The organism is Psychroserpens sp. (assembly GCF_047633235.1).
In the GTDB taxonomy this organism is placed as follows: domain Bacteria; phylum Bacteroidota; class Bacteroidia; order Flavobacteriales; family Flavobacteriaceae; genus Psychroserpens.
This window is the reverse complement of record NZ_JBLIET010000003.1, coordinates 57,672-115,342: the sequence shown is the minus strand read 5'-3', so window position 1 is coordinate 115,342 and position 57,671 is coordinate 57,672. Positions and strand designations below refer to the sequence as shown.

Genomic DNA, 57,671 nt, shown 5'->3' with positions numbered 1-57,671 from the left:
CCTGCAAAATCACCAATACTGCGCATCATATGAATAGCCATATCTCGCATTTTTTGAAATGTTTTATCAGACAATGTCATTGCTGGAGCTACTGTTATTGAATCTCCTGTATGAATTCCCATCGGATCCATATTTTCTATTGTACAAATAATAACAACATTATCATTAGAATCACGTAACAACTCTAATTCATATTCTTTCCAACCAATTAAAGCCTTATCAATCATAACTTCATGTATTGGAGATACTTCCAAACCACGTGTCAATAATTCATCAAAATCTTCTTCTTTGTAAACAATCGCTGCGCCATCACCACCTAAGGTAAAAGAGGCTCTAATGACCAATGGAAAGCCGAATTCTTGGGCGATCTCTTTTCCTTTTAGATAAGAATTAGCTGTCGCTTGAGGGGCCATTCCTATCCCAATTTTTAGCATTAACTCTCTAAACTTCTCTCTATTTTCTGTGATATTAATAGCATCAATATCTACACCTATAATCGCAACCCCAAAATCTTCCCAAATTCCTTTTTCATCTGCCTCAATACAAAGATTTAATGCCGTTTGACCACCCATTGTTGGTAAAACTGCATCAATTTGAGGATGCTCTTTTAATATCTTAATGATAGATTTTGTAGTTAGAGGTAATAGATAAACATGGTCTGCCATGGTTGGGTCTGTCATTATAGTTGCCGGATTAGAATTGATTAAAATGGTTTCAATTCCGTCTTCACGAAGTGAGCGAAGCGCTTGCGTTCCCGAATAATCAAACTCACAAGCTTGACCAATAATGATTGGCCCTGAGCCAATGATGAGGATGGATTTTAATTTGTCGTTTTTTGGCATTTTTGTGTTTTTATAAATTCAAAAATAGATAACATATGGATACAAAAAAAGGCGTTACACCTAAGTAACGCCTTTAATATATTAACACTTGTTAATCATTATCTTTTATGTCTAGTTTCAGATGATACAGACAATTTTTTTCTTCCTTTAGCTCTTCTACGTGCTAAAACTTTTCTTCCGTTTACAGAAGCCATTCTTTCCCTAAATCCGTGCTTATTTCTTCTTTTTCTCTTTGACGGTTGAAACGTTCTTTTTGGCATTGTCGTATATTTTTAAAAAACTTAAATTCTTTTTTCTAGTTTTAAACTATTCTCAAAACTGCGTGCAAATATACAAAGAGTTTTTACTTTGCCAAACCTAAATTTAAAATTATTTTCTATTATTTATATCCTCTTATTTCCTAGCTACAAATTGACAAAAAATTAGTTTCTTTGTGAATTGAAAATTTATGATACAAATGAAGTCGGTTTTTACAAAAATTCTATTTTTTTTTTTAGTCACAATAAATCTAATAGACGCTCAAAACAAGTTAGCCTATACGCTTAAAGTTGGTGATCACTTTAAAGTAAAGCAAGTGGCTAACCAGGACATTTTTCAGAATATGTATGGACAAAAACATGTAATGAAAAATCTACTAGAAGGTGATTTTTCATTTGTTGTTGAAGACGTCGACGATAGCTTATATGGATTGAAATTTAAGTTTGATCGCTTCAAAATGTCATCATCATCAAATCTTAGAGGTGAAATTATGTCTGTAAATACAGATGACACTGTTACAGACGACGATATTGAAGGGGAAATTTTCTCAGAATTAGTATCTGTCAATTTAACAATGACACTGTATAAAAATGGTAAAATCAAATCTACTGAAGGATCTTATGAACTAATTTCTAAAATAGTGAATGCTGTTGGGGCTATAGATGAGCTTACGAAAGAAGTTATGAGAGAGTCCATAAAAGGAGAGTTCAGCAACGAAAATATCGCTATGAGTTTTGAGCAAATAACTTATATTTACCCAAATAAAACTATAGCCATTGGAGGTACATGTAAAAATAATTTTGAAGATAAATTATCTTCAAAAAACACATGGCCTTTAAACAGCATAACAAAAGAAGGCGTTAACATAACTGAAGAAAGTAGTGTTATCTTCAAAAATACAGATGTGGATGTCGAAATGAATCTCAATGGTGATATGACATCCAATCTAACAACATCACCAGAAACTGGTTTTGTAAAAACAATGACGACCTCCTCAACAGTTAAAGACAATTCAATCGTGCACAACATGGATGGTTTGGAAGTACCCACTACAATTATATCTAACGTTACATATAAAATAGAAAAGCATGTTCAATAAAAATATCAAACTAGTCATCGCTGGATTAATTATAGCATATGCCATTTATCAGTTTACCGAAGGTAATATTGGCAATGGCATTATGTATATCTTAATATCTTTTATTTTCATTTTCTTATACTTTAAGAATGAATTTATTCTACTCGCTTTTTTAAAGCTTAGAAAACAAGATTTTGAAGGTGCTAAAAATTGGTTAAATAAAATCAAAAACCCACCGGGAGCTCTTGTTAAAAAACAAGAAGGTTATTATAATTATCTCCATGGTGTTATGGTTTCTCAATCTAATATGAATGATGCCGAAAGATATTTCAAAAAAGCACTAGACCTTGGTCTTTCTATGGATCATGATGTTGCCATGGCGAAATTAAATCTGGCTGGTATTGCTTTTAGTAAACGAAGAGCTATTGAAGCTAAACAACTTTTAAATGAAGCTCAAAAACTAGACAAACGAGGCATTTTAACAGAGCAGATTAAAATGATGAAAGATGGGATGAAAAAATCTCAAGGACCAAAGCAGCACTATGGTAATCGCAATATGAGAGGACGTTAATACGCATTAACCAGCAACTTTCATCGATTTATTGTTCAATTAGTATTCCGTTCTCTAGTAAATCTAGTCTTTAAACGAATATTTAAGGCCTAAAGCACTGATATCCCTAAATTTGTAGAAAATAAATTACAAATATTTAGACGTGAAGATATCTACAGTCATAATTATGCTAGTTTGTATGTTTCAAGCTTTTCCTCAAGAGCAAAAAACATACTTTGATTCTCAAATAGTAAAATATTTGAGTGCTTACAAAGCTAAGTCTGAAATTGCGATACAAAATGGTGATAAGGAACACGCTAAATCTCTTTTTGATTCCCTTTTTGAAAATCATTTAAAATTTAGTTACGTAAGAGACATCTCTCTGAATAAAGTTAGAGGAGGCTCCTTAAAAACGTCGTCTTTAGACAAACCTTTCCTTTTGATTACCAAATCATCATGGGAACTAATTAAACGAGAAGAAATTAATGAAATTAATAGAATGTCTAAAATGTACAAAGGGCAGCTTGATATCATTATTTTATTTTGGGATTCTAAAACAAAAGCAAAAGCGCATTCTAAAGATTATAATTCTAACGTTACTGTAACTTATATAGATGAACGTGATAATAATGCCAACCATATTATCAAACCATTTAAGCATTCTTTTGGAGCACCGGCTTGTTTCTTTATTTCCGAAGAAAAACAACTTTTGAAAATTGATAAAAAATTCACTATACCAAACTCTTACAACAGATCTGAAGTAGCGTTTAGTGCTATACATGAAAAAATTAAATGGATGCTTTTTAATGATAAACCAACTAATACTGACGTCATAACTACGCTACAGTAATTAAAGCAATGGAGCAAAAGTCTACTTAACTTAATGACTCTTTAAATTTAAACAATTTAAAGCGTTACTTCCATCATGCCTATTTTAGCGTTTCGCAATCCCACAAGTCATCTAAGAATATAGACGTCAAGTTTTTACATTTTTATATACTTTTGACCAAACATATAGTCTACGACTAAGCAAAAGAAACAAGACCCATTATATAACATAAGGCTTTTGTTGAATCTACTTTTTTAAGAAGAATAGTAATAATGGCAGTTAGCCCTAACTAATAATAGATAACAATTGCGATAACTCATGTATTATTCATGAAGTAATCAAACATCTATGGTTTAATAGAATAATTACCTTTTTCAGGGATTTCGATTACATATTTTTTTCTTGACGAATTGTTAAGTTTTGGTTCTCTCAACCAAGGATTATGAATCTTTAATATTTTATAATTAATACCGTAACGTTGCGCAAACTTTGTAAAATCTGTCACTGCTGTATCTACTTCTACTTTGTATGTTGGAATTGTTTTATATAAATCTTTCGAAGTAAAGTTGAAACCATATTTTTTTGGATGAGTTAAAATCTCTTTTAGTGCTACTATTCTAAATAAATAGCGTCCTGTTTCTTCTCCTAACAATAAATCGTAATAAGCATTTACGTCTTGTTCTCTTAAGCGATTTGAAACACCAGTATTTCCAGCATTGTATGCTGCCGCTGCCAATGTCCAAGAGCCCAAATTCTCTTTTGACTTTAATAAGTATTTACAAGCGACCTCAGTTGCCATTTCTAAATGGTAGCGTTCATCTACATTACTATTAACTTCTAATCCATTTTCACGACCCGTTGAAGGCATAATTTGCCAAACACCTCTTGCGCCAGCTGGAGAGACGGCATTTGTTAATCCACTCTCTATTACAGCTAAGTATTTAAAATCATCTGGTATGCCATTTTTCTTCAGTATTGGCTCAATTATTGGAAAATATTTTTCGGCACGCTTGAACATCAGTAGACCGTTAGATTGCCAATACGTATTCACTAAGAGCTCTCTATCCATGCGCTCAAAAACATCGGGATCTTGCAATGGCATAGCTTCTCCCGCAAAATTCAAATTATCTGGTACAGACAAAGCATATACATTATAATCGTTAATCATTCTTGTCGTTTCAACAAGGTCGTTATCTGAATCTGCTGTATCAGACTGACCTACTTTATCAGACTGGACTGCAAAAACAAACAACCCAGAAACACATACTAAACCTATGGCTGCTAAAATATTTTTTATAATTTTCATAATTCTATTTTTTATAAATGTATAAAAATTTGTGTTCGCCTAAGAGTTATTGTAATATTAGTTTTGGTAAATTTTCGTTAAACCATTTGTACTTATTTATAACCATAATATGAGATCCTCCCTTAATCACAATAACATTTCCAGTGCATGAATTTGGAAATACTGCATCCTTATCTCCATGAATATAAATAGCATTTTTATTAGGTTTCTCTTGATTCCATTCTATAACATTTTCTATTGCCCAATCTAGATATTGCTTATTACTAACCGATAGATATTTTTTATATAATTCAATACGTTTAATAATTGTTTCTCCAAAAGCGTATTTTGCTAAAACATCTATATTAGACACCAATTGAGTTGGTAATATTTTATACGCTTTAGTATATTTCATCACTTTCATTCGCTTTGGTAATTCATGCATTGATTTTACACTCGAGACTACGAACAGTTTTTTTAAAACTAAATATTTACTCATTTCTTGAACTAAGATTCCACCAAAAGAAACACCTAATAACACCACATTATCATGCTCAATATTTAAAATCATTCGCTTTGCATAAGATTCAAGAGTTTCCTTTTTATCAGGAATCATCCACTCCAACCAATGGATCTTAAATTGATCTTCTGGCAATTTAATATGTTCAAATATGATAGGATTGGCAGCCAGTCCTGGCATGAGATACACATGTATAATTTCTTGTTGCATAAGCCTATAAATTAACGACAACTCATATCTATGATATTTTTCGTAAATTTGCAGTACAAAACTATACAAAAGTATAGTTCTACCCTACCAACCATTGAATTAAATATAAATTATTATGATTGATGCTGCTGAATTAACAGACAATGACTTCTTACGACAGTTTGAAATTAAAGTAGACGGTGGACTTGCTAAAATTGAATACTCACTTCAAGACCGAAAAATCTTTTTAACAAAGCTAATTATTCCAGATACTGTGACTGATGAGGCTTTTGAAGAAGAGTTTCTCACTTTAGTTTTTGAAAACATTGCAGAACGCAATATTAGTGTAGTCCCTACAAGTCCTGAAATTGCAAAATTTATAAGGAGACACAGAAAATACAAAAAAATGCTTCCTGTAGGAATTAGGATATAAGTCATAAAAAAACCGAAACTTAAAAGTTTCGGTTTTTTTATCTATTTAAATCGTCTATTGTCTATTATAAACTATGGTAATATCTTCTGTAGTAGACAAACCATTTTCGTCTGCAACATCGATTTCTTCTTCTAACACAAAAGACAACGCATTACCACTTACTGTGCCTTGAAGTAGATCTCCGTCATCATTAAAAATGATAGTATTTCCGTTCCTAGTATAGGTCAAGGAAAAACTATAAACATCTTCTTCACAATCCACTACAAATGTAAATTGATCTGTTGTGCCCACAACCAATCCAATTTCAAGATCAATAAAAGATGTGTTATTTGAAACTACGGTGTTGTTAGATCCAAAAACTAAAGTTTCATTCTCTAAACAATCCAACTCATCTAACAAATTAACACTGGCATTACCATCGTTATTTAGATCATAAGCTGTTGACGAATTGAAAGCTGTTAACTTCCAAGTACCAGAAAGCGTGTCGTTAGAACTTGAATTATCATCGTCACTAGTACATGACGTTAAAAACAATAATACTATGGTAATTAAGGATGCAATTAATAATTTTCTCATTTTATTTTTTAAGAGGGTTTTTAAAAAATTCATGTAAATCTAATTGAAGATTTGAACTGCACAAATTTTATTTTAGCTCTGCAGAAATAAAACGTTATAAAGCTATTTTTTGACGGTGAAATAAAATTTCCGAAGTAAATAAGATCTGTAATTATATAACTCTATAAGTCATCTAACTATAATTTAGTATAAGTTAAAACTAAATCTCTTGTTTCAATAATTTGAGAAAAATCTACGTTATAGATTTTAATGTCTTCAACTAACACGATGTTAAACGTATTATTGATTATTGTAAATTCTTTATCATTAAATTGAAATGTATTACTAGTGATTTGGTTGAAGCTAGTAGCAAAACTAATAATACCTTCTGCGCATTCAATATTAAAAACGTACGTATTATCAACTTCTGATTTAGATATTTGTATCGTAGGATTGTATGTTTCATTTGAAGAGACAACTCCAGTAGTTTCAAACTTTAAAATTTCGCTATCATCACAATCAATCTCATGTAATAAGTTAAGGTGACTCCAACCATCCTTATTAATATCATGCGCAGTTCCAATACTGTAATTTGTTAATTTCCATTCACCAATGACTTGCGATTGGTTCTCTGCTTCTTCTTTAGAACATGAGCTTAATACAACCAGGCAGATTGCAAGAATGAGGGACACTTTTTGAAACATAATGAATTAAAAATGTATAGTAATCAGCATAATTATACTCTAATAACCTCCAAAAAAATAGGTGAATTATTTTTTAAACCAATCGCGTAATTATGTGTTACATTCTCTGTATTTAAAGAGTCTGCGTTTTTTTAAAATTAAACCGCACCAAACCATCATCATCAATGTTGGTGAGTTCAACTGTTTGAAGTGTATTCACTAATTCTGGATCCCAAGGTGATTTCACTTTTACATAATTTTCTGTAAAACCTTGAATATAACCTTCCTTGTTTTCACTTTCAAAAAGTACTGTTCTCCAGCTTCCTATTTGACTCTCATAAAATGCACGTCTCTTTTTTACTGAAAGTCCTCTCAACATCTTACTGCGTTTAGCTCTTACCTTTTTAGACACAACACCTTCAAGAGAAGCCGCAACAGTATTATCGCGTTCTGAAAATGTAAACACATGCAAATATGAAATCTCTAATTCATTAAGGAAGTTATAAGTCTCTAAAAATAAGTCGTCTGTTTCTCCTGGAAAACCTACTATGACATCCACACCAATACAAGCATGAGGCATCACCTCTTTAATCCTTGAGACGCGTTCTACATACAATTCTTTCATGTAGCGACGACGCATTAGTTTTAGGATTTCATTATTTCCACTTTGCAGTGGGATATGAAAATGAGGCACAAACGCTTTACTTTTTGAAACAAACTCTATCGTTTCATTTTTAAGTAAATTAGGTTCTATTGATGAAATTCTTAAACGTTCTATACCTTCAACTTTATCTAGAGCTTTAACCAGTTCATAAAATGTGTGCTCATGTTTTTTATTACCAAACTCGCCCTTACCATAATCACCAATATTAACGCCTGTGAGTACGATTTCCTTAATATTTCTTTCTGAAATCACTCTCGCGTTCTCAAGGACATTCTCTAAGGTATCGCTTCTAGATACACCTCTAGCTAAAGGGATTGTACAATATGTGCATTTATAATCACAACCGTCTTGTACTTTTAGAAAAGCACGTGTACGATCTCCAATCGAATAACTACCAACATAAAAATTAGCATCTTCTATTTCACAGCTATGCACTTCTCCCATATCATTTTTTGAGAGGTCATTAAGATAGTCTGTAATTTTAAATTTTTCTGTTGCACCAAGAACTAAATCGACACCATCAACATCTGCCAGTTCTTGTGGTTTTAATTGTGCATAGCAACCCACTGCTGCTACAAAGGCTTCTGGATTGACCTTCTGCGCTTGTTTTACAATCGATTTAAAACGTTTATCTGCATTTTCAGTTACAGAGCATGTATTGATTACATAAATATCTGCTTTCTCTTTAAAGTCTACACGTTCAAAACCTTCCGAAGAAAAATCTCGTGCAATTGTAGAGGTTTCAGAAAAGTTGAGCTTGCAACCCAACGTGTAAAATGCAACTTTTTTATCCATTAAATCAATTTAGAGTTTCTATGGCACAGAAATCTATTTATATTTACTTGTTTCTAACTTAGAATGGGTAAACTTACGCATTACTTAAAGATTTCACAATCTATTGGCCTCCTCTGCATTTAAAAATCAATAATTTATAGATTTATGACCCAAGCAGAAGCTAGACTAAAAGAAGTTATTTCTTTTCTAAAAAATAAAGATACCGTAGTTGTATATCGCAAACTTATGGATTGTGTGATTGATACTCAAGATTTAGATTTGTATCGAGAGGTTATTGCTTAGCACTATTACAGTTGGAGTGCTGGTATTCATTATTTCTCTAGTTTCTGCATTAATACTCTTCATTGTGGGTTGGAAAGATGGTATAGCCGTTTACGCTATCAGCTGCTTCGCACTAGCGTTAGCTACTCTCATTATATTGATACCGATTTTTTTCTATAAGCGTATAAAAAAATTGATGGTCGCTATTTGCCTAAACATTTCAATCGTTGGATTTTCGTTTTATATTATCGGAATTATAGGTATAATTACAATGCATCAAAAAGATACTTGTCGAGACGATTTAAAATATTATAACAACGATTACGACTGTAACACATTGATAGATATTTTTGAATTTGGCTGGAGTTGGGTACTACTCTTCTTCGCGATAATTTTCTTTTTCTTCTACATAAAAGTCATTAAAAACGGGAAGGCTTTACCTGAAAGCAAATAAAAACAAAACCTGTAAGACTCTGTATACCCTGTTATTTTCAAATCAATTATAAAACCTCTAAACTGTGACATAAAAAAAAGTGTGCTTTAATACATAAAGCACACTTTTAAAAATATATTAATGCAAGGCGTTTTAGCTCTTAGTAATACGTTTAGAAATCGTACCATCATTGGTAGAGATTCTTAAAATATAAATTCCAGCTTGTAATTGAGACACATCCAGGCGGTCTTTATTACTAGATTTTAAAACTAACTTACCCGTAATATCATATAGTTCTGTAGTAAAATCAGATATTGAAGCAGGAAAGTTGATAGAAATATAATTCGTAGCTGGATTAGGCGCTACAGAAATTGCATTTAAAGTAAAAGAATCAACACTCAGTGTGCTTCCAACAATATTCATTACATATTGGTTCGTTGCCTGACCTATATCTGCTGTAGGTGTAGGTGTAGCAAGACCACAACCAACACTTACCAAGTAACTTATGCCATTTTCACCAGCAGTATTATATCCCGGGAAATACGTTTCTCCAACATTAGTACCTCCATCAGCTGCTGAAACTTCTAAGGCTACTATTGAACCAGCAGGAATAGTTGTAGTTAAGGGTACAGAAATCAAAGTTATATCATCTATAGCAGCAGATACGTGCGTTGCAGTACCTATTAATGTTAGTGTTGCAGTAGTTAAATCTTCTGAAGTTGCTGTATAAAGGTTCACAGTAATCAATTTACCGTCATTTGCAGAACCTTGACCATACTCAACAGAGGTTACTCCAAAATCTTCTGTAATACCAAACACACTCATTGTGTAGGATCTTAAAAAAGCATTATCACGGTACTCTCCTGTTCCTCCTGGTGGGGCACTCCAACAAGCAACACCACTTTCTGTTATACTAACAGGATCAACAGACTGGGATATTACTACTTGTGCCTGAATAGACACAGTAAATAATACAGTCAATAAAATTAAAACGTAGTTTTTTTTCATAATTTTAAATTTTTTTAGATTAATTAATAGAACTTAAAGGTATAAAAATCATTTTTAATAATCCGTATGAAATTTAAAGTCTTATTATTCGCTCTTATTATTTCTAGTTGTTCACAACAAAAAGAGACTTATAACAATGTTTTTAGATATAATGAGCACAAAAATATAGGCTCTTTAGATCCTGCGTTTGCAAAAGATAATGCAGATATTTGGGCCATTAACCAATTGTTTAATGGCCTAGTTCAAATGGATGAAAATCTAAATGTACAACCTTGTATTGCTAAGAATTGGACGATCTCAGAAGATGCCCTCACCTATTCTTTTTCATTGAGACAAGATGTTTATTTTCATAAACATAGACTCTTCGGTAAAGACTCAACACGAACAGTGAAAGCGAGTGATTTTGAATACAGTCTCAATCGTCTGCTGAATAAAACAATAGCATCTCCAGGACGTTGGACTCTTAATAAGGTAGATGCTTTTAAAGCTCTAAATGATAGCTTATTCCAAATTAAACTAAAGCAACCGTTTCCTGCATTTCTAGGGTTATTGACCATGAAGTATTGCTCGGTTGTACCCAAAGAAATTGTAGACCATTATCAAAGTGATTTTAGATCTCATCCTATTGGCACTGGACCATTTAAATTTAAACGATGGGAAGAAAACTTAAAGCTCGTTTTCCGAAGAAATAACAACTATTTTGAAACGGATAACTTAGGTAGCGCATTACCATATCTTGAAGCTGTAGCCATTACTTTTTTACCAGATAAGCAAAGTGAGTTTTTACAATTTGCCCAAGGCAATATTGACTTTGTATCTGGATTAGATGCATCATACAAAGACGAAATTCTAACTGCAACAGGACAACTTCGTGAACAGTATAGTAAGGATGTTAATATGATTAGAGGCCCTTACCTTAATACAGAGTATTTGGCATTTTTTATGGATTCTGAAGTCTCAGAAATGCAGTCAAAACTATTGCGACAAGCCATTAATTATGGGTTTGATAAGCAAAAAATGATGACTTATTTGCGAAATGGTATTGGAATTCCAGCTTATGGAGGTTTTATCCCAAAGGGGCTTCCAGGTCACAATGAATCTATAGGTTTTACATTTCAACCTGACAAAGCAAAACAATTAGTGCAACAATTTAAGACAGAAACTAGGATTTCAAATCCTGAAATTACGATAACGACTACAAGCAACTATTTGAGTTTTTGTGAATACATTCAACGGGAACTTCAAAAAATTGGGATTACTGTAAATGTAGATGTGATTCCTGCTGCGACTCTAAAAGATGCGAAAGCTAACGGTAAATTAGATATGTTTAGAGCGAGTTGGGTAGCCGATTATCCTGATGCTGAAAATTATTTATCACTATATTCAAGTAAGAACTTCGCACCCAATGGCCCTAATTACACGCATTTTAAAAGTGATCAATTTGATGCTTGGTACCAAGAAGCATTTACGATCACAGATAGCAAAAAACGTGAAGCACTCTATACTAAAATGGATAGTTTAGTTTTGTCATCGGCACCTGTTGTGCCATTGTTTTACGATGAAGTTGTGCGATTCACACGAAAAAGCGTAAAGGGCTTAGGTATTAATCCTATCAATTTATTGGATTTAAAACGTGTTAAGAAGGAGCAATAGCTATCAACTCACAATACTTTTTTTTCATTTATAACACCAATTACAATGAGAAACTGAGCAATTGAATATAAAAGCATCGTTAAGACATCTTGGTTATCAAATGTTTTATAAAACACACTCAATACTGCAGATGTATGAGACATTAAAAGAACTAACATTCCTGTGATAACCAAGTAATAACTGTTCTTTGTGACTGCACTCTTTCTTAATAATGCAAATTGAATTGTTAAAAGTGTTACAAATAAAAAGATAAAAATAGGAATCAGCAAGTCACCCAAACGGTCTTGCGTAAGCTGTAAAATCACAAACATATAAATAAGATACAAAGCCAATATCGGTAAGAGCCTAATGAAATCAAAATCTCGATTATTAGAAAATCTTAAAATATAAAAAACATTACCCAGTATAAAAAAAACACTAATCAGAATAAGCATAATAGACTCATTTCTAAACAACACTGCGATATTAGCTAATAAGAACCATGAAAGAGCGATAACCATAAAAGCAAACTTCCAAGGTCGAGCCGATTTATCATTATATATATAAAAAACTATTAACAACAAAGCTATAACCGGCATTGTACCTAGTCGCCAAAGCTCATTACTACCCCAAACAATTATAAGCAAATCTAATAGAAGTAGACTAAAATAAACTAAAGAAAATTTTAAAGTGCTGTTAAAAAAACGCTTCATTGACGTTGTCAATTTTAAAAGTTAATTAAAAACAAAAATTATTCTAATACAAAATAATAAATATCATCGTCACCTTTACCTTTTGGACGTCTAGACGAGAAGTAGCCTTTGGTTCCATCCTCATTTATAATATAGCAAAAATCATCGCTTCTGCTATTAATTGGTTGTTGTAAATTTTTTGGTTCTTCCGTTTCTGGATCAGCATTAAGATCATAACTATAAACATCTAATCCGCCAACTCCTCCAACACGATCTGAAGAAAAGTAAAGTATATTATCTTTGCTCACAAAAGGAAACATATCCTTCCTAGGAGAATTAATTTTTTTACCTAAATTTTCCACTTTACCGTACTCGCCGTTTCCTAAAATTTTTACTTTAAACAAATCGGTTTGACCATGGGCTCCATCTGCATTTGAAGTAAAATACATTGTAGAACCATCAGGACTTAAAGTGGCATGACCATAGTTGTAATTAGGTTTACAAAATGGTAATGATTCAAAATTAGTCCAACCGCGTCCTTCTATATATTCTCCTCTTTGGATATTTAAATTAATTGATTTTAATTTTCTTTTATAGGATTTACCACGCTTCATGAAGTTCGTAGTAATATACATGTATTTGCCATCATTACTAAAACCTGCACTAGAGGTATTGAACACAAATTTTTCAGACTTATTAAACTGCTCTGGATTGATGATTTCTCCATCGTCTGTCATTTCAGCTTCAAACATGGTAAAAATCAATCGCTTGTCTTGATCCCGTCTTGCTTTATTTCTATTATCGAGCATATAAGACGTATAATACACCTTGTTTCCTTTGTAGAATATAACTCCATATTGACTTTTATCGTCGTTAATCTCTAAATTTTTAATCGTATAGGTTTGGGAAAACCCTAAATTTAGTGTCAATACTAAAATGATACTGCAAATAAACTTCATATTTTTAATATTTAATATTAACTTTTTCTCCATTTTTTTGTCTCTTCAAAGACGTGTTCTAAAATACTTTTATCTACTTCAGTAAACTCTATACTTCTGCGCTTCATAACTACGTCAGCTACTTCAAATGCTTTTTTCGTTAAATATGTTGTAAAGCCTGAATGTCCTCCCCACGAAAAACTTGGAATGAAATTTCTAGGAAATCCACTTCCGAAGATATTAGTACTAACCCCAACAACTGTGCCTGTATTAAACATCGTGTTTATACCACACTTACTGTGATCTCCCATAATAAGTCCGCAAAATTGTAAGCCTGTTTTTGCAAAACCTTCGGTTTCGTAATCCCAAAGTCTTACTTCTGCATAATTATTTTTTAAATTAGAATTATTAGTATCTGCTCCCAGGTTACACCATTCTCCTATAACCGAATTCCCTAAAAACCCATCATGACCTTTATTAGAATAACCAAAAATAACAGAGTTATTTACCTCTCCTCCAACTTTACTATGAGGCCCAATAGTCGTTGGCCCATATATTTTAGCTCCTAGTTTTACAGTCGCATGCTCGCAAAGAGCAAAAGGACCTCTAATTAAGCTCCCTTCCATCACCTCTGCATCTTTACCAATATATATTGGACCAGAGCTAGCATTTAAGGTCGCAAATTCTAGCTTTGCGCCTTCTTCTATAAAAATACGTTCTGCTCCAAGAACATTACAAGAGTTAGGTATGGGTTGAGATTGCCTGTCTTGTGTAAGCAAATCAAAATCGGTTTGAATAGCGTCTCCATTAGTCACAAAAATATCCCAAGAATGTTCTATTTTTAATATAGTCTCGTTATAAGCAATGGCTTCGTAGTTTTCAATATTGATGTTATTCTGAGGGTCTGTTGTATAAAAGGCAATCATATCTTCTCCTGAAAACACAGCTTGATTCTCTTTTAATACTTTAATAATTTCAACTAATTTCTTATTAGGCAAGACAGATGCATTAATCATTACATTTTCATCCATCGCCACCATTGGATACTTTTCAGATAAATAGTCTTCTGTAATAGTCGTAATGGTGCCACCTAAATGCATCTCCCATTTTTCTCTAATAGTAAGAATGCCTACTCTAAGATCTGCAACGGGTCTTGTAAATGTAAAGGGCAACAGATTGTTACGTGATGGACCATCAAAAAGAATGTAATTCATATCAAAGGTTGAAGTTATAATTAGAAGCTAAATACAATTATTCAACTTTTAATTTGGTTTATATATCAAAAGTAGATTAATTATAGAAAACAAAAAAGCCTTCGAGAAAAATCTTGAAGGCTTTGTAATTATAATAAATCTAAGTCTATTTACTAAACTTAGCGTATTTAGTTTTGAATTTATCAATACGACCTGCGGTATCTACTAATTTAGATTTACCGGTGTAAAATGGATGAGATGTTCTAGAAATTTCCAATTTGACTACTGGGTATTCAACACCATCAACGTCAATTGTTTCACTAGTCTCAGCAGTAGATTTAGTTAAGAACACGTCTTCGTTAGACATATCTTTGAATGCAACTAATCTATAATTTTCTGGATGTATTCCTTTTCTCATCTCTTTATTCTTTAAAATTCCTTACTATTTTGGAGGTGCAAATTTAAGTAATTTTTGTAAATTACCAAGAAATTAATTCTTTTTTCTTCGGAAAAAAAATGTAACAATTACAAACAAAACTATACTAACGACATACATTAACTAAACGATCACTTTTTATTATGGAAAAATCATTAAAATCAACCGCTATTAATTATGGTATTTATCTTGGATGTGGATTAGTAATTTACACCGTACTTGGTTATATCATTGATATTGAATTATTGGTAAATTTTTGGATAAATCTATTAATTCTTCCCCTTATAATAATAATTATTGGAGTAATTTCTAGTGCAAAAGCAAGAAGCCTATTAGGAGGCTTTATTAATTTTAAGCAAGCATTTACGGCTTATTTTATTCCTGTAGCTCTGGGTATTATAATAAGTACCGTTGTATCTGTTGTTCTATTTAATTATATTGATCCAGATTCTGCAGAGTACCTAAAAGAATTAACCATGAAGAAGTCTATTGCATTTATGGAAAACATGGGAGCTCCTCAGGCAGAGATTAATAAAGCCATAGTAACAATGGAAAGCCAAGACTCATATGCTATTGGTACTCAATTGAGATCATTGGCACAGGGTTTACTCTTTTTTACAGTTATAGGACTTTTGGTTGGTCTAATAATGAAAAAGAAAGACCCGAACTTAGCTTAAATAAAATCCCTATTTTTGAACTATAAAATTTTGAAAATTATTAGATGGATATATCAGTAGTCATTCCACTACTTAACGAACAAGACTCATTAACAGAATTACACGATTGGATAGCAAAAGTCATGCATTCCAATCGTTTTTCTTATGAAATCATTTTCATAGATGATGGTAGTACAGATGATTCTTGGGCAACCATAATCGCACTATCTAAAAAAGATGAGAGTGTTAAAGGTATTAGATTTATCAAAAACTTTGGTAAATCCCAAGCGCTACATGCTGGTTTTGCCAAAGCAGAAGGTGATGTTATTATCACTATGGATGCTGATCTACAAGATAATCCTGAAGAAATCCCAGAACTCTATAACATGATTGTTGTAGATAAATTTGATTTGGTATCCGGATGGAAAAAGAAACGTTATGACTCTGTAATTTCTAAAAACTTGCCATCTAAATTATTCAATTGGGCAGCACGACGAACATCAGGAGTAAAACTGAATGATTTTAATTGCGGTCTCAAAGCATACAATATCAATGTCATTAAAAACATAGATGTTAATGGGGAAATGCATCGCTATATTCCAGTGCTTGCTAAAAATTCGGGTTTCACAAAAATTGGAGAGAAAGTCGTCAAGCATCAAGCTAGAAAATATGGTGAAACGAAATTCGGAATGGAACGCTTTGTAAACGGTTTTTTAGATTTAATAACCATTTGGTTTTTATCTCGCTTTGGAAAACGACCAATGCACTTATTTGGCGCTTTAGGTGTGATCATGTTTGCTATTGGATTTGTATTTGCCGTGTATCTAGGTTTAGATAAATTATTCTTAAATACAAATGGACGACTCATTACAGAACGCCCACAATTCTATATCGCTTTAACCACAATGGTTTTAGGGTCTCAGTTTTTTATTGCCGGTTTTCTAGGTGAACTTATTCTTCGCTCCAAACGCGATAGCAGTCGCTATTTAATCAAACAGATACTCAATTTTTAAGCTACCCCATCAATTAAAGTTTATTAAACGATTCAAAATTATTGAATTACGTATTTTTACATTATAAATTTAGGATATGACACATATTGAACCTCAACTCTTAGAACGCGTAAATACATGGTTAACGCCAACTTTTGACCAAGAGACTCAAAACTACATAAAAGATTTAATGGCCAATAACCCAACTGATCTCAAAGAGAGTTTTTATAAAAATCTCGAATTTGGAACCGGAGGAATGCGAGGTATTATGGGAATTGGCACTAATCGAATCAATAAATACACACTAGGAAAAAACACCCAAGGATTGAGTAATTATATAAAAACTCAATTTCCTTCGGAACCCTTAAAAGTGGCAATCGCTTACGATTGTAGACACAATAGTAAATCATTAGCAAAAGTAGTCGCCGATGTGTTTTCTGCTAACGGAATTCACGTCTATCTATTCGAAGATTTACGTGCAACTCCAGAATTATCATTTGCTGTAAAGCATTTAAATTGTCACTGCGGAATTGTATTAACCGCTTCTCACAATCCTCCAGAATACAATGGTTACAAAGTATACTGGCAAGATGGCGGACAATTAGTACCACCAGAAGATGCAGAAATTATCACAGAAATAAATAGATTAGCTTACGATGAGATAAAATTTGAAGCTAATGACGGTAAGATTGAATATATTGGTAAAGCTGTTGATGATGTTTTTATTAATGAGTCAGTTAAAAACGGAAGTTTTGACACCTCATCAGAAGCTAGAGAAAACTTAAATATTGTGTTCACTTCTCTACATGGAACCTCAATTACAGTAGTTCCAGAAACCTTAAAACGTGCTGGATATACCAATGTTCATATTGTTGAAGAGCAACGAGAACCAAATGGAGATTTCCCAACAGTTAAATCTCCAAATCCTGAAGAAACAGAAGCCTTAAAAATGGCTGTAGAATTAGCGAACACCGTTGATGGTGATATCGTAATTGGCACAGACCCAGATTGTGACCGTTTAGGCGTGGCTGTAAGAAACTTAGAAAATGAGTTGGTAATACTTAATGGAAATCAAACCATGATATTAATGACCGATTTCCTACTAAAACAATGGAAAAACTCAAATAGAATCAATGGCAATCAGTTTTTAGGTTCAACCATAGTTTCTACGCCAATGATGTCCGTTCTAGCAGAAGCTTATAATGTAGAGTGTAAAATTGGTTTAACCGGTTTTAAATGGATTGCTAAAATGATAAAAGATTTCCCTACCTTGGATTTTATTGGTGGTGGTGAAGAAAGCTTTGGATTTATGGTTGGTGACTTTGTGAGAGACAAAGATGCTGTAACCTCTACCTTATTAGCTTGCGAGATTGCAGCGCAATCAAACGCAAACAACAAAACTATGTATGAATCTTTAATAGATTTATATGTAGCACATGGCTTTTATAAAGAACGCTTAGTCTCCATCACAAAAAAAGGAATTGAAGGTGCTCAGGAAATCAAACAAATGATGATTGATGCTCGTGAAAACCCATTAACAAGTGTTAATGGCTCTAAAGTAGTCAAAGTTGAAGATTATCAATTGTCTATTATAAAGGACTTGGTAAATCAAAAATCAAGCAAAATTGTTATTCCAAAATCTAATGTCTTAATTTATTATACCGAAGATGGAAGTAAAATTGCGTTAAGACCAAGTGGTACAGAACCAAAAATAAAGTTTTATATAAGCGTTAATACTAAATTGGAAGATGTATCTGCTTTTAATGCTACAGAACGACTATTGGAATCCCGTATTGATGACATCCTAAAAGACATGAAACTCAATTAATGAATTATTTTAAACAAATTCTTGGTTTTGCAAAACCGTATAAAAAGTTTGCAATATTAAATATCATTTGTAATGTATTTTACGCATTATTTAGTGCACTATCGTTTATAGCATTAATACCAATGCTGGATGTCTTGTTTCCAACAACAAAACCTAGTGAAGAAAAAGAAGCCATTATAAAACCTGTTTGGAATGGCATAGCAAACACTATGGATTACTTTAAAGATTTTATGTCTTATAGAGTTAATGAATTTGCTCACGATGACTCTTCAAAAGCTTTGATACTAGTAATAGCATTAGTCATTCTATTATTCTTCTTAAAAAACATCTCTAATTATTTAGCCATGTTTTTCATTACATTTTTAAGAAATGGTGTTTTAAAAGACTTGAGAAATGCTATTTTTGACAAAATCACTAAGCTCCCAATTGCCTTCTTTTCAGAAAAAAGAAAAGGCGATACTATGGCAAGAATATCAAATGATGTCCAAGAAATTCAAAGCTCATTTTTATCTATTTTAGAACTAATAGTACGAGAACCACTCACTATTATTTTCACCATAATCATGATGCTGTTGATTAGTCCTCAACTCACACTGTTTGTATTTATTTTTATTCCGTTATCTGGATTTATAATCTCTAGAATAGGGAAATCTCTAAAAAAGAAATCAGATCGCGTTCAAAAAGAACAAGGTAATTTCTTATCTATCATAGAAGAAACTTTAGGTGGTTTAAAGGTCATCAAGGGTTTTAATGGAGAAACTACATTTTTAAATAAGTTTAAAGCTTCTACTCATCGTTTTTTTATTTTTTCAAACAAATTATTAAATCGTCAAAATTTCGCATCACCTACAAGTGAATTTTTAGGAATCACAGTTATTTCAATTTTATTGTGGTATGGTGGGCGTATGGTACTCATCGATGGCACATTAGACGCTAGCTCATTTATAGCTTATATGGGACTTGCATACAACATATTGACACCTGCTAAAGCAATTAGTAAAGCGAGTTATAGTGTTAAAAAAGGTAATGCAGCTGCAGAGCGTGTTTTAGAAATACTCAATACAACATCTACATTAGAAGATAAACCAGATGCTATTGTAAAAGATACTTTCACCTCGGAAATTAGCATCAATAATATCTCATTTAAGTATGAAGATGATTTAGTCCTTAAAAACTTTTCTATAAAAGTCCCTAAAGGAAAAAGCGTTGCACTTGTTGGACAATCGGGAAGCGGAAAATCTACGATTGCAAATCTCGTTACTCGTTTTTATGATGTCAATGAAGGTCACATCTCTATTGATGACCAAGATATAAGAACCATTACAAAACATTCATTACGTAATTTAATGGGACTGGTCACACAAGATTCTATACTATTTAATGATACAGTAAAAAACAATACTCTTTTAGGAAAAGAAAATGCTACAGATGAAGAGGTTATAGCAGCCTTAAAAATCGCCAACGCTTGGGAATTTGTTAAAGACCTCCCTAAAGGAATTGAAACCAATATTGGTGACGCTGGCGGGAAATTGTCTGGCGGACAAAAACAACGTCTCAGTATAGCGAGAGCTGTTTTAAAGAATCCACCCATTATGATTCTAGATGAAGCAACCTCAGCATTAGACACAGAAAGTGAACGTTTAGTGCAAGAAGCTTTAGAGAATATGATGAAAAATAGAACGTCAATTATTATTGCGCATCGTTTATCAACTATTCAAAATGCAGATGAAATTATCGTAATGCATAAAGGAGAAATTGCAGAACAAGGCACTCACAAAGAGCTTATTGCTAAAAATGGTGTTTATAAAAAGTTAGTAGGTATGCAAAGTTTTGAATAACTTAAATTCCTGAACCTAGTTACCGATAAGTACTACATGATAAACAAAGAAAAGGATGCTCCGTTAGGTGGCATCCTTTTCTGTTCTATTACCATCATTTGGGGACAATAGTAATAGCTAAGTAGGTAAGGCTGAGACAAACATAAATAAAATAAATGGACAAAACAAGAAAAAAGCGTATTTCATCGTAATTATTTAACACTTAATCGATGTTTTTATATTTATATCATTGATTATCAATACTTTAAACAATGTATTTTTTTTCATTAAACTTTCTGTAAATTGATACGTCTAAAGTAAAACTGCTTTTATTGGATAACGAACATCATTTTATACAACGACTTACGCACCCAGCTTCAAAAGAGGCAGCCTATAAAGAGCTATTATCACTGTATAAGGAGCGTCTATACTGGCATATTAGACATATAGTTAAATCTCATGACGATGCGGATGATGTGCTCCAAAACACATTTATCAAGGTTTATAAGAATCTTGATAATTTTAAAGGAAATAGTAAATTGTTTTCATGGATGTACCGAATTGCTTCTAATGAATCCATAACACACCTCAACAAAAACGCTAAGCGACTACATGTCAATAATGAAGAAACCCAAGAGTATTTGATGAATAATTTAAAAGCAGATGTATATTTTCAAGGTGATGATATACAATTAAAATTACAGCAAGCCATTGCCAAATTACCAGAAAAACAACAACTCGTTTTCAACATGAGATACTTTCAAGATATTAAATATAAAGACTTATCAGACATTTTAGAAACAAGCGAAGGTGCGCTTAAAGCCTCGTATCATATTGCTGTAAAAAAAATTGAAGCTTATTTAACCCAAGATTAAACTAATTACAGACTTTTAAGTCTTATACACATGGAAGAGAAAGAATTATATACCATTAAAACTTCAGGATTTAAAGTGCCTAACGATTATTTTTCACAAGTTGAAGAGCAAATTCTTAGTGAGGTACAATTAAAGAACACCGTTGATGCCTCTGGCTTTGATGTTCCAGATTCTTATTTTGAATCTTTGGAGAACAAAATCTTTCTAAAATTAGAAGAGGAACAGGATGTAAAAGTCATACCTTTATTTAGCTGGAAAAACGTTATGTATGTTTCTGCAATAGCAGCGTGTTTGGTTCTAATGTTTAATGTGTTTTATAACGCTTCGGAAACTATAACTTTTGATTCTTTAGAAACCGCCTCTATTGAAAACTACTTAGAGCAAGAAGATTACACAAGCTATGAATTAGCGTTCCTTTTAACCGACGACGAACTTAACATTAACAATTTTACAGATACTGAAATTTCAGAAGAATCTCTCGAAGATTACCTGTTAGATCAGTCTAATATTGAAGATTTAATACTACAATAATTATTATGAAAAAAATCACTTTAACACTCCTATTCATTGCCATTACAGTGAGTGCTTTTTCCCAAGGAAAAGAAAAAAGGGAACGTATAAAATCCTTAAAAATAGCGTTCATTACTGAAAAATTAGCGCTAACCGAAACTGAGGCCCAAAAGTTCTGGCCAATCTATAATGCACATGAAACCAATATTAAGGCCTTACGACAAGACTCACATCAAAATCGAAAAGATGCAGATATAGAATCTATGAGCGAAGCAGACGCGAGATCTATGATTGATAAGATGCTAATTTTAGAACAGAAAAAACTGAAATTAAGAAAACAATTTACCACCGATTTAATAGGCGTTATTCCTGCGAAAAAAGTGATTCTACTCAAAATCTCTGAGGACGAATTCAATAGACGTATGTTTAATGAAATGAGAAAACGAAAAGGCAAGCGAAAAGAATAATAGAGCTACTCTCTAAACGATAACTTAGCAATGCGTTTATTTCCTGCTGCATACGCCACACTATCATTTAAAAACCTGATGGTATAAAAACCTTCGTCACTTAAATGCGCCCAAGAGGCTCCAGCACTATTGGAGTAATCAATACCATTAAAACCCACAGCGACCAATGCTTTAGCATTTGAATGTGGTACATATTGCACACAACTTCTATACCCTGGAGATTCGTTCTGAGCAACGAGCTGCCAGGTCTTACCGCCATCTTTAGTCCTGATTTTATTTGCTGAGCTATCGGCAGCTTTGGTATAATCACCACCTATAGCGAAACCATTATTATCATCATAAAAATCTATAGAATACATTCCTGTAGTTTCTATACCCTGTACAATGGGTGTCTGATAAACTTCCCATGTTTTTCCTTTATTTGGTGAATACATTATCCTACTTACCTTTCCTCCTGTTGCGACCCACGTCTTATCACCGACAATTGCAATATTAGTATCACTAGCGGCAAAGGCTGCTTCGCCTTCTTTTGCTTTAGGTAAATCATCACACGATAATTTGGTCCATGAGTTCCCACCATCACGTGTAATAATGATGCTTATACAATCATCTGTTTGATCCCCTATAGCTATGCCTTCTTCTCCGTTCCAAAATTTCATGGAGTCATAGAATGCTTTCTCGTGGCCTTCTTCATAAACTAATATTGGGTTTTTAGATTTTCGGCTTAGCTTATATAATCGTGCTGGAGAGCTTATAGATAGTGCCAATAAATCACCTTCGACACTTTCAATTGCTCTAAAGGCTAATGGTTTGCCTTCGTAGTTCAATATGTTTTTAAAGTGGTTTTTTCCAGTACTCAACTTTAAATCATCTACACTAAATTTTAACTCTTTGTTTAAAGCGCGCTTCCCTATATGATTTGAACTCCCATAATAAAGATAGTCTTCATCAAAATCTATGGCTCTAATGCTTGCAGTTGAATCTTTAAAAATAGTTTCAACATCAACGTATTTAAAGGTTCTAGATTTAAATACTTTTTCTTCTTTATTACAAGACATCATTATTAAAGCCATTAAGATAATCGAGAATACATTTTTCATACAAATCTAAATTTCTCTAAAAATAGAGAAGCTCCATGACATAATCATGAAGCTTCTCAAAAAAATCAGTATTAAACTATCAATTAATTTCCCTTTTTAAAGTTTTTACATCTGCTATTAATTGTTGAACAGCTGTTTTATTTAAGCCATTATAAATCCCTCTTATGTGTCTGTTTTGATCTATGAGTACAAAGTTTTCGGTATGAAGAAAATCTTCATCTGTTTTATCAAGTCCTAAATCTTCTTCTGCGAAATAAGATTGTCGCCCTAAGTCATAAATTTGTTTTCTATCTCCTGTTACCAAATGCCATTTACTATTAATGATGCCTTTATTCTCTGCATATTGTTTTAAGGTTGGTACAGAATCGGTTTCTGGAGTAACAGAGTGCGATAACAACAAAATCTCATGATCATTTAAAAATTCATCTTGAAGCACTTTCATATTAGCTGTCATTTTTGGGCAAATACCTGGACAGGCAGTAAAGAAAAAATCGGCGATATAGATTTTATCCTCAAATGTTTTTTCAGTCACGGTTTTACCTAATTGATTAGTTAAATTGAATGATGGGATTGTATGAAAACTCTTTAAGCTCTCATCTTCTCCATCCAACCAATTTGGTGTAAACGTCGCTTCAGCATAATACGGCAACATATCTACTCTACTTGTCTTTTCTTGTGTATTAGAATCTTTACATGCAATAAAAGAGACAACTAACAAGCAACTCAATATGATCTTAATTTTGTACAATTTCATCTTCTAATTGAAAGCAAAGGCTAGCACGTTTTAATCCAAAAATTCGGCCGTTTTTTGCTTCGTAGTTATTATATATTTTACCATTATCTCTCCAAGCTTTTTGCAAACCTTGTTCTTTACCGTTAACGATGGTCATTTGTTTAAATAAGTTTCCAGATTTGTACCATTGCTTTTGTATTCCGTTGACAATGCCTTTATCGTAGTTTGCTTCTGAACGTAGCTTTCCGTTTTTCCACCACGATTTTGCAGTTCCTTGTTGGAGCCCGTTATCATAATGTGCTTCATAACTTATCCTTCCGTCGCGAAACCATTTTTTATATACCCCATGACGTTTCCCCTTTTTATACTCAATAGTTTCAGCCTTTAGAATTTCAGAATAAAAAACCTCTGAAACACCAGTAAAGGGTTGATTGTTATAATACATCAACCCTAAATTTGATTTTAACTCTAAGGCACTTTTATTAATTATTATATATTCCGATGCACTTGATGTAATTTCGATACTAGCAATAGGTTTATGTGTCTCCTCTTGACAGGAAACAATAATCAAAATTAACAAGCTTATAAGCGCTGTTTTACTGAATATTACTTGGAGTTCCTTGATAATCACCTGGGAATAAAATATAATATTGATTTAAGTATAATTCGTTTTGAATGTGATAGTGATACTGTGCTTCACCTTCGCTGTGTTGTGTTGTACTTGTATGACCTCCAGACGCATCTAAATCTGTAGGATAGTCATCTGTTGAGTTACATTTCCTTCCGTAGAGAAAAAATCCATCAGCGATGATTCCTATTAGTTCCTCATCGTCATTAGACCATGCTTTAGGTTCTAAATGATAATGGTAACTCTGTGGCCCTGTATGCGCTGCTGTATAATCTAAAGACCCTACTGCATTATCTAAAGGAATGCCAGGTCCTTCTTCATCGTTATAGATTACAGAACCTGATATTGATATACCAATAGGTCCTAATCCTGTTGCTGAAGAATTTGCTGCTAATTGCGGATTTGAAGAAACGGTTAATGAAAACATACCATTAAAATCATCTATATTCCCTGGTGCCATTTGATCATGAGATGTCACTGTTGGCTCTACCCATAAAGGGTGGTTGGAATCTGATACTGTTGTCATTGTATTACCCATAGGACCCGTTATAGTTCTAGCCGTTGTATTAGACCAATATGGTGATGTGTGATTTGGCAAACCGTTGGTTTCCAAAACTACATTAGCACCACTTAACATTATATCTGTGTTATCGACATCAAATTCTGCAAAGGCTAAATGTAGCTCAGTTGCTGTAGTCTCAGCATCTGTAGTAAAACTAAACGATACTGTTGTATTACCTGCATTACCATCTGAAGCTACAACAGAACCAGAATATGTTGTTGCATTATCTAAACCTGAAAACGTATAATTTTGAGTTGATAAATTAGTACCCTGTTCAGATTCATCAAGGTTTACGGTATACGTTACAGTATCTCCATCATCATCTGTTGCTTGCGTCCAGCTTATTGCTGCCCCAGTCTCAGAAGTTGAACTTACAGTAACTGTGAACGTCGAAGGTGCTTGATTTTCTGTATCTCCATTTCCAGCACCATCATCATCACTAGTACAGGTATAAAATGCTGTTGATAATGATAAGACTACTAATAGAATTTTAAAATAATTTTTCATTGATTATTGTTATAATTAGTTATTGTTATATATATAGATGCGGTTTTAAAATAAAACTTGTGACTGTTTCATATTCTTCTTAAAAAAAGCTTCGCAATCTTTCACTAAGCTTTAAAACCGCCCAATCAGTCAAATTTTATTTATTTCTTTTTTTACGTTCTGGCTTTGGAGCATCTTTCAATTCCTTTTCTGAAATAAAGCCATCTTCATCAGTGTCAATTTCTGTGAAAATTTCTTTTAATGGTCCTTTAACTTCTGCTTTTGAAAGTTGACCATCTTTGTTTTTATCCATTTCTTTTAATAGCTCCTTAAACGTTGGTGGTTCTTTTCTTTTTTGTCGGTCGTGAGATTGTCCGAAGGAATAATTTGACATAAATAATGCTATCCCAAATACTAATACTAGCGTTTTTAATGTGTTACTTTTCATCTTTTTAAATTTGAATGTTATATACTTTTAGATGTCATATCATTAAATAACTTGTGGCAACCCATGTTAAATAAAACACAAAAAAAAGACCTTCATTTTTTGAAGATCTTTTTAGCTCTAATAAAAAAAATTCTATTACTCAGGTTTTCGAGGCATTTCAGGTCCTCGATTATCGAATTTACGCGCGTTTTTAATAATGGCACTAAACTCTTCTTTTTGTTGTTCATCACACAACTCATAAATACGTCGCAATCTAGAAAACAACTCTTTTTCTTTTAGTTGTTCCTTTTCAGAAATTACAGCAATTAGGCTATCTATTGTAGACTGGTTTATGGACGTTGCAGTAATTTTCTTAAACAATTCATTTTTAACCGATTTTACATCATCGCCAATAGCTCTCATATTATGATGATGCGTTGTTTCCAATGTTTTAAACTGTTGTAATTGGTTGTCGTTAAAACCCAACTCTTTTGCAATAAAATCACTAGATTCTTTGGGGCTCTTGTGATCTGGTCTTCCTATATAATTAAATAAGAAAAAGCCGTTCATTATGATTAGAACAATAAGTAAAAGGTATAAGGTATTATTTTTTTTCATGGCAATTAATTAAATAATGAAGTTTCAGATTCTATGGTTAATCCATAATCTGAAGCAAAACTAGACATTGATTTGTTATAATTTGTAGTTTTTATTTCTCTTACTGCATAGACATTGAAAAACAAAACACAAACCAAAGTTACTAATTGAATTTGTGGCGTAAACCAGCTCCAAATACTCGATTCTACTTTGCTTTCAGCAAACAAACGTTGCATCGTCTTGTCTTTAAAAAACAGAGATATATGAGTTTCATTGATAGTGTCAGCACTATTTAAAACCAAATCAATTTTATCCTGTATGTTATTATTTGTTTCCATTGTATTCTATTAGATGTGAAAATTTCACAAAACTTGTCCTAATTGTCATTTTTATAAAAATTTTCTAATAAACGTTGTAAATTCTTTTTAGCTCGAAACATTAACGATTCCACAGAAGAGACACTTTTTTCGATGATTTCGCTAATTTCTTGATAACTCTTACCATCTACCTTATGTAATGTGAATACTGTTTTTTGGGCTTCAGGTAATTGATTAATAGCGTAAAACAAAGTTTCACTAGTTTCCTTATTCTCTAAAATTATTCCAGGATGACTCATTTCAGTAAAAAAATTAGTTTTATCAATTTCAAAATTATATCCCCAAAGCGATTGTAAAAATGCAAATCTCTTTTTTGTATTTCGCTTTCTAATAAACTCTAAACATTTATTGGTAGTGATCTTATATATCCAAGTTGATAGTCTAGACTGACCTTTAAAATTAGAAATAGAATTAAATACCTCCACAAAAACCTCTTGTGCTATATCTTCTGCATCTTCTCTATTAGGAACAAAGGAGATACAAGTAGCAAATACTTTTTGCTGAAAATCATCTATAAGCTTATTATAGGAGGCCCTAGTTTGATTTTTTAATTGCGTTATAAATTCAGTTTCTGACAAAAATAGGTGGTTAAATATTACATAATAAGGTTTAGATGCTATCCAAAAATAAAACTTGTGTGAAATTTGAATTTATTTTCAATAAGATAACAATTTTTAGAGTCTTTTATATATCAACTTTTAATGTACCTTTGCATGCCTAATTTTTTTATAATGCGTTTACACAGAAATTTATGCTTTGCAGTCATCGACGGATTAACATTAATCCTCAACGAAGGCAAATATGCAGACAAAGTAATTCAACAACTCCTTAAGCGTGACAAGCGTTGGGGAAGTCGCGATCGCGGTTTTGTTGCAGAGACAACTTATGATATTGTACGATGGAAACGTTTATATACAGAAATTGCAGAAGTCAAAGCGCCTTATGACAGAGAGAATATTTGGCGAATATTTGCAGTTTGGGCAACGTTAAGAGGTATAAAATTACCCGACTGGAGTTATTTTGAAAATACGCCTTCAAGAAAGATAAAAGGCCGTTTTGATGAACTCTCTAAAACTCGAAAATTTAAAGAATCTATACCAGACTGGTTAGATGAATTAGGTGTAAAAGAATTAGGAGAATCTGTTTGGACTAAAGAAATTACAGCTTTAAATGAACAAGCAGATGTTATTCTAAGAGTAAATACCCTTAATACAACAAAAGATAAATTACAATCGCTTTTATTTGATGATGGTATTGATACCGAAAGTATCAAAGGCTATCCCAATGCACTCAAACTAAAAGAAAGAGCGAATGTATTTAAAACCGAATCTTTTAAAAATGGTTTCTTTGAAGTGCAGGATGCATCCTCACAACTAGTAGCAGAATTTCTAGACGTAAAGCCTGGAATGAAAGTCGTTGATACTTGTGCTGGTGCTGGCGGAAAAGCACTTCACCTAGCGTCGTTAATGGACAATAAAGGTCAAGTTATCGCTTTAGATATTTATGCTCACAAATTAAATGAGCTTAAACGAAGAGCAAAACGCAATGGTGCTTGGAATATAGAAACAAGACCAATAGAATCTACTAAAGTTATAAAAAAACTATATGATAAAGCAGATCGTGTTTTAATTGATGCCCCTTGTTCTGGCCTAGGTGTCTTACGACGAAATCCTGATGCTAAATGGAAATTACAACCAGAATTTATTGAAAACATTAAGGCTACACAACAAGAGATTTTACAACAATACTCTAGAATCGTAAAAGATGGTGGAAAAATGGTTTATGCTACATGTTCAATTCTCCCCTCAGAAAACAAAGAGCAAGTTGATAAATTTTTAACATCTGATTCAGGAAAAGATTTTACCTTTATAAAAGATAAAAGCATTTTGTCACATAAAACTGGATACGATGGATTTTACATGGCTTTATTAGAAAAGAAAATACTTAAATAAAATAACACCAAATATATGAAACACTTTTACACATTATTATTTGCTTTTATAACCTCATTTGCTTTTGCACAATTAACACCTCCAACAGATTTACAATCTTATTATGGAAGTCAAGTAAACGCTACAGGTCTTGCACTAAAAGGCGAACTCATTGATTTAACAATAGACAATCACGTTAATTTCCTAACCTATAGCCAAGTGTGGGTAGCTTCTAGAATTACAGACGTAGATCCAGATAATTCAGATAACGTCCTTTTACTTTATGGTTATAATGATACTGATGGAAATGTGACGACAGACCGTTCTAGAGGTAAATTTGATAATGGTGGTGATGTTGGTGATTGGAATAGAGAACATGTGTACCCAAGATCTTTAGCAAACCCAAGTCTTGTTACAAATCCACCTGGCCCAGGAACTGATGCTTTGATGCTTAGACCTAGTGATGTTCAAAGAAATGGAGCAAGAGGTAATCAGAAATTTGCAGATAAAAGCTCAGGTCAATACCCTAATGGAGAGTCCGGAGATGCAAATGGTGGATGGTACCCTGGAGATGAATGGAAAGGTGATTGTGCACGTATCATAATGTATATGTATTTACACTACGGTACTCAATGTCTGCCATCTAATGTTGGTATTGGAAGTAACGCTTCTACTCCTGATGACATGATCGACTTGTTTTTAGAATGGAACGCTGAAGATCCAGTTTCAGATATAGAAATCACACGTAATGACTGGCATGGAGACGCAAGTAATGGAAGTCTTGCGCAAGGAAATAGAAATCCATTTATTGATAATCCTTATTTAGCAACTGTAATTTGGGGAGGACCAAATGCTCAAGACAGATGGGAAAATCTTTCTGTAACAGACTTCGAACAAGTAACACTTAAGATGTATCCAAATCCAGCAAATGGAAATGAAGTAACTATTATTTCTAATCAAGAATTAGCTGCAGAAGTATATGATATCTTAGGTAAGAGAGTAAAAGTTCAAAATATAACTGCAAATCAAAAGAAATTAAATGTCTCTGGATTAGCAAAAGGCATCTATATTGTGAGACTTAGTTCTGAAAATGGAATTATCACTAAAAAGCTTATCAAGCAATAACATATAATTACGTATTAAAAGAGCGATTCTAATCACTGAAATTATCTCAGTTTAGAAGCGCTCTTTTTTTGGTTAACAAAACGTGAATAACTCTAAATTTTCAATACTAATAACCCTTTAGAATATAGCTAAAAAGTGTAAATTTGGAAATTCAGAAAACACAACTAAATACAATATAATGATTCATTTCTTCGGAAACCAAAACAGTAAAGTCTTTGCTGTTCAAGCAACAAAAGAATTATCAGCACAAACCATAGCTAAGTTGACGTGGTTATTTGGGAACCAACCAAAACTAGAACAAGCATCTCTCGATGCTTTTTTTGTTGGCCCACGTGTAGCGATGATCACACCTTGGAGTACAAATGCTGTTGAAATCACACAAAACATGGGTGTTATAGGCATTATTCGTATTGAGGAGTTTGAAAACTGTAAGGAGAACTTTGATGGTTTTGACCCAATGATTTCTGAACCATATAACGGTTTAAATCAAGCGTCATTTACAATTGACATCCAACCAAAAAGCATACTTAATATTGAAGATATCTCAGCTTATAATCAACAAGAAGGGTTAGCTTTAAATGATGATGAAATAGAATACCTTGAAGGTGTTTCAAAAAAGATTGGCAGACCTTTAACCGATTCTGAAGTTTTTGGATTCTCCCAAGTCAATTCTGAGCACTGTCGACATAAAATATTTAATGGCACTTTTGTTATTGATGGAGAAGAGCAAACGACTTCCTTGTTCCAAATGATAAAAGAAACCTCTAAGCAATTTCCTAATGATATTGTTTCTGCATACAAAGATAATGTCGCTTTTATTAAAGGCCCAAAAGTGGAACAATTTGCTCCTAAAACAGCAGATAAGCCAGACTTTTATCAAACAAAAGATTTCAATTCGGTCATCTCTATCAAAGCCGAAACACATAACTTCCCAACTACAGTAGAACCCTTTAATGGCGCTGCTACTGGATCTGGAGGAGAAATCAGAGATAGACTTGCTGGCGGGAAAGGCTCTTTACCATTAGCAGGATCAGCAGTGTATATGACTTCCTATTCACGTTTGGAAGAAAAGAGACCTTGGGAACAAAAGTTTGAAGCTAGAGACTGGCTATATCAAACTCCGGTTGATATTTTAATAAAGGCATCCAATGGAGCATCCGATTTTGGAAATAAATTTGGACAGCCTTTAATTACGGGTTCTGTATTAACTTTTGAGCATAATGAAAACCCCTCTTCAAGCTCCTCAAAACCTAGAAAACTAGGTTATGATAAAGTGATTATGCAAGCCGGTGGAATTGGTTACGCAAAAGCAGAACAAGCTTTAAAGGACACGCCTAAAAAAGGAGATAAAATCGTAATTCTTGGTGGAGAAAATTATAGAATTGGAATGGGTGGAGCTGCAGTTTCATCTGCAGACACAGGAGAATTCGCTTCAGGAATTGAACTAAATGCGGTGCAACGTTCTAATCCAGAAATGCAAAAACGTGCTGCAAATGCGATTCGTGGAATGGTAGAAAGTGAAGAAAACTTTATTGTCTCTATTCACGATCACGGTGCTGGAGGTCATTTAAATTGTTTATCAGAATTAGTAGAAGATACAGGTGGTAAAATCGATTTAGATAAATTACCTATTGGAGACCCAACGTTGTCGGCAAAAGAAATTATTGGTAATGAATCTCAAGAAAGAATGGGATTAGTAATTGCCAAAAAACATATAAATACCTTACAAAAAATTGCTGAGCGTGAGCGTTCACCAATGTATACCGTTGGGGAGGTCACAGGAAACAATCGGTTTACTTTTGAGTCAAAATCTAAAGGTGACAAACCTATGGATTTAGCTTTAGAAGATATGTTTGGATCTTCTCCTAAAACAGTTTTAAACGATAGCACAATCATAAGAAAATATAAAAACCCAAGGTATAAGACTAAGAATTTACAAATCTATTTAGAGCAAGTCTTACAGTTAGAAGCGGTTGCTTGTAAAGATTGGTTAACAAACAAAGTAGACAGATGTGTTGGTGGCAAAGTAGCAAAACAACAATGTGTTGGTTCACTACAAATCCCTTTAAATAATGTTGGCGTAATGGCGTTAGATTATAAAGGAAAAGAAGGCATTGCAACCTCTATTGGACACTCTCCTATTTCTGGTTTAATTCATCCAGAAGCTGGAAGTAGAAATTCTATAACAGAGTCTTTAACGAATATTATTTGGGCACCCTTAAAGGATAATTTAGCATCTATTTCTTTATCTGCTAATTGGATGTGGCCTTGTAAAAACGAAGGTGAAGATGCACGTTTATATAAAGCAGTAAAGGCCATTTCTGAGTTTGCTATTGATTTAGGAATCAATGTTCCAACAGGAAAAGACTCCTTGTCTATGAAGCAAAAATATGCTGATGGTGACGTTATATCTCCAGGAACAGTTATTATTTCGGCTGCAGCAAATTGCAATGACATCTCTAAAGTTATAGAACCTGTTTTAAAACTAAATGGAGGAAACATATACTATATAAATATTTCTCAAGATGATTTTAAATTAGGAGGAAGCTCTTTTAACCAAACCTTAAATGCGATTGGAAATGAAGCTCCTGACGTTACAAATTCAGCTTTTGTAAAAAACACGTTTAATACGATTCAGGAATTAATTAAAGCAGGAAAAATTTCAGCAGGTCACGATGTTGCATCCGGAGGGTTAATTACAACTTTATTAGAACTTTGTTTTGCTGATAGAAATTTAGGTGCAGATTACGATTTCTCGGCATTACATGAGGAGGACTCGTTAAAGCTTTTATTTTCTGAAAATGCAGGTATTGTTTTTCAAGCAGATATTTCCGCAGAAAAAATATTATCAGAAAATGGTGTTGAATTTTTCAATATAGGAACTGTAAATAACTCAGAAAAAGTAAGCATCAAAAATAATGAAGATACTTTCGATTTAGATGTTTCAGAGCTGAGAGATGTTTGGTATAAAACGTCTTATTTATTAGACAATAAACAAACTGCTAACGGGTTAGCCAAAAATAGATTTGACAATTATAAAAATCAAACTTTACAATACTGTTTCCCTGAACATTTCACGGGTAAACTTCCTATAATTTCTAGCTCAGCTGTAAGACCAAAGGCTGCCATTATTAGAGAGAAAGGGAGTAATTCTGAACGCGAAATGGCAAATGCTATGTATTTAGCTGGTTTTGATGTCAAAGATGTCCACATGACCGATTTAATTTCTGGGCGTGAAACGTTAGAAGATATTCAATTTATTGGGGCAGTTGGAGGGTTTTCTAATTCAGATGTTTTAGGTTCTGCCAAAGGTTGGGCAGGCGCTTTTAAATACAATGCAAAAGCAAAAAAATCTTTAAAAAACTTCTTTAAAAGAGAAGACACCTTATCTGTTGGAATTTGTAACGGAGCTCAATTATGGATGGAATTAGATTTAATTAATCCAAAGCATAAAGTGCATGGGAAATTGATTCACAATGATTCTAAAAAACACGAATCTTCATTTACGTCTGTTAGAATTCAAGACAACAATTCAGTAATGCTATCTACTTTAGCAGGTTCAGAATTAGGGGTTTGGATATCTCATGGAGAAGGAAAATTTAACTTACCCGAATCTGAAGACAACTACAACATTGTCGCCAAGTACAGCTATGAAGGGTATCCAAATAATCCAAATGGATCTGACTTTAACACAGCCATGCTATCTGACAAAACGGGAAGGCATTTAGTGACAATGCCACATATTGAGCGCTCTACGTTTCAATGGAATTGGGCAAATTATCCAGAAAACAGAACAGATGAGGTATCGCCTTGGCTTGAAGCATTTGTAAATGCTAGACTTTGGGTTGAGAAAAAATAAAAAGCATGAAAAAAACCCTAAAGTTAAGCTTTAGGGTTTTTCTTCGATTATGAAAATTCTCCTCGTTGAATAGGACTATTCAATAAGGTTGTAAATGAGAGTTGCACTCCCAGTATATTCTTCAACAACACCACCTTGGTTTAAAAAATCATTATCTCCAAAAAAACCAAACCCTAATAAATATTCAAAAGGAATAATAAAAGTTAGCACACTACTATCTTCTGTAAGTTGAGCCGAGTAGTAAAATTGATTATTAAAACTTATATTAATAATATTTTCTTCTTGTTGATAAGTAAGCATTGCTCCATCAGGTTCTACACAGTAATTATTTTGGGTTCCATTAGAAACTGTAAATGCAATTGTTCTTCGAGTTGGAGACCAAAAAACATTGTCGTTATCAAAAAACAACTCATTAACAAAACAATCAGCACCTTCTTCTAGTAAATCTGTCGAAAACAGATTGTCTCCATTTAAATCTACACTATTTTCAATACTATAATTTGTTAATTCGTAAGTTTTCCCTTCAATTAAAAACTCTTCCAATGGGTCTACTTGAATAGGAGTGTCATCATTTTCGCAAGTGAATAATGTAAAAGATAAAATAAATAAGGCAGCTAATTTTTTCATAAGGAAAGTGTTTGTTTAAATAATAGATGATAAAAAAGCTAAAAGGTTGCGTCGGTTCTAATTATATTTTAATGCTGATAAAAATAATGCAGCAATCGTTTATCAAATTCATAAAAAATCAAAGGGTTCATTAACAGTAATCCCTTTTTTTTATGTCGTATTTGAAAATTCATTTTAATTTCATATTTTGCAAGTATACAATCTTATTACATCCTTTAATGACAGAAATAACCAGACTTTTTGATTTCCCGTATTATCAATTAAAACATAAACCAAATGATAAAGCACTGGTTACTAAGTATGATGGTAAATGGGAAGCCATGTCTACAAAAGAATATTTAGACAAGTCCAATACCATAAGTAGAGCATTGTTGCGCTTAGGTATTCAAAAAGATGACAAAATTGCGGTTATTTCCACAACAAATAGAACCGAATGGAATATTATGGATATTGGTATTCTTCAAACGGGAGCACAAAATATCCCTATCTATCCAACTATTTGTGCAGAAGACTATGAGTATGTTTTAAACCATAGCGAAAGTATCTATTGCTTTGTATCAGATTTAGAAGTCTTAGAAAAGGTAAGAAAAGTTCAAGCGAATACAAGAATCAAAGAGGTCTATTCATTTAATCATATTGAAGGTTGCAAGCATTATTCAGAATTATTTGAATTAGGAAAAGATGAAAGTAATCAACAAGAAGTCGAAGCACGTAAAGATGCTGTACAACCCCAAGATCTAGCTACTATAATTTACACTTCTGGAACCACTGGAAGGCCAAAAGGTGTCATGCTCTCTCACTGGAATATTACTAGTAATGCTTTGGATAGTTCACCGAGAGTACCTTTGGTAGAAGGAGAAAATCGTGTATTGAGTTTTTTACCAATATGCCATATTTTTGAACGCGTCTTAATCTACGTTTACCAATATGCAGGAACATCTATTTATTATGCTGAAGGTATTGATAAAATAGGTGATAATGCTAAAGAGATAAAACCAAATTTAATGAGCGTGGTGCCTCGATTACTAGAAAAGGTTTTCGATAAAATAATGCTTAAAGGTGAAGAACTAACAGGCATAAAAAAAGTCCTTTTCTTTTGGGCTGTAAGACTAGGAGAGCGCTGGGAACCATACGGTGCCAACGGTGCTTGGTATGAATTTCAGCTCAAAATAGCCAACAAGCTTATTTTTAGTAAATGGCGAGAAGCGTTAGGAGGAGAATTGGGAACAATGGTCTCAGGTAGTGCGGCGCTTCAACCAAGATTAGCTCGAGTTTTTGGAGCTGCCAATATGCAAGTTATGGAAGGCTACGGATTGACAGAAACCTCTCCTGTAGTTTCTGTAGGTTTATATAAAGACAACATGTATAAAGTAGGCTGTGTAGGCAAACCAATAGACAACGTAGAGGTTAAAATAGCAGATGATGGAGAAGTCTTAATAAAAGGACCAAATGTGATGATCGGCTACTACAAAGATCCTGAAAAAACAGCTAGCGTTATGACTGGTGACTATTTTCATACGGGAGATAAAGGTAAGATTGACGCTGATGGCTTTTTAAAAATCACAGGTCGTAAAAAAGAAATGTTCAAAACCTCTGGAGGTAAATACGTGATTCCCCCGCTTTTAGAAAATGATATGAAACAATCCCTTTTCATAGAACAGATTATGGTTGTAGGTGAAGGTGAAAAAATGCCAGCAGCTTTAATCCAACCAAATTTTGATTTTATACGAGATTGGATTTCCCTTAAAAAGCATGCTATTGGTATAACTAATGCTGAAATAGCGAGATCCGAAATTGTAATAAACCGCATTCAAAAAGATGTAGACAAATACAATAAGAACTTTGGTAAATGGGAACAAATTAAACGCTTTGAACTCACGCCAGACGTTTGGTCTATAGGTGGTGGACAATTAACGCCTACTATGAAAATGAAACGCGACATTATAAAAGGCATTTATCAAGACCTCTATGATAAGATTTATCGCGTATAGTTGAACCTTTCCTGTTTCTTCGGAAACATCCTATATTAAATTACTAGGTCCACAATATGAAAACTTAAGCATACATAATTTTTTCTTAAATACTATGCATGCATAGTATTTTTTAGTATATTTGAATTCCAATATTCAAATTATGAAGGATAAAACTATTGACTATGTGCTTAGAACTACTTGGTTAGCGGTCAATAAAATGTACAATGAGGAAGCGTCACAATTTGATACGACCATGGCAACTGGTTTTGCTTTATTGAGTATAGACCCAGAGAATGGCACACCTTCAACATCACTAGGCCCTAAAATGGGAATGGAAGCAACTAGCCTTTCTAGAACACTAAAAACCATGCAAGAAAAAGGTCTCATTATTAGAAAACCTAATCCAGAAGATGGTCGCGGTGTTCTCATTTTTTTAACCGATTTTGGGAGAGAAAAAAGAGCCTATGCAAAAGAAAAAGTACTAACTTTTAACGAAACGATAAAAGCGAATGTATCTTCAGAAGCACTACAACATTTTTATAAAGTTTCCGAAGTCATCAATAATATGATTTCCAACAAACAGATATACAACCAAAAAGAATACATTTTAAAATAAGATGAGCAAACGTAGAATAAAAAAAATAGCCATTATTGGTTCAGGAATTATGGGAAGCGGCATCGCTTGCCATTTTGCTAATATAGGTGTTGATGTTTTATTATTAGACATTGTACCTAGAGAGCTTAGCGCTAAAGAAGAAGCGCAAGGCTTAACTTTAGAAGATAACGTTGTTAGAGACAGATTAGTAAATGATGCACTTACTGCATCTATCAAATCTAAACCTGCACCACTCTATCATCCTTCTTTCGCAAATCGTATTACTACAGGAAACTTAGAAGACGATATTGCTAAAGTGAAGGATGTAGATTGGATTATGGAGGTGGTCGTTGAAAGACTAGATATCAAACAACAAGTTTTTGAAAAACTTGAAAAATACAGAACTCCAGGAACCTTAATTACGTCAAATACCTCAGGTATTCCTATTAAGTTTATGAGTGAAGGACGAAGTGAAGATTTTCAGAAGCATTTCTGCGGAACACACTTCTTTAACCCTGCGCGTTACTTAAAATTATTTGAAATCATACCTGGACCAAAAACAGATTTGGATGTATTAGATTTCTTAAATGAATATGGAGAAAAGTTCTTAGGAAAAACTTCTGTAGTGGCTAAAGATACGCCTGCATTTATTGGAAATCGTATTGGTATTTTCAGTATACAAAGTTTATTTCATGTCGTCAAAGATTTAGATTTAACCATTGAAGACGTTGATAAATTATCAGGACCTGTTATTGGTCGTCCAAAGTCGGCAACTTTTAGAACTGTAGATGTTGTTGGATTGGACACTTTGGTTCATGTTGCAAACGGAATTAGAGAAAACTGTCCGAAAGACGAACGTTTAGAGTTGTTTGAATTACCAGAGTTCATCAATACCATGATGGAAAATAAATGGTTAGGAAGTAAAACCGGACAAGGATTCTACAAAAAAATCAGAAATGACGATGGTTCTTCTGAAATTTTATCACTAGACTTAAATTCTCTTGAATATAGACCCTCAAAAAAAGCAAAATTCGCGACTTTAGAACTAACAAAAGCGATTGATAGAGTTGCAGATCGTTTTAAAGTATTAGTAAAAGGAAAAGATAAAGCAGGAGAGTTCTACAGAAAGAGTTTTTCAGCATTATTCGCATACGTTTCAAATCGTATTCCTGAAATCACTGATGAGCTCTATAAGATTGATGACGCAATGAAAGCTGGTTTTGGCTGGGAACATGGTCCTTTCCAAATTTGGGATGCCATTGGTGTTGAAAAAGGAATTGAAATGATGGAAGCTGAAGGTTTAAAATCTGCAGATTGGGTTCATGACATGGTTGCTTCAGGAAGCGACAGCTTCTACTCTATTCAGGATGGTGCAACATTTAGTTATGATATTCCGAAGAAAATACAAGAAAAAATTCCTGGACAAGACAGTTTTATCATTTTAGATAATGTTAGAAAAACAACTGAAGTTTTCAAAAACTCTGGTGTTTCTGTTCAAGATTTAGGAGATGGTATTCTTAATGTAGAATTCCAATCTAAAATGAATACGATTGGTGGTGATGTTTTAGCAGGATTAAATAAAGCTATTGATATGGCTGAAAAAGATTTTGCTGGACTAGTTGTTGGTAATCAAGGTCCTAATTTCTCTGTTGGTGCAAATATAGGCATGATTTTCATGATGGCTGCAGAGCAAGAGTATGACGAGCTAAACGCAGCAATTAAATATTTCCAAGATACGATGATGCGCATGCGTTATTCTTCAATCCCTACAATTTCTGCTCCTCACGGAATGGCACTTGGTGGTGGTTGTGAGATTTCATTACACGCAGATAAAATTGTAGCAGCAGCAGAAACTTATATGGGACTTGTGGAGTTTGGTGTAGGTGTTATCCCTGGTGGTGGTGGCTCTAAAGAAATGGCTTTAAGAGCATCAGATACCTTTAGAAAAGGTGATGTGCAATTAAATACACTTCAAGAATACTTTTTAACTATTGGTATGGCAAAAGTATCAACTTCTGCTTATGAAGCATTTGACTTAGGGTTGATGCAACAAGGAAAGGATGTTGTTGTGGTTAATAAAAATCGTCAACTAGCAACTGCGAAAGCACATGCTAAATTAATGGCAGAAGCTGGTTACACACAACCTGTTCACAGAAAGGATGTATTAGTACTTGGTAAACAAGCCTTAGGCATGTTCATGGTCGGTACAGATTCTATGAAAGACTCTAAATACATTAGCGAGCACGATATGAAGATTGCTAACAAACTAGCTTATGTTATGGCTGGTGGTGATTTGTCTGAGCCAACTTTAGTAAGCGAGCAATATTTATTAGACTTAGAGCGTGAAGCTTTCCTTTCGCTTTGTACAGAACGTAAAACTTTGGAAAGAATTCAGCATATGTTAACCAAAGGTAAACCTTTAAGAAACTAAGAAAATGAAAACAGCATATATAGTAAAAGCATATAGAACCGCAGTTGGTAAAGCACCAAAAGGCGTGTTCCGTTTTAAAAGAACAGATGAATTGGCCGCCGAAACTATCAAATATATGATGAAGGAATTGCCAGGTCTAGACCCTAAGCGTATTGATGATGTTATCGTTGGTAATGCAATGCCAGAAGGTGCTCAAGGATTAAATATGGCACGTTTAATCTCTTTAATGGGATTAGAAGTTGTAGATGTTCCTGGAGTAACTGTTAACCGTTTTTGCTCTTCTGGAGTAGAAACTATTGGTATGGCAACAGCCAAAATTCAAGCGGGAATGGCAGATTGTATTATCGCTGGTGGTGCAGAAAGCATGAGTAGCGTTCCTATGACCGGTTTTAAACCAGAATTAAATTACGATGCCATTGTAAAAAATGGTCACGAAGATTATTATTGGGGAATGGGAAATACTGCGGAGGCGGTTGCCAACCAATTTAAAATCTCTCGTGAAGATCAGGATGAATTTGCATACCATTCACATATGAAAGCATTGCGAGCTTTAAAAGAGGATCGTTTTCAAGATCAAATTGTACCAATTACTGTTGATGAAACTTATGTGGATTCAAATGGTAAAAAAGCAACAAGATCATACGTTGTAAATAAAGATGAAGGTCCTCGTGCTGGAACTAGTAAAGAAGCTTTAGCAAAATTGCGCGCAGTATTTGCTGCTGGAGGAAGTGTTACAGCTGGTAACTCATCACAAATGAGTGATGGTGCAGCCTTTGTTATGGTCATGAGCGAAGCTATGGTTAAAGAGTTACATCTTGAGCCAATCGCGCGACTAGTAAATTATGCAGCTGCAGGTGTTGAGCCTCGTGTTATGGGAATTGGTCCCGTAAAAGCCATACCGAAAGCATTAAAGCAAGCCGGTTTAAAACAAGACGATTTATCATTAATTGAATTGAATGAGGCTTTTGCTTCTCAATCGCTAGCGGTTATTCGTGAATTAAACTTAAATCCTGATATCATTAACGTCAATGGTGGTGCGATTGCTTTAGGTCACCCATTAGGTTGTACCGGAGCAAAACTATCAGTACAATTATTTGATGAAATGCGTAAGCAAAACATGCAAGGTAAGTATGGCGCAGTAACGATGTGTGTTGGTACTGGTCAAGGTGCTTGCGGTGTGTTTGAATTTCTTTCTTAAAAAGATAGAGATCAAGACAAAAAGACAAATAAAAAAAAGAACAAAAAGATTATATCATAGTTATGGAAGCAACTCAAGAAAAAGAATTATTAAGAGGTGGACAATTCCTAGTAAAGGAAACAAAATGTGAAGATATATTTACTCCTGAAGATTTTTCAGAAGAGCAAAATATGATGAAAGATGCAGTTACGGAATTTAACGACCGTGAAATCATACCTCACAAGGCGCGTTTTGAAAATAAAGATTATGCATTAACTGAAGCCGTTATGCGTAAAGCTGGTGAATTAGGATTTTTAGGTGTGGCTGTCCCCGAAGCTTATGGTGGTATGGGAATGGGCTTTGTATCTACAGTATTAACATGTGACTATATCTCTAGTGGTACTGGATCTTTTAGTACCGCATTTGGGGCGCATACTGGTATTGGAACTATGCCAATTACCTTGTACGGAACTGAAGCTCAAAAACAAAAATATGTACCTAAATTAGCTTCTGGTGAGTGGTTTGGAGCTTACTGTTTAACAGAACCAGGTGCAGGATCTGATGCCAATTCAGGTAAAACAACTGCTGAACTCACAGAAGACGGTAAATCATATAAAATCAACGGTCAAAAAATGTGGATCTCTAACGCTGGTTTTTGTAGCGTGATGATCGTTTTTGCTCGTATTGAAGGTGATAAAAACATTACAAGTTTTATTGTAGAAAATGATGCTGCAAATGGAATCACTATGGGTGAAGAGGAACATAAATTAGGTATTCGCGCCTCTTCTACGCGTCAAGTATTCTTCAATGATACTGTAGTACCAATCGAAAACATGCTAGCCGGTCGTGGTGAAGGATTTAAAATCGCAATGAACGCACTTAACGTTGGTCGTATTAAATTAGCTGCTGCTTGTTTAGATTCTCAAAGAAGAATTTTAACATACGGCGTAAAATACGCTATGGAGCGTAGACAATTTAAAACACCTATTGCAGATTTTGGAGCTATTAAAATGAAGTTAGCTAAAATGGCGACTGATGCTTATGCTGGTGAATCTGCAACCTATAGAGCCTCTAAAAATATTGAAGATAGAATTGCTTTACGTGAAGCTGCAGGAAATACACACCAAGAGGCAGAACTTAAAGGTGTTGAAGAATATGCCATTGAATGTTCCATCTTAAAGGTAGCCGTTTCTGAAGATGTACAAAACTGTGCAGATGAAGGGATTCAAATTTTTGGTGGTATGGGCTTCTCTGAAGAAACACCTATGGAATCTGCTTGGAGAGATGCACGTATTGCACGTATCTATGAAGGAACTAACGAAATCAACAGAATGTTAGCTGTTGGTATGTTAGTAAAGAAAGCAATGAAAGGTCATGTTGATTTATTAGGACCAGCAACTGCTGTAGCTAACGAATTAATGGGTGTCCCTTCTTTTGAAACACCAGATTATTCGGAGTTATTTTCAGAAGAAAAAGCAATACTTGGGAGACTTAAAAAAGTATTCTTAATGGTTGCAGGCGCTGCTGTTCAAAAGTATGGTACAGACTTAGATAAACATCAACAGTTATTAATTGCGTCTTCAGATATCTTAATTGAAATCTACATGGCAGAATCTACTCTATTAAGAACTGAGAAAAACGTAAAACGTACTAGTGCAAAAGCACAAGCTGTACAAATAGCAATGTCTAAATTATACCTATACAATGCAGTAAGTTTGATTGAAAACAAAGGAAAAGAAAGTATTATTTCTTTTGCTGAAGGGGACGAACAACGTATGATGTTAATGGGACTTAAACGCTTCACGAAGTATACAAACTTCCCAGATATCGTTGATTTACGTAATGAGATTGCTGAGAAAGTAAAAGCAGAGGGTAAATATTGCTTTTAGTATAATACCGAAATCAAAATTCCTTAATATTAATAAGAAGCCAATTCAATTACTGAATTGGCTTTTTACATTGAAGATCTTACTATAAATCTCTTATCTCCAGTAGACCCTCATATATAGCCTTAGCAATTTTCACTTGTTGCTCTTTATCCGTAAGTACTTTTCTATCATTTTCATTAGTTAAAAACCCTAATTCAAGTGAAATCCCGGGCACCTTTGTATTATTTAATAGAAAAAGTTTGGCTGTCTTAACACCTCTATTTGAAAAATGATCCAATTGATGTTCCACTAAAATTTCAGCATAAGTAAGCGTTATTTTGTTATGTGTACTTTCTGAGTCATAATACGCTTCCACTCCATTAACTAATTTATTTTGACTTGCATTACAGTGCAGACTCAAAAACAAATCTGGCTTTGTAGTATTTATAAAATCTGTTCGTTCTCTTAATGTTAGAAATTCATCATGACTTCTCGTTTGTATGATTTTAACTTTTTCGTCGGCTAGAGACGCTAAGACATTAGATATGTCTAAAACAATATCCTTTTCAATAGAATTACCAGAATCTTTCCCACCATGTCCAGCATCTATAACCACTATTAACGGGTCATTATTTATTTCTTTGTAAGTGCAGCTAAACACAAAAATGCATGAAAAAAGTAATACAACTGAAGTGATTTTTAAAGTGCGTTGTAATAAAGATGATTTTGATTGATGTAACATAATGATTCGATTTTTGATTTGAATGAAATTAAATCCGCTAGTCAAAGGAACATGGTATTCCTTGTGTCCTGATTTTATAATGGTTTGAGAATAGGTTTCGAGATCTATTCCTGATTGTACGGTTTGACTGTCTGCAATAAACTCATGATTTTGAACCATCGCCTTTTTATAAAGCCACATAAATGGATTAAACCAAAAGAAACAGAGTAATAGTTCTATAAAGATAACATCGACTGTATGCTTTTCATTACAATGCACAAGTTCATGTTGAATCACACTTTTAGAATAGTCTTCATCATTTAAACTTTCAGAATTAATAAACAAATAGTTAAAGAAACTAGACCCATTTTTATGGTCGTTAGTCTCCACTAATTTCAAATTCCCAATACTTGAGTGATTTTGCTTTGTAAGTTTTATAATGTCATATAAATTCTTGATAAATCTTAAAAGAAAACCAATAGATATAAATAGGTACAAATACCAAAGCATAGCAAATAATGTAAAGTTAGACGTTTCAGTTTCTACTGTAGTTCCAATATTTACAAGCGCTTCGGAAATGCTATTTTCTACGGAAGGTTTAAATGATATTTCAGTTAAGCTAGGTACTGCTTCAAACGTATTAATTTCTAGTACTGGAGCTAACAAACAAAGCGAGACACTTACTAAGAAAAAAAAACGATTAAACTGAAAGGTCTTTTGGTTTTTCAGAATAAAAAAGTAAAGTAAGAACGAACATCCTAAACTTACGACCGTATAAAAAACGTAATCCATCATTTACTTCTTTTTATTGTTAATTTTCTCTTGTAAAAGCTCTTGAAGCGCTTCTAATTCTTGTACCGACAAATCTGCGTTTTTCGTAAAAAATGAAGCAAATTGAGATTTAGAATCATTAAAAAAATGGGTGATCATCCCATTCACTTGCTTAGAGAAATAATCATTTTTCTTTAAAACAGGATAATATTGTTTATCTCTTCCCAGCCTCTCAAAACTTATATAATCTTTATCACACATACGCTTTAATAACGTTGAAATCGTCGTATACGCTGGTTTGGGCTCTGGAAATTGCTCTACAATATCTTTCATGAATCCTTTTTTAAGAATCCATAGATATTTCATGATTTGCAATTCGGTTTTATTAAGCTGTTTTATATCCACAATCATAGTTTTAATACTACAAATGTAGTAATAAAATATAAACCACCAAATTTTAATAAAAGCCATATCAAAACTTTCATATCTTTATCTAAAATAAGCGCTTATGAAATTCATCTACTTCACGTTCACTTTTTTTATTGGAATCCCATCTGTTAATGCACAATCCAATACAGAGATTTTCTTGTATGACGTAGAAGCTACGACTTCAAAAATTGAACTGTCTAATGCCAAAAATCTATCAAATAATCAAGGCTACGATAATCAGCCTTCTTTTTTAGATGATCGTTATATTGTATTTGCTTCCACTAGAAATAATCAAACAGATATTGCAAAATATGATATGCGTTATGATTCAAAATCATGGCTTAATTTTTCGGAGGGAGGCGAATACACCCCTTTAAAAATTCCGAAGAAAAACAACATTTCAGCAGTACGATTAGATACAGATGGGAAACAACGTTTATATACTTACAACATGAGTAACGGTGACTCTACTGAGCTCATACAGGATTTAGTTGTTGCATATTATACATGGTTTGATGAAAATACTGTAGTATCTGCTGTTATTGAAGGAGATGATTTAAACCTATTTGTTACTAATTTACAGGATAATACAAGTAGAAAATACGTGACTAACGTAGGCCGATCATTTCATAGAATCCCAAATTCTAATCTCATAAGTTATATTGCAAAAAAGGATGACAACAACTGGCAAATAAAGTCTCTAAATCCAAAAACAGGAGTCACTACAGTTATTGCAAATACGATGACAGGTGTTGAAGATATTTGCTGGTTGGATAATAAAACGATTTTCAGCGGAAAAGATAACGTACTCTATAAATTAACGTTGAAGAAAGATAACGATTGGAAACAAGTCGCCAATTTATCTTCTGAAGGAATACTAAAAATAACACGTTTGTCAACTAATCCAGAAGGAACAAAACTTTTAATTGCTGGCGCTATTAATACTGAAACTCAAGTTTCCGAAGAAACACAAAAAACAACCGAAAATCAAAGTACAGAACATGAAGAACCTGCGACAGAAAGCTCTACAGAAGCTTCTCAAGTTGAGGCCATAGTTCAAAGAAATCTTGACGCCTACAACGCTAGAAATATCGATGCGTTTATGAAAGACTATGCAGATGATGTTACTTTATATGCGTATCCTAACAAGTTGCAAACTGAAGGTAAAGATGCCATGAGAAAAAGTTACAAAGACTGGTTTGATCGCACCACAGATTTAAGTGCTTTGGTAAAAAAACGAATTGTTATTGGTAATAAGGTCATCGATGAAGAGCAAGTCACTGCAAACGGTGAAGTTTTTAACGCTGTAGCCATATACGAAATAGAGAATGGTAAAATAACTAAGGTCACTTTTATTCAATAAAAACAGCTCATGAACTATTTATATAGCCTCCTATTTTTACTAAGTTTATCTGTATCTGCTCAAACAGAAAAAGATATAGAAATAGTGGATTCACTTGCTCCTAAACTTGAAAATATCAAATGGATCTCAGGGAATTGGAAAGGCGAAGCATTTGGTGGCCAAACCGAAGAAAATTGGAGCGAACCTTCTGGAGGTTCCATGATGGCCACATTTAAACTTATTAATGACGGTGAAGTATCCTTTTATGAAATTGAAATTATTAGAGAAGTAGAAAACTCACTAATCCTTCAGTTAAAGCATTTTGATACTGATTTGAAAGGCTGGGAAACTAAAAACGAAACTGTAGATTTCCCTTTAATTAAAATCACACCAACTCAAGTGATTTTTGAGGGCATGAGTTTTGAAAAGGTAAACGAAAACGAAATGAATGTGTACGTAGATATCAAAAATGATAATGGAGACATAGAACTCGTGAAATTCAATTACAAGAAGTAATCCCAATGAAAAACATCTTATGCTTGGCATTAATTATTATGATCTCTATTGAATGTAAAGAACCCACAACTCCTGTAAGTCCTAAAATTACAAAGCAAGAAAAGCAATTAATAAAAGTTAGCAAAGCACATACAAATATTGTAATTGATGGCAAAGCGGATGAGCCTATTTGGGAAACCCAAAAGTGGTATCCTTTAGATCAATTATGGTTAGGGAATCCATATACAGAAGTAGATTTATCTGGGAAATACAAACTCACTTGGACTAATGAGGCACTTTATCTTTTAGCAGAAATCAAAGATGATATTCTTTTAGACACAGAGAAAGACCCATTAGTTGCATGGTGGAATGATGACTGCTTAGAAATTTTTATAGATGAAGACAACAGTGGTGGTAATCATCAATTTACTCATAATGCATTTGCATACCATATCGCATTAGACGGAAACGTCGTAGATATGTCTCCTAAAGAAAAAGGAAAACTTTACAATTCTCATCTAGAATCAAAACGTATCACTACTGGCAATACGTCTATCTGGGAAGTGAAAATTTTAGTATTTGATGATTCTTACAATGATGATAACAAAAACTCAACAGTTGAATTAAAACCAAATAAACGCATCGGTTTTGCCTTAGCGTATTGCGATAATGATAACAGTAATGAACGAGAGAGTTTTATCGGATCAATCGCTGTTGCGGGTGAGGATAAAAATCAAGGATACATAGATGCCAATATATTTGGAACTTTATTATTAATAGAATAGGGATCAATGCATACCCTCTTTTTCTTTTTCTTCTTCTGTAATATTTGATAAATTAATTGCTGTCTCAATAAGCGCTAAATGCGAATACGCTTGAGGAAAATTACCTAACAAACGTTTAGTTTTAAAATCGATATCTTCACTAAACAAGCCTAAGTGATTGCTATAGGACAATAATTGATCAAACAGTTTTTTAGCTTTTTGTTCTTCACCAATTTTATACAGGCTATTAATAAACCAAAACGTACAAATCGTAAAAGATGAGGACGGTAATCCAAAATCATCTTCATTTTTATAGCGATATAATAATCCGTCATTACTCAAATCACGCTCTATTGCTTTAACGGTACTAACATACTTGGGATCCTTTGCTAAAATAAACCCATAAGGTTCCATTAGTAACACTGAAGCATCTAAATCTTTTGACCCATAACTTTGCGTGAATGCTTGTGCATCATCATTCCAAGCATTGTTCATGATGTCGTCCTTAATTTGTTTCTCTAAAGGCAACCATTTTTTAAGTTTATGCTCCTTACCTAAAATTTTGGCAACCTTAATAGCTTTATCAATCGCTACCCAACATAGTACTTTTGAAAATGTAAAGTGCCTATCTTCTGTTCTAAATTCCCAAATTCCTTTATCTGGTTCTTGCCAATGTTTATTAACCACCCAAACAATACCTTTTGTTATGGACCAAAGTTCCTCTCCATTCTCTATATCTGTATTAAATTTAACTAATTGTTGATGGATGACATCCATTAAAATACCGTAGATATCATTTTGACGTTGTGAAAAAGCAGCATTACCTATGCGTACCGGTTTAGAGTTCATATAGCCTTTAAGATGATCTAGTTGTAACTCTGTCAATTGCTTTTCACCATTAATACCGTACATAATTTGGAGTTTCTCATCCTTATCAGGAATCAAATTAGTTATAAAACTCAAATAGCGTTTAGCCATACGTTTATGCCCTAAATAAGACACTACTTTTATCACCATAGAGGCGTCTCTAATCCAACAAAACCTATAATCCCAATTACGAACCTCTCCAATAGTCTCTGGTAAAGAGGTCGTAACTGCAGCTAAAACAGCGCCTGTTTTCTCATAACTGAGCAGTTTTAAGGTCATCGCACTTCTAGAAATCTCAGCATTATAAGATTTATAAGTAGGTGTACGTTCCATCCAATCAAGCCAATACGCTTTGGTGCGATCTAACTCTATGCACACCTCTTTAGATGTAGACATAAGTAGTTTTTCATTGTAACCAACCTGAAAGTATCCATCGGATTTCAAAGTAATTTCTTCTCCATGAACTACAGCTTTCTTATCCAAGTTGGTATATAGAAAAAGCGAGTCAAATTTTTCCTTATCGGTAAGACTTACAATAAAATCTTTCTTAATATAGGTATTGGTTTTATCTAAAGCATATTCGAGTTTTGGATTATATTTAACTCTAAACCTAGGTTGCCCTTTAATATGTTTAATATATCTAATAACCTCAGGAGGAGCATAGTAATCTCCATTTTCCTTTTTATAGCGTGGCATAAAATCATGTACCTCAAAGCTGTTTTCCTCAGAATAAAAACAGGTGACTAGAATACAAGTATTCTCAACGTACGCTTGTAAAATAGAGTACTCTTTTGACACTAGAAACTCAAAACTTCCGCCAATATCATCATCCAATAATTTTGCAAAAACCGATGAGGAATCAAACTCAGGCAAACAACACCAATCTAGCGATCCTTTTTTCGAAATTAAGGCAGCGCTTCTACAATTTCCGATTATTCCGTAGTCTAAGTTATTATTCAAATCTTTTTTTTATATTAAGTGTTTACAATACAGTTTAAATAAAAATAATAAAAAAGCTATCGATAATCAAAATATTTAGGATGAATAAAACAATAATTGTTTCAAACAGATTGCCACTACAAATAAAAATCGATAACAATCAACTGCAAGTTAAACCGAGTGTTGGGGGATTAGCCACCGGATTAAAAACTATACATCAAGAAGGAAACAGCCTTTGGATTGGCTGGTCTGGCCTAACAGAAGAAGAGCTAAATAGTGACTTATCAAAACAAGTAAAAGCGCTTATTAAAAAGGAAAAATGTGACACCGTATCACTCACACAAAACGATCTTGAAAATTTCTATTATGGATTTAGCAATCGAACGCTATGGCCTTTATTTCATTATTTCATGGAATATACTGAGTTTGAAAATACGTATTGGGACTCTTATAAAGCGGTTAATCAAAAGTTTGCTGATGCCGTTTTAGAGCATATAGAAGATGGAGATACGGTTTGGGTTCATGATTATCAATTATTATTAGTTCCAAAACTTATTAAAGACAAAAAACCCAATACGACCGTTGGTTTCTTTTTACACATCCCATACCCTTCCTATGAAATATTTAGAACATTTCCTTGGCGCGAAGAATTACTTCATGGCATGTTGGGCGCTGATTTAATTGGTTTTCATACATACGACTATCAACGTCACTTTTTGAGCTCAGTAAAACGAATTTTGAGATTGGATGTTAACTTTAATGAAATTACTTATGATGATCGAGTTGTGAAAGTAGACTCGTTTCCTATGGGAATTGATTATAATAAATTTCATCAATCTGCTCTAAAACAAAAAAAAGAAGAAAAATCTGAACTTCAAAAACGATTAGATGACCATATTCAGTCGAGCAAAGATGCACGAATGATTTTATCTATTGATCGTATGGATTACACAAAAGGCATCCCAAACCGGATTCGTGCTTTTGAATATTTTCTTAATAAATATCCTGAGTATAAAGAAAAAGTTCGCCTAATTATGTTAGCAGTTCCGTCAAGATCAAATGTACCTCAATATCAATTACTTAAACGTGAAACCGATGAACTTGTAGGTCGTATAAACGGTCAATTTTCAACTGTAAGCTGGACTCCAATTTGGTATTTTTACCGCTCAATGCCATTCGAAAACCTTATAGACCTATATACCTCATCACACATTGCAATGATAACACCGGTGAGAGATGGTATGAATCTTGTCGCAAAAGAATATGTGGCCACACGAACTGAACAAGACGGTGTATTAATATTAAGCGAGATGGCTGGTGCTTCTAAAGAAATGAATGAAGCCATGCTTATAAATCCTAATAATTTTGAGCAAATAGCAGATACCCTAAAACAAGCTTTAGAAATGCCCTTAGAAGAGCAGCGTTCCAGAATGGAAATTCTTCAAAAACGTTTAAAACGTTATACTGTTGAAAAATGGGCAGAGGAATTTATGAAATCACTTCAAGCGACTAAAAACTTAGGTGCTGTTATAATTGCTAAACGCTTGAATTCGGAAATTCAGCACGACATGATTTTAAAATTTAATACAGCTAAGCGTCGATTATTTTTATTAGATTATGATGGCACATTGGTGAACTTTAAGGACAATCCTAAAGAGGCAAGTCCAGATAAACAATTATATGCATTGTTAGACACCCTTCAATCTGATGATAAAAATGATGTCGTTCTAATTAGCGGACGAGATAGAGAAACATTTACATCATGGTTTGCCCATAAAGATTATAAGCTTATCACCGACCACGGTGTTTGGTTAAAAATACCTAACGAAGATTGGGAAGCTTTAGAACGTGTTAAAAATGGTTGGATGGAACACATTAAACCTATTTTAGAGACGTTTGTTGACAGAACTCCTGGAACTTTTATTGAAGAAAAGAGGTACTCTTTGGCGTGGCACTATAGAAAAGCAGACCCAGAACTTGCTCAAATTAGAACCACAGAAATTGATACTGTATTAACAAGTTTAATTTCTAATCATGATCTATCTGTTTTAAAAGGGAATAAAGTCATTGAAATTAAATCTAGCAGTGTGAATAAAGGCCGAGCGTCTTCGAGACTACTTAATACTACAAATTATGATTTTATGATTTGTATAGGCGATGATTGGACTGATGAATATATGTTTCAAGAATTACCAAAGTCTGCCTATACTATTAAAGTTGGATTTAAAAAAACTAGCGCTAAGTTTTATATCAAAAACACAGATGAAGTAAGACATTTATTATCTCAATTCATAAAATAAACATTTTTTAATCAGCATTTCTATGATATTCAAATTTATGCTTTTAAAGGTAAAATAGAAAATGATAAACAGAAATAACATTATAATTTTATTGTAGACGGATTTATTATGTCAGCTAAAACTAATAGCGATTTTTAGGCGATACTATAAAACTATAATGATAAAAATTTTAAATTTTATTTTTACACAAAACACTCATTACATTTATATTATAACCTCTATACAACCTAAAAAAGACAAAATGAGTGTAACTATTATTAGCCATTAGGTTCAATCTATAGGTGAAAATCAATTAATCTTAATGAATCTGTATTATTTAAGCCCCCTATTTCAGGTGTTTTATAATATATTGAATATTAGCTATTTAGTGTTTTAAAATAAAAATACTTTTAAATAAATAACCCCAGAACAATTCTAAATCCATTTTTTATTGTAACTTAACTTTATACAGAGAAATCTTACACCACCTATAATCCTTACTTTTTAACAAAAACAACCGCACTATCAGTACAATGAGTATCCCTAGTCTTATTAATTCTTTAATTGAATATCCATGAAAGTGCTCATTGTAGAAGATAACAAAATAGCTGTTATCGGTTTAAAAAGAATAATTTCTAAACATTCAGATTTAGAAATTGAGGTCGCTGTAAATGGTAAAATAGGCCTAGAACTATTAACCAATACCAAGTCAAATTTACCTAATTTTATTTTACTCGATTTAAATATGCCAATAATGAATGGCATAGAACTTCTATCTATTATCAAAAATGATGATAGACTAAAATGCATTCCTGTTATTATTCTTACGACGTCCAATAATATTGACGACTATGAAAAATGCGAACGTTTAGGAGCCTCTGGTTATTTTATAAAAGAAGTTGACTATGAAAAATATAATAATAATATCCTATTAATTTTAGATTATTGGAGATCATCATTTGGAAGACATCATTTTAATAATTAAAATAAAATTATGAAGGGATTTATATTTACTAATTTTTTGGATTTTGTCGAAAAATCTCATGGATTAGAAATGGTAGACGAAATGATTTTAAACACCAATATAGCCTCAGGTGGAGTTTACAGTGCATTTAATAGCTATGACTATAATGAATTGATTACACTTTTAACGTATTTTTCAAAGAAGACAGAGATAAAAGAAGTCGTCCTTTTAGAGAAATTCGGAAAATTTGTTTTTCCATATCTTATCTGTAAGCATGCATATATTACTCAAAATTATTCGAAACCATTAGATTTTCTTGCGAGCATAGAAAATCATATTCATATTGAAGTAAAAAAAATATATAATGATGCCGATCTACCCACTTTTAAAATTAAGAACAGAACTGATAATAAGCTAACCCTCATTTATAAATCTTCAAGAGGTCTAACTTATTTTGCAATTGGTTTGATAAAAGAGTCATTGAATCACTTTAACGTTAAAGGCTCTGTTATTATAGATGACTCCTATGACAAAAACGAAGGCGTAAAATTAGATATCCAATTATTAACATAATTTGTGAAATTTAATTTTAAAGCATTAAAATAATTATTCCAAATAAAGAAATCTGTGATTCCTAATACTGCTAACATAAACATCTTAACAAGAGCACTCAAAAGAGAACGCAAAGCCAAAGAGGTTGCCGAAGGTTTCATTGAAAAACAGCTTATAGACTTCTATAATAAAAATATTTCTCTATCGAAAAGCCTGTTAAGCGAAGAAGAGTTTCAACAAAATCTTTTAGATAATCTAGTCGAAGCCTTAATTGTTGTTGATTTTAAAGGTAATATTTTAAAAATCAATAGGGAAGCACTTAAGCTCATTGGGTTTTCGGAAAAAGAGACACCAAAAGATTTAAGCTACCTCAGTACGAGAAACAAAAAAAAACTTTATAAACTCTTTAAAAAAGAGAGTTATAATGAAAAAAAATTACTTCTATTTGACTTTATAAATAAGAAAAAAGAAAAAAAATATGTAACCATAAAAGCGAGACTTTTAATTAATTCAAAAAACAAACCCTACGCCTATCAAACCATCGTTCGAGACATCACTAAAGAGACTTTAAGAAACAAAAAATTCAAAGAGCAGCAGAAAATATTATATTTTGAAACTTTGATTCTAAAAGATTTATTTGCCACTGATGATATTAAAAGTAATGCCTCAAATCTCGTTAAACATATTGCGGAATTCCTAGGCACTGACGACTGTGTTTTTTATGCCTTTATCAATGAAGAGCTTGTTCAAATGGCTGCTACTGGTGAAAAACTGGATAGCAACAAGAAAATAAAGAACATGCTAAAATTTAAAACTAACCAAGGCATAGTAGGTAGTGTCGCAATAAGTAAAAAAGGTATTATTATACGGGACACTAGTAAACATATAAATTATATTGCTGATGGTAAAATGCGATTTTCTGAAATTACAGTTCCCATTTTATTAGGTGATGAATTAGTTGGAATAATTGATGCTGAGCATCCTGAAAAACATTTCTTTCGCAAACAACAATTAGACGTTTTATCCAAAATCTCTACTTTAATCAGTCTTTATTTAAAAAATGCGATTAATGAACTTGATAAATCAAATAAACAGATTGAATTAGAAGAAGCTAAGCACCGATTAGAAATTGTTTTCAAAAGCGATTCTATCCCTAGAGTCATTGAATCAGCAGATGGTAGCATAGAAAACGTGAGTTATAGCTTTTTAAAAATGTTTAAGATCCCTATTGAAGACGAACAAAAACTAACTGATTTGACATGCAGTTCTGCTAGAGAAATACTGAAATCACATTTTACTACTGAAGACATGTTTATTAGTAGGATTGATGACATTCTCAAAAAGGAGCAGGTCGTTTTAAATGAAATTTTAGAATTAAAAGATGGTAGGTATGTGTCGAGAGATTACACACCTATATTTCACAACAAACGTCTACAAGCTCATATTTGGGGATATAAAGATGTAACCTCTCAAACAAACTATGATAAGAGTTTAGAGCGCCAGAATATGAAGTACAAAAATATTATTGACAATATTAACTTAGGCTTAATGGAGGTTGATAATAATGATATTACCATAAGTGTAAATGATGCTTTTACTAGGATGTGCGGTTATACTTCTGAAGAACTAGTAGGAAAAATAGCTAAAAATATTTTATTAAATAAAAATAATAGAAAAATCATTGATGATAAAAATCGCATCCGAAAAAACGGAGTTGGTGATCTTTACGAAATTGAAGTTATTACTAAAAATGGCGATATAAAATATTGGCTTATTAGTGGAGCTCCTAATACCAATCTTAAAAATGAAGTTATTGGTTCAATAGGTGTTCATTTAGACATTACTCCACTAAAAACTCTAATTGTTAGCAATGAAAATTTAATTTCAGATTTAACGGGCAGGAATGATGAGCTGTCTAATTATGCGCACATGGTATCGCACGATCTTAAAACACCACTAATGACAGTATCCTCATGCATTAACTGGCTAAATGAAGATAATAAGGACCATTTAAACAAAGAAAGTTTAGAATATATCTCTACCATTAAGAGTGCTCTGATTGATATGGATAAGCTTATTTCTAGCACATTGTTATATTCTGGAAATAGAACATCTAAAACAAAAAACAACCCAACAGAAGTGCAGCCAATTGTTGAGTCTATAATAAATATTTTATATCGTGGCGTCATTGATGATATAGATATAGAGGTATTAAAACCACTTCCTTCTATTCATTTAAACGAGGTGAAAACAAGGCAAATATTCCAAAATATAATAGAAAATGCTTGTAAATACAGAGATATAGATAAAAAGAGCTTCATTAAAATTGACTGGGAAGAACATGGTGATTATGTTCAGTTCTCTGTAAAAGATAACGGAATTGGTATTGCTGAAAAACATTTTGATATTGTCTTTAACAGCTTTAAAAAACTAAATAGCAGAACAGATTCTAATGGTATTGGATTGTCAATTGTTAAAAAAATGATTGTATCTAATGGCGGTAAAGTTTGGTTTGACTCAAAAATTGGAGTAGGTAGTACGTTTTACTTTACTATAACTAAGTAATAAACTTAGAAATTCATTGTATTTATTTTTATGGTTGTTAAACTAATGAAACTTTGGGTCCTTGATAAGGCGTTAAAGGTAAATGGGAAACATTATACCTAATTTAAAATATTTTATTAATGCTTTACTTATATTGAAGAGAAGAGATACTCTCTGGCTAGATATTATAGAAAAGGAGGCTTAGAACCCCCTTAAATTGAAAGCATAGCCATTGATAATGATTTAACAGGTTTAACTTCTAATTATAATCCTACTGTTTTAAGAGGCAAAAAAGACATTGACATTAAATTTAATAGCTTAAATAAAGGCTAAGCATCCACAAAACTATTTAATACTTCAAATTATAATTTTACGTTTTTTATAGCTGATGTTTGAACAAATAACTACATGTTTCAAGAATTGCTAAAATCTGTATATACTGTTAAACTGGGCTTTAAAAAAAATGCTACTCAGTTTTATATCAAAAATACAGATGAAGTAAGAAACTTATTTTTTAAATTTATAAAATAAATAATTTTTATGAAAGCACTATTTCTATTTCTCATAGCAGTGACCAGTATTTCTGCTCAAACCCATCAAAAAATCTATGATATTATTGATACTGTTTCCGAAGAAAGATTAAGACAAGATGTAAAAACGCTAACAGAGTTTGGCACAAGAAACACATTTAGCGATACCACAAGTACCACGCGAGGAATTGGAGCCGCCAGACGTTGGATAAAAAATGAATTTGAGACTATTTCTAAAGATTGTGAAAACTGCCTCAATGTATTTTACCAAAAAGATTTTGTAACCAAAGAAGATAATCGTCGTGTACCTCATGATGCTTGGGTAGTCAATGTTATTGCAATACAAAGAGGCACAAAATACCCAAACCGTTATATCATAATGAGTGGCGATATAGATTCTCGGGCTAGTGATACTATGGATTTCATAACAGATGCTCCTGGAGCAAATGACAATGCTTCTGGTATGGCTGGAGCCATTGAAGCGGCGCGAGTATTATCACAATATAAATTTGAAAGTAGCATCCTTTATGTTGGTTTATCTGGTGAAGAGCAAGGCTTATTTGGTGGGGAAGGGTTAGCAAAATATGCACAAGATAAAGGTTGGGAAATTATTGGAATTTTAAACAATGACATGATTGGAAATATTGAGGGTGTAGATGGAATTATTGATAATCGCACTTTCAGAATATTCTCTGAACCTGTACCTCCAAACGAAACTCAACAACAAAGAACTGCTAGACGATTTTATGGTGGAGAAGTTGATGGGATTTCTAGACAGTTAGCTAGATATGTCCACAACACCGTTAAAACCTATATGCCAGAAATGAACCCGATGATGGTCTATCGTTTAGATCGTTTTGGACGCGGTGGTCATCATAGACCATTTAATGATTTAGGGTTTCCAGGAATTAGAATTATGGAAGCACATGAAAATTACACACAACAGCATCAAGACATACGCACTGAAAATGGTATTAATTATGGAGATACATTTGAGCATGTAAACTTTGGTTATGCTAAAAAATTGACAGCAGTAAATGTAATTAATATGGCAAGTTTAGCCTCTGCTCCTCCTGCGCCAACTACAGTTGCAATTGGTGGTATTGTAGAAGCGTCTGTCAAACTAAAATGGAATACTGTTGATGGAGCCAAGGGCTACAAGATATACTGGAGAGATACAACATCTCCCACTTGGGACTACAGCAGATATGTTGGTAATGTTAATGAATTTAGTTTGGAAGGTATTGTGATTGATAATTTTTACTTCGGAATTGCATCTGTCGATAAAGACGGTTTTGAAAGTGTTGTTGTATTTCCAAATGAAATCATGAGATAGATAAATAGTTTGTTTTATGGAATATAAGGTTTTACTTTTAGATTTTCTACTCCAAACGATATCGTATTGAAATAAAAAAAAACCGCTCGAAAGCGGTCTTTAAACTAACATGAAAAACTAACTAATTAACTAAAATTTTCTTTGAATTAATACCATATTCAGTACTTACAATAACAATATAGGTACCTGTGCTCATGGCATTAGTATTGATATTTATTTTATT

At 33.0% G+C, this 57,671-nt stretch carries 55 protein-coding genes (2 of these 55 cut by a window edge); 30 read left to right on the top strand and 25 right to left on the bottom strand.

Annotated features, from left to right (window positions below; genetic code table 11):
* A protein-coding gene (gene carB / locus ACJAZK_RS01800; RefSeq protein ID WP_415222315.1) for a carbamoyl-phosphate synthase large subunit crosses the window boundary here: on the bottom strand, positions 1-842 show its 5' end (the start). It extends 2,011 nt beyond the left edge of the window; only the first 842 of its 2,853 coding nucleotides appear in the window; it begins with the start codon at positions 840-842; the stop codon falls past the left edge of the window.
* Between the two features lie 98 nt (positions 843-940).
* Positions 941-1,102 (bottom strand): 50S ribosomal protein L34, encoded by a 162-nt coding sequence (gene rpmH / locus ACJAZK_RS01795; RefSeq protein WP_028873397.1) that lies wholly within the window; start codon positions 1,100-1,102, stop codon positions 941-943.
* A gap of 188 nt (positions 1,103-1,290) precedes the next feature.
* Between rpmH and ACJAZK_RS01790 the strand changes: the two genes are divergently transcribed.
* From ACJAZK_RS01790 to ACJAZK_RS01780, 3 genes are all read left to right on the top strand, one after another.
* Complete coding sequence (locus tag ACJAZK_RS01790; RefSeq protein WP_415222314.1) at positions 1,291-2,199, top strand: DUF6263 family protein; 909 nt, start codon at positions 1,291-1,293, stop codon at positions 2,197-2,199.
* Entirely contained in the window at positions 2,189-2,749 is a 561-nt protein-coding gene (locus ACJAZK_RS01785; protein ID WP_028873395.1) for a membrane protein, read from the top strand. The genes ACJAZK_RS01790 and ACJAZK_RS01785 overlap by 11 nt, the downstream gene beginning before the upstream one ends.
* Before the next feature lie 178 nt (positions 2,750-2,927).
* The gene (locus tag ACJAZK_RS01780) at positions 2,928-3,578 is read left to right on the top strand and encodes a hypothetical protein (RefSeq protein WP_415222313.1); all 651 of its coding nucleotides are present in this window, start codon (positions 2,928-2,930) and stop codon (positions 3,576-3,578) included.
* A gap of 325 nt (positions 3,579-3,903) precedes the next feature.
* Here the strand turns inward: ACJAZK_RS01780 and ACJAZK_RS01775 are convergent, their stop codons facing one another.
* Positions 3,904-4,863 carry a lytic transglycosylase domain-containing protein gene (locus ACJAZK_RS01775; protein WP_415222312.1) on the bottom strand — a complete coding sequence of 320 codons (960 nt, stop codon included), beginning with the start codon at positions 4,861-4,863 and terminating at the stop codon, positions 3,904-3,906.
* A gap of 46 nt (positions 4,864-4,909) precedes the next feature.
* Positions 4,910-5,572: an alpha/beta hydrolase gene (locus ACJAZK_RS01770; RefSeq protein ID WP_415222311.1), complete on the bottom strand. Its 663-nt coding sequence runs from the start codon at positions 5,570-5,572 to the stop codon at positions 4,910-4,912.
* A 115-nt stretch (positions 5,573-5,687) separates the two neighbouring features.
* On the opposite strand from ACJAZK_RS01770, the gene ACJAZK_RS01765 reads away from it, so the two are divergent.
* Entirely contained in the window at positions 5,688-5,984 is a 297-nt protein-coding gene (locus ACJAZK_RS01765) for a GNAT family N-acetyltransferase (protein WP_028873390.1), read from the top strand.
* A 54-nt stretch (positions 5,985-6,038) separates the two neighbouring features.
* Here ACJAZK_RS01765 and ACJAZK_RS01760 read toward each other — a convergent pair whose 3' ends face one another.
* The 3 genes from ACJAZK_RS01760 to mtaB form a co-directional block, all read right to left on the bottom strand.
* Entirely contained in the window at positions 6,039-6,560 is a 522-nt protein-coding gene (locus ACJAZK_RS01760; RefSeq protein ID WP_415222310.1) for a hypothetical protein, read from the bottom strand.
* Positions 6,561-6,736: 176 nt separating this feature from the next.
* Positions 6,737-7,231: a hypothetical protein gene (locus ACJAZK_RS01755; RefSeq protein WP_415222309.1), complete on the bottom strand. Its 495-nt coding sequence runs from the start codon at positions 7,229-7,231 to the stop codon at positions 6,737-6,739.
* A 124-nt stretch (positions 7,232-7,355) separates the two neighbouring features.
* Positions 7,356-8,681, bottom strand: coding sequence for a tRNA (N(6)-L-threonylcarbamoyladenosine(37)-C(2))-methylthiotransferase MtaB (gene mtaB, locus ACJAZK_RS01750; protein WP_415222308.1), 1,326 nt, complete (start codon positions 8,679-8,681; stop codon positions 7,356-7,358).
* 144 nt (positions 8,682-8,825) lie between these two features.
* Between mtaB and ACJAZK_RS01745 the strand changes: the two genes are divergently transcribed.
* On the top strand, positions 8,826-8,963 hold the full coding sequence (locus ACJAZK_RS01745; protein ID WP_415222307.1) for a hypothetical protein: 138 nt from the start codon (positions 8,826-8,828) through the stop codon (positions 8,961-8,963).
* The gene (locus tag ACJAZK_RS01740) at positions 8,956-9,396 is read left to right on the top strand and encodes a hypothetical protein (protein ID WP_415222306.1); all 441 of its coding nucleotides are present in this window, start codon (positions 8,956-8,958) and stop codon (positions 9,394-9,396) included. Before ACJAZK_RS01745 ends, ACJAZK_RS01740 begins: the two co-directional genes overlap by 8 nt.
* Positions 9,397-9,528: 132 nt before the next feature.
* On the opposite strand, the gene ACJAZK_RS01735 is transcribed toward ACJAZK_RS01740, so the two are convergent.
* Positions 9,529-10,383: a T9SS type A sorting domain-containing protein gene (locus tag ACJAZK_RS01735; protein WP_415222305.1), complete on the bottom strand. Its 855-nt coding sequence runs from the start codon at positions 10,381-10,383 to the stop codon at positions 9,529-9,531.
* 66 nt (positions 10,384-10,449) lie between these two features.
* Here ACJAZK_RS01735 and ACJAZK_RS01730 point away from each other — a divergent pair, with 66 nt between their 5' ends.
* On the top strand, positions 10,450-12,036 hold the full coding sequence (locus tag ACJAZK_RS01730; RefSeq protein ID WP_415222304.1) for an ABC transporter substrate-binding protein: 1,587 nt from the start codon (positions 10,450-10,452) through the stop codon (positions 12,034-12,036).
* An 8-nt stretch (positions 12,037-12,044) separates the two neighbouring features.
* On the opposite strand, the gene ACJAZK_RS01725 is transcribed toward ACJAZK_RS01730, so the two are convergent.
* The 4 genes from ACJAZK_RS01725 to ACJAZK_RS01710 all read right to left on the bottom strand — a co-directional run bounded on the left by ACJAZK_RS01725 (position 12,045) and on the right by ACJAZK_RS01710 (position 15,256).
* Complete coding sequence (locus ACJAZK_RS01725; protein WP_415222303.1) at positions 12,045-12,728, bottom strand: lysoplasmalogenase family protein; 684 nt, start codon at positions 12,726-12,728, stop codon at positions 12,045-12,047.
* 38 nt (positions 12,729-12,766) lie between these two features.
* Positions 12,767-13,666, bottom strand: a complete 900-nt coding sequence (locus ACJAZK_RS01720) for a TolB family protein (RefSeq protein WP_415222302.1) — start codon at positions 13,664-13,666, stop codon at positions 12,767-12,769.
* A 17-nt stretch (positions 13,667-13,683) separates the two neighbouring features.
* Positions 13,684-14,859, bottom strand: a complete 1,176-nt coding sequence (locus ACJAZK_RS01715; RefSeq protein ID WP_415222301.1) for a GlmU family protein — start codon at positions 14,857-14,859, stop codon at positions 13,684-13,686.
* Positions 14,860-15,004: 145 nt separating this feature from the next.
* Positions 15,005-15,256: a type B 50S ribosomal protein L31 gene (locus ACJAZK_RS01710; protein ID WP_028873381.1), complete on the bottom strand. Its 252-nt coding sequence runs from the start codon at positions 15,254-15,256 to the stop codon at positions 15,005-15,007.
* 161 nt (positions 15,257-15,417) lie between these two features.
* Here ACJAZK_RS01710 and ACJAZK_RS01705 point away from each other — a divergent pair, with 161 nt between their 5' ends.
* From ACJAZK_RS01705 to ACJAZK_RS01675, 7 genes are all read left to right on the top strand, one after another.
* Positions 15,418-15,951 carry a DUF4199 domain-containing protein gene (locus ACJAZK_RS01705; protein ID WP_415222300.1) on the top strand — a complete coding sequence of 178 codons (534 nt, stop codon included), beginning with the start codon at positions 15,418-15,420 and terminating at the stop codon, positions 15,949-15,951.
* A 44-nt stretch (positions 15,952-15,995) separates the two neighbouring features.
* Positions 15,996-16,943 carry a glycosyltransferase family 2 protein gene (locus tag ACJAZK_RS01700; RefSeq protein ID WP_415222299.1) on the top strand — a complete coding sequence of 316 codons (948 nt, stop codon included), beginning with the start codon at positions 15,996-15,998 and terminating at the stop codon, positions 16,941-16,943.
* 76 nt (positions 16,944-17,019) lie between these two features.
* Entirely contained in the window at positions 17,020-18,750 is a 1,731-nt protein-coding gene (locus ACJAZK_RS01695; protein WP_415222298.1) for a phospho-sugar mutase, read from the top strand.
* Positions 18,750-20,588, top strand: coding sequence for an ABC transporter ATP-binding protein (locus ACJAZK_RS01690; protein WP_415222297.1), 1,839 nt, complete (start codon positions 18,750-18,752; stop codon positions 20,586-20,588). Before ACJAZK_RS01695 ends, ACJAZK_RS01690 begins: the two co-directional genes overlap by 1 nt.
* Positions 20,589-20,899: 311 nt before the next feature.
* On the top strand, positions 20,900-21,442 hold the full coding sequence (locus tag ACJAZK_RS01685; RefSeq protein ID WP_415222296.1) for an RNA polymerase sigma factor: 543 nt from the start codon (positions 20,900-20,902) through the stop codon (positions 21,440-21,442).
* 30 nt (positions 21,443-21,472) lie between these two features.
* Positions 21,473-21,973, top strand: coding sequence for a hypothetical protein (locus ACJAZK_RS01680; RefSeq protein WP_415222295.1), 501 nt, complete (start codon positions 21,473-21,475; stop codon positions 21,971-21,973).
* A gap of 5 nt (positions 21,974-21,978) precedes the next feature.
* Entirely contained in the window at positions 21,979-22,419 is a 441-nt protein-coding gene (locus tag ACJAZK_RS01675) for a sensor of ECF-type sigma factor (RefSeq protein ID WP_415222294.1), read from the top strand.
* A 5-nt stretch (positions 22,420-22,424) separates the two neighbouring features.
* On the opposite strand, the gene ACJAZK_RS01670 is transcribed toward ACJAZK_RS01675, so the two are convergent.
* The 8 genes from ACJAZK_RS01670 to ACJAZK_RS01635 form a co-directional block, all read right to left on the bottom strand.
* A complete protein-coding gene (locus tag ACJAZK_RS01670; protein ID WP_415222293.1) occupies positions 22,425-23,519 on the bottom strand; it encodes an oxidoreductase in 1,095 nt (364 codons plus the stop codon).
* A 79-nt stretch (positions 23,520-23,598) separates the two neighbouring features.
* Positions 23,599-24,273 carry an SCO family protein gene (locus ACJAZK_RS01665; RefSeq protein ID WP_415222292.1) on the bottom strand — a complete coding sequence of 225 codons (675 nt, stop codon included), beginning with the start codon at positions 24,271-24,273 and terminating at the stop codon, positions 23,599-23,601.
* Positions 24,254-24,832 (bottom strand): toxin-antitoxin system YwqK family antitoxin, encoded by a 579-nt coding sequence (locus ACJAZK_RS01660; RefSeq protein WP_415222291.1) that lies wholly within the window; start codon positions 24,830-24,832, stop codon positions 24,254-24,256. Before ACJAZK_RS01660 ends, ACJAZK_RS01665 begins: the two co-directional genes overlap by 20 nt.
* A 16-nt stretch (positions 24,833-24,848) precedes the next feature.
* A complete protein-coding gene (locus tag ACJAZK_RS01655) occupies positions 24,849-25,949 on the bottom strand; it encodes a YHYH protein (RefSeq protein ID WP_415222290.1) in 1,101 nt (366 codons plus the stop codon).
* Positions 25,950-26,085: 136 nt separating this feature from the next.
* Positions 26,086-26,376, bottom strand: a complete 291-nt coding sequence (locus ACJAZK_RS01650; protein ID WP_415222289.1) for an EF-hand domain-containing protein — start codon at positions 26,374-26,376, stop codon at positions 26,086-26,088.
* 135 nt (positions 26,377-26,511) lie between these two features.
* Positions 26,512-26,973, bottom strand: coding sequence for a hypothetical protein (locus ACJAZK_RS01645; RefSeq protein ID WP_415222288.1), 462 nt, complete (start codon positions 26,971-26,973; stop codon positions 26,512-26,514).
* 5 nt (positions 26,974-26,978) lie between these two features.
* A complete protein-coding gene (locus tag ACJAZK_RS01640; protein WP_415222287.1) occupies positions 26,979-27,290 on the bottom strand; it encodes a hypothetical protein in 312 nt (103 codons plus the stop codon).
* A 38-nt stretch (positions 27,291-27,328) separates the two neighbouring features.
* Positions 27,329-27,907 carry an RNA polymerase sigma factor gene (locus ACJAZK_RS01635; protein WP_415222286.1) on the bottom strand — a complete coding sequence of 193 codons (579 nt, stop codon included), beginning with the start codon at positions 27,905-27,907 and terminating at the stop codon, positions 27,329-27,331.
* A gap of 153 nt (positions 27,908-28,060) precedes the next feature.
* On the opposite strand from ACJAZK_RS01635, the gene ACJAZK_RS01630 reads away from it, so the two are divergent.
* From ACJAZK_RS01630 to purL, 3 genes are all read left to right on the top strand, one after another.
* On the top strand, positions 28,061-29,281 hold the full coding sequence (locus tag ACJAZK_RS01630) for an RsmB/NOP family class I SAM-dependent RNA methyltransferase (RefSeq protein WP_415222336.1): 1,221 nt from the start codon (positions 28,061-28,063) through the stop codon (positions 29,279-29,281).
* A 15-nt stretch (positions 29,282-29,296) separates the two neighbouring features.
* Positions 29,297-30,385: an endonuclease gene (locus ACJAZK_RS01625; RefSeq protein WP_415222285.1), complete on the top strand. Its 1,089-nt coding sequence runs from the start codon at positions 29,297-29,299 to the stop codon at positions 30,383-30,385.
* A 178-nt stretch (positions 30,386-30,563) separates the two neighbouring features.
* Positions 30,564-34,244, top strand: coding sequence for a phosphoribosylformylglycinamidine synthase (gene purL, locus ACJAZK_RS01620; protein ID WP_415222284.1), 3,681 nt, complete (start codon positions 30,564-30,566; stop codon positions 34,242-34,244).
* A 75-nt stretch (positions 34,245-34,319) separates the two neighbouring features.
* Here purL and ACJAZK_RS01615 read toward each other — a convergent pair whose 3' ends face one another.
* Complete coding sequence (locus tag ACJAZK_RS01615) at positions 34,320-34,871, bottom strand: hypothetical protein (protein ID WP_415222283.1); 552 nt, start codon at positions 34,869-34,871, stop codon at positions 34,320-34,322.
* Positions 34,872-35,089: 218 nt separating this feature from the next.
* Between ACJAZK_RS01615 and ACJAZK_RS01610 the strand changes: the two genes are divergently transcribed.
* The 5 genes from ACJAZK_RS01610 (at position 35,090) to ACJAZK_RS01590 (ending at position 42,936) form a co-directional block, all read left to right on the top strand.
* On the top strand, positions 35,090-36,862 hold the full coding sequence (locus ACJAZK_RS01610; RefSeq protein WP_415222282.1) for an AMP-dependent synthetase/ligase: 1,773 nt from the start codon (positions 35,090-35,092) through the stop codon (positions 36,860-36,862).
* Between the two features lie 142 nt (positions 36,863-37,004).
* On the top strand, positions 37,005-37,460 hold the full coding sequence (locus ACJAZK_RS01605; protein WP_415222281.1) for a MarR family winged helix-turn-helix transcriptional regulator: 456 nt from the start codon (positions 37,005-37,007) through the stop codon (positions 37,458-37,460).
* 1 nt (position 37,461) lies between these two features.
* Positions 37,462-39,870: a 3-hydroxyacyl-CoA dehydrogenase/enoyl-CoA hydratase family protein gene (locus tag ACJAZK_RS01600; RefSeq protein WP_415222280.1), complete on the top strand. Its 2,409-nt coding sequence runs from the start codon at positions 37,462-37,464 to the stop codon at positions 39,868-39,870.
* 4 nt (positions 39,871-39,874) lie between these two features.
* Positions 39,875-41,068 (top strand): acetyl-CoA C-acyltransferase, encoded by a 1,194-nt coding sequence (locus ACJAZK_RS01595; RefSeq protein ID WP_415222279.1) that lies wholly within the window; start codon positions 39,875-39,877, stop codon positions 41,066-41,068.
* Between the two features lie 62 nt (positions 41,069-41,130).
* Entirely contained in the window at positions 41,131-42,936 is a 1,806-nt protein-coding gene (locus tag ACJAZK_RS01590; RefSeq protein WP_415222278.1) for an acyl-CoA dehydrogenase family protein, read from the top strand.
* Between the two features lie 82 nt (positions 42,937-43,018).
* Here ACJAZK_RS01590 and ACJAZK_RS01585 read toward each other — a convergent pair whose 3' ends face one another.
* Both ACJAZK_RS01585 and ACJAZK_RS01580 read right to left on the bottom strand, forming a co-directional pair.
* On the bottom strand, positions 43,019-44,431 hold the full coding sequence (locus ACJAZK_RS01585) for an N-acetylmuramoyl-L-alanine amidase (RefSeq protein ID WP_415222277.1): 1,413 nt from the start codon (positions 44,429-44,431) through the stop codon (positions 43,019-43,021).
* Entirely contained in the window at positions 44,432-44,818 is a 387-nt protein-coding gene (locus tag ACJAZK_RS01580; protein WP_415222335.1) for a BlaI/MecI/CopY family transcriptional regulator, read from the bottom strand. It abuts the gene before it with no gap.
* 97 nt (positions 44,819-44,915) lie between these two features.
* Here ACJAZK_RS01580 and ACJAZK_RS01575 point away from each other — a divergent pair, with 97 nt between their 5' ends.
* From ACJAZK_RS01575 to ACJAZK_RS01565, 3 genes are read left to right on the top strand one after another with little or no spacing between them, the layout of a single operon-like run.
* Positions 44,916-46,199, top strand: coding sequence for a nuclear transport factor 2 family protein (locus ACJAZK_RS01575; protein WP_415222276.1), 1,284 nt, complete (start codon positions 44,916-44,918; stop codon positions 46,197-46,199).
* A 9-nt stretch (positions 46,200-46,208) separates the two neighbouring features.
* The gene (locus ACJAZK_RS01570; RefSeq protein WP_415222275.1) at positions 46,209-46,694 is read left to right on the top strand and encodes a DUF6265 family protein; all 486 of its coding nucleotides are present in this window, start codon (positions 46,209-46,211) and stop codon (positions 46,692-46,694) included.
* A 5-nt stretch (positions 46,695-46,699) separates the two neighbouring features.
* Positions 46,700-47,458, top strand: coding sequence for a CBM9 family sugar-binding protein (locus ACJAZK_RS01565; RefSeq protein ID WP_415222274.1), 759 nt, complete (start codon positions 46,700-46,702; stop codon positions 47,456-47,458).
* A 3-nt stretch (positions 47,459-47,461) separates the two neighbouring features.
* Here the strand turns inward: ACJAZK_RS01565 and ACJAZK_RS01560 are convergent, their stop codons facing one another.
* Entirely contained in the window at positions 47,462-49,264 is a 1,803-nt protein-coding gene (locus ACJAZK_RS01560; protein ID WP_415222273.1) for a glycoside hydrolase family 15 protein, read from the bottom strand.
* 80 nt (positions 49,265-49,344) lie between these two features.
* Here ACJAZK_RS01560 and ACJAZK_RS01555 point away from each other — a divergent pair, with 80 nt between their 5' ends.
* The 5 genes from ACJAZK_RS01555 to ACJAZK_RS01535 all read left to right on the top strand — a co-directional run bounded on the left by ACJAZK_RS01555 (position 49,345) and on the right by ACJAZK_RS01535 (position 57,448).
* A complete protein-coding gene (locus ACJAZK_RS01555; protein WP_415222272.1) occupies positions 49,345-51,543 on the top strand; it encodes a bifunctional alpha,alpha-trehalose-phosphate synthase (UDP-forming)/trehalose-phosphatase in 2,199 nt (732 codons plus the stop codon).
* Between the two features lie 553 nt (positions 51,544-52,096).
* A complete protein-coding gene (locus tag ACJAZK_RS01550; RefSeq protein ID WP_415222271.1) occupies positions 52,097-52,507 on the top strand; it encodes a response regulator in 411 nt (136 codons plus the stop codon).
* A 9-nt stretch (positions 52,508-52,516) separates the two neighbouring features.
* Positions 52,517-53,059: a heme NO-binding domain-containing protein gene (locus tag ACJAZK_RS01545; RefSeq protein ID WP_415222270.1), complete on the top strand. Its 543-nt coding sequence runs from the start codon at positions 52,517-52,519 to the stop codon at positions 53,057-53,059.
* A gap of 54 nt (positions 53,060-53,113) precedes the next feature.
* On the top strand, positions 53,114-55,603 hold the full coding sequence (locus ACJAZK_RS01540) for a PAS domain S-box protein (protein ID WP_415222269.1): 2,490 nt from the start codon (positions 53,114-53,116) through the stop codon (positions 55,601-55,603).
* 519 nt (positions 55,604-56,122) lie between these two features.
* Positions 56,123-57,448: a M28 family peptidase gene (locus ACJAZK_RS01535; RefSeq protein WP_415222268.1), complete on the top strand. Its 1,326-nt coding sequence runs from the start codon at positions 56,123-56,125 to the stop codon at positions 57,446-57,448.
* A 121-nt stretch (positions 57,449-57,569) separates the two neighbouring features.
* Here ACJAZK_RS01535 and ACJAZK_RS01530 read toward each other — a convergent pair whose 3' ends face one another.
* Positions 57,570-57,671 carry the 3' end of a T9SS type A sorting domain-containing protein gene (locus ACJAZK_RS01530; protein WP_415222267.1) on the bottom strand. 708 nt of this gene lie beyond the right edge of the window, so 102 of the gene's 810 nt are visible here — the last part of the coding sequence; the start codon falls outside the window, past its right edge; the stop codon is at positions 57,570-57,572.

What these genes read in the sequence shown, in the direction of transcription:
- ACJAZK_RS01715 (WP_415222301.1), bottom strand. Translation starts at nt 14,859, where the DNA reads ATGAATTACATTCTTTTTGATGGTCCATCACGTAACAATCTGTTGCCC.
- ACJAZK_RS01535 (WP_415222268.1), top strand. Translation starts at nt 56,123, where the DNA reads ATGAAAGCACTATTTCTATTTCTCATAGCAGTGACCAGTATTTCTGCT.
- ACJAZK_RS01770 (WP_415222311.1), bottom strand. Translation starts at nt 5,572, where the DNA reads ATGCAACAAGAAATTATACATGTGTATCTCATGCCAGGACTGGCTGCC.
- ACJAZK_RS01775 (WP_415222312.1), bottom strand. Translation starts at nt 4,863, where the DNA reads ATGAAAATTATAAAAAATATTTTAGCAGCCATAGGTTTAGTATGTGTT.
- ACJAZK_RS01690 (WP_415222297.1), top strand. Translation starts at nt 18,750, where the DNA reads ATGAATTATTTTAAACAAATTCTTGGTTTTGCAAAACCGTATAAAAAG.
- purL (WP_415222284.1), top strand. Translation starts at nt 30,564, where the DNA reads ATGATTCATTTCTTCGGAAACCAAAACAGTAAAGTCTTTGCTGTTCAA.
- ACJAZK_RS01665 (WP_415222292.1), bottom strand. Translation starts at nt 24,273, where the DNA reads ATGAAATTGTACAAAATTAAGATCATATTGAGTTGCTTGTTAGTTGTC.
- ACJAZK_RS01640 (WP_415222287.1), bottom strand. Translation starts at nt 27,290, where the DNA reads ATGGAAACAAATAATAACATACAGGATAAAATTGATTTGGTTTTAAAT.
- ACJAZK_RS01780 (WP_415222313.1), top strand. Translation starts at nt 2,928, where the DNA reads ATGTTTCAAGCTTTTCCTCAAGAGCAAAAAACATACTTTGATTCTCAA.
- ACJAZK_RS01760 (WP_415222310.1), bottom strand. Translation starts at nt 6,560, where the DNA reads ATGAGAAAATTATTAATTGCATCCTTAATTACCATAGTATTATTGTTT.
- ACJAZK_RS01550 (WP_415222271.1), top strand. Translation starts at nt 52,097, where the DNA reads ATGAAAGTGCTCATTGTAGAAGATAACAAAATAGCTGTTATCGGTTTA.
- ACJAZK_RS01625 (WP_415222285.1), top strand. Translation starts at nt 29,297, where the DNA reads ATGAAACACTTTTACACATTATTATTTGCTTTTATAACCTCATTTGCT.
- ACJAZK_RS01605 (WP_415222281.1), top strand. Translation starts at nt 37,005, where the DNA reads ATGAAGGATAAAACTATTGACTATGTGCTTAGAACTACTTGGTTAGCG.
- ACJAZK_RS01670 (WP_415222293.1), bottom strand. Translation starts at nt 23,519, where the DNA reads ATGAAAAATGTATTCTCGATTATCTTAATGGCTTTAATAATGATGTCT.
- ACJAZK_RS01730 (WP_415222304.1), top strand. Translation starts at nt 10,450, where the DNA reads ATGAAATTTAAAGTCTTATTATTCGCTCTTATTATTTCTAGTTGTTCA.
- ACJAZK_RS01580 (WP_415222335.1), bottom strand. Translation starts at nt 44,818, where the DNA reads ATGATTGTGGATATAAAACAGCTTAATAAAACCGAATTGCAAATCATG.
- ACJAZK_RS01720 (WP_415222302.1), bottom strand. Translation starts at nt 13,666, where the DNA reads ATGAAGTTTATTTGCAGTATCATTTTAGTATTGACACTAAATTTAGGG.
- ACJAZK_RS01595 (WP_415222279.1), top strand. Translation starts at nt 39,875, where the DNA reads ATGAAAACAGCATATATAGTAAAAGCATATAGAACCGCAGTTGGTAAA.
- ACJAZK_RS01600 (WP_415222280.1), top strand. Translation starts at nt 37,462, where the DNA reads ATGAGCAAACGTAGAATAAAAAAAATAGCCATTATTGGTTCAGGAATT.
- ACJAZK_RS01610 (WP_415222282.1), top strand. Translation starts at nt 35,090, where the DNA reads ATGACAGAAATAACCAGACTTTTTGATTTCCCGTATTATCAATTAAAA.
- ACJAZK_RS01650 (WP_415222289.1), bottom strand. Translation starts at nt 26,376, where the DNA reads ATGAAAAGTAACACATTAAAAACGCTAGTATTAGTATTTGGGATAGCA.
- ACJAZK_RS01700 (WP_415222299.1), top strand. Translation starts at nt 15,996, where the DNA reads ATGGATATATCAGTAGTCATTCCACTACTTAACGAACAAGACTCATTA.
- ACJAZK_RS01790 (WP_415222314.1), top strand. Translation starts at nt 1,291, where the DNA reads ATGATACAAATGAAGTCGGTTTTTACAAAAATTCTATTTTTTTTTTTA.
- ACJAZK_RS01680 (WP_415222295.1), top strand. Translation starts at nt 21,473, where the DNA reads ATGGAAGAGAAAGAATTATATACCATTAAAACTTCAGGATTTAAAGTG.
- ACJAZK_RS01735 (WP_415222305.1), bottom strand. Translation starts at nt 10,383, where the DNA reads ATGAAAAAAAACTACGTTTTAATTTTATTGACTGTATTATTTACTGTG.
- ACJAZK_RS01705 (WP_415222300.1), top strand. Translation starts at nt 15,418, where the DNA reads ATGGAAAAATCATTAAAATCAACCGCTATTAATTATGGTATTTATCTT.
- ACJAZK_RS01695 (WP_415222298.1), top strand. Translation starts at nt 17,020, where the DNA reads ATGACACATATTGAACCTCAACTCTTAGAACGCGTAAATACATGGTTA.
- ACJAZK_RS01710 (WP_028873381.1), bottom strand. Translation starts at nt 15,256, where the DNA reads ATGAGAAAAGGAATACATCCAGAAAATTATAGATTAGTTGCATTCAAA.
- ACJAZK_RS01725 (WP_415222303.1), bottom strand. Translation starts at nt 12,728, where the DNA reads ATGAAGCGTTTTTTTAACAGCACTTTAAAATTTTCTTTAGTTTATTTT.
- ACJAZK_RS01570 (WP_415222275.1), top strand. Translation starts at nt 46,209, where the DNA reads ATGAACTATTTATATAGCCTCCTATTTTTACTAAGTTTATCTGTATCT.
- ACJAZK_RS01630 (WP_415222336.1), top strand. Translation starts at nt 28,061, where the DNA reads ATGCGTTTACACAGAAATTTATGCTTTGCAGTCATCGACGGATTAACA.
- ACJAZK_RS01545 (WP_415222270.1), top strand. Translation starts at nt 52,517, where the DNA reads ATGAAGGGATTTATATTTACTAATTTTTTGGATTTTGTCGAAAAATCT.
- ACJAZK_RS01555 (WP_415222272.1), top strand. Translation starts at nt 49,345, where the DNA reads ATGAATAAAACAATAATTGTTTCAAACAGATTGCCACTACAAATAAAA.
- ACJAZK_RS01745 (WP_415222307.1), top strand. Translation starts at nt 8,826, where the DNA reads ATGACCCAAGCAGAAGCTAGACTAAAAGAAGTTATTTCTTTTCTAAAA.
- ACJAZK_RS01615 (WP_415222283.1), bottom strand. Translation starts at nt 34,871, where the DNA reads ATGAAAAAATTAGCTGCCTTATTTATTTTATCTTTTACATTATTCACT.
- ACJAZK_RS01655 (WP_415222290.1), bottom strand. Translation starts at nt 25,949, where the DNA reads ATGAAAAATTATTTTAAAATTCTATTAGTAGTCTTATCATTATCAACA.
- ACJAZK_RS01575 (WP_415222276.1), top strand. Translation starts at nt 44,916, where the DNA reads ATGAAATTCATCTACTTCACGTTCACTTTTTTTATTGGAATCCCATCT.
- rpmH (WP_028873397.1), bottom strand. Translation starts at nt 1,102, where the DNA reads ATGCCAAAAAGAACGTTTCAACCGTCAAAGAGAAAAAGAAGAAATAAG.
- ACJAZK_RS01675 (WP_415222294.1), top strand. Translation starts at nt 21,979, where the DNA reads ATGAAAAAAATCACTTTAACACTCCTATTCATTGCCATTACAGTGAGT.
- ACJAZK_RS01565 (WP_415222274.1), top strand. Translation starts at nt 46,700, where the DNA reads ATGAAAAACATCTTATGCTTGGCATTAATTATTATGATCTCTATTGAA.
- ACJAZK_RS01590 (WP_415222278.1), top strand. Translation starts at nt 41,131, where the DNA reads ATGGAAGCAACTCAAGAAAAAGAATTATTAAGAGGTGGACAATTCCTA.
- ACJAZK_RS01765 (WP_028873390.1), top strand. Translation starts at nt 5,688, where the DNA reads ATGATTGATGCTGCTGAATTAACAGACAATGACTTCTTACGACAGTTT.
- ACJAZK_RS01585 (WP_415222277.1), bottom strand. Translation starts at nt 44,431, where the DNA reads ATGATGGATTACGTTTTTTATACGGTCGTAAGTTTAGGATGTTCGTTC.
- ACJAZK_RS01645 (WP_415222288.1), bottom strand. Translation starts at nt 26,973, where the DNA reads ATGAAAAAAAATAATACCTTATACCTTTTACTTATTGTTCTAATCATA.
- mtaB (WP_415222308.1), bottom strand. Translation starts at nt 8,681, where the DNA reads ATGGATAAAAAAGTTGCATTTTACACGTTGGGTTGCAAGCTCAACTTT.
- ACJAZK_RS01785 (WP_028873395.1), top strand. Translation starts at nt 2,189, where the DNA reads ATGTTCAATAAAAATATCAAACTAGTCATCGCTGGATTAATTATAGCA.